The organism is Streptosporangium sp. NPDC049376, assembly GCF_044466505.1.
GTDB lineage: Bacteria > Actinomycetota > Actinomycetes > Streptosporangiales > Streptosporangiaceae > Streptosporangium.
In genome coordinates this window covers 281,918-339,588 of record NZ_JBITMT010000006.1, presented here as the reverse complement: position 1 = coordinate 339,588, position 57,671 = coordinate 281,918, and the positions used below count along the sequence as shown (strand labels likewise).

General features: G+C 71.6%; 42 protein-coding genes, 1 tRNA gene and 1 pseudogene (2 of these 44 running past the window's edge). 33 read left to right on the top strand and 11 right to left on the bottom strand.

The annotated features are described in order from the left end of the window. The 7 genes from ACIBVQ_RS19485 to ACIBVQ_RS19455 all read left to right on the top strand — a co-directional run. Positions 1–736, top strand: the 3' portion of a protein-coding gene (locus tag ACIBVQ_RS19485; RefSeq protein WP_362772016.1) for an MFS transporter. Its footprint begins 557 nt before the window's first position; 736 of the gene's 1,293 nt are visible here — the last part of the coding sequence; its start codon lies off the left edge, out of view; it ends in the stop codon at positions 734–736. 134 nt (positions 737–870) lie between these two features. Further along, positions 871–1,863, top strand: coding sequence for a 2,3-diaminopropionate biosynthesis protein SbnA (sbnA, locus tag ACIBVQ_RS19480; RefSeq protein ID WP_352012705.1), 993 nt, complete (start codon positions 871–873; stop codon positions 1,861–1,863). 2 nt (positions 1,864–1,865) lie between these two features. Continuing rightward, on the top strand, positions 1,866–2,882 hold the full coding sequence (gene sbnB, locus ACIBVQ_RS19475) for a 2,3-diaminopropionate biosynthesis protein SbnB (RefSeq protein WP_399178937.1): 1,017 nt from the start codon (positions 1,866–1,868) through the stop codon (positions 2,880–2,882). 44 nt (positions 2,883–2,926) lie between these two features. Beyond that, a complete protein-coding gene (locus ACIBVQ_RS19470; protein WP_352012703.1) occupies positions 2,927–3,100 on the top strand; it encodes an MbtH family protein in 174 nt (57 codons plus the stop codon). Then, positions 3,097–7,890, top strand: coding sequence for an amino acid adenylation domain-containing protein (locus ACIBVQ_RS19465; RefSeq protein ID WP_399178935.1), 4,794 nt, complete (start codon positions 3,097–3,099; stop codon positions 7,888–7,890). The genes ACIBVQ_RS19470 and ACIBVQ_RS19465 overlap by 4 nt, the downstream gene beginning before the upstream one ends. Beyond that, positions 7,887–8,804 (top strand): ornithine carbamoyltransferase, encoded by a 918-nt coding sequence (locus ACIBVQ_RS19460; protein ID WP_362772022.1) that lies wholly within the window; start codon positions 7,887–7,889, stop codon positions 8,802–8,804. Before ACIBVQ_RS19465 ends, ACIBVQ_RS19460 begins: the two co-directional genes overlap by 4 nt. Continuing rightward, positions 8,801–10,462 carry an acyl-CoA dehydrogenase gene (locus ACIBVQ_RS19455; RefSeq protein ID WP_399178933.1) on the top strand — a complete coding sequence of 554 codons (1,662 nt, stop codon included), beginning with the start codon at positions 8,801–8,803 and terminating at the stop codon, positions 10,460–10,462. The genes ACIBVQ_RS19460 and ACIBVQ_RS19455 overlap by 4 nt, the downstream gene beginning before the upstream one ends. 326 nt (positions 10,463–10,788) lie before the next feature. Here the strand turns inward: ACIBVQ_RS19455 and ACIBVQ_RS19450 are convergent, their stop codons facing one another. Next, positions 10,789–11,457, bottom strand: a complete 669-nt coding sequence (locus ACIBVQ_RS19450) for a response regulator transcription factor (RefSeq protein WP_352012699.1) — start codon at positions 11,455–11,457, stop codon at positions 10,789–10,791. Between the two features lie 235 nt (positions 11,458–11,692). Between ACIBVQ_RS19450 and ACIBVQ_RS19445 the strand changes: the two genes are divergently transcribed. From ACIBVQ_RS19445 to nrfD, 7 genes and pseudogenes are all read left to right on the top strand, one after another. Further along, positions 11,693–12,430 carry a DUF4097 family beta strand repeat-containing protein gene (locus ACIBVQ_RS19445; RefSeq protein ID WP_399178930.1) on the top strand — a complete coding sequence of 246 codons (738 nt, stop codon included), beginning with the start codon at positions 11,693–11,695 and terminating at the stop codon, positions 12,428–12,430. After that, positions 12,420–13,715 (top strand): histidine kinase, encoded by a 1,296-nt coding sequence (locus ACIBVQ_RS19440; protein ID WP_362917080.1) that lies wholly within the window; start codon positions 12,420–12,422, stop codon positions 13,713–13,715. Before ACIBVQ_RS19445 ends, ACIBVQ_RS19440 begins: the two co-directional genes overlap by 11 nt. Before the next feature lie 123 nt (positions 13,716–13,838). Beyond that, positions 13,839–14,078: pseudogene (locus ACIBVQ_RS19435) on the top strand (winged helix-turn-helix domain-containing protein); the annotation flags it as partial. A gap of 18 nt (positions 14,079–14,096) precedes the next feature. Further along, the gene (locus tag ACIBVQ_RS19430) at positions 14,097–15,740 is read left to right on the top strand and encodes a BTAD domain-containing putative transcriptional regulator (RefSeq protein ID WP_352012715.1); all 1,644 of its coding nucleotides are present in this window, start codon (positions 14,097–14,099) and stop codon (positions 15,738–15,740) included. A gap of 63 nt (positions 15,741–15,803) precedes the next feature. Continuing rightward, on the top strand, positions 15,804–17,975 hold the full coding sequence (locus tag ACIBVQ_RS19425) for an MMPL family transporter (protein WP_399178928.1): 2,172 nt from the start codon (positions 15,804–15,806) through the stop codon (positions 17,973–17,975). 100 nt (positions 17,976–18,075) lie between these two features. Beyond that, on the top strand, positions 18,076–18,981 hold the full coding sequence (locus tag ACIBVQ_RS19420; RefSeq protein WP_399178927.1) for a 4Fe-4S dicluster domain-containing protein: 906 nt from the start codon (positions 18,076–18,078) through the stop codon (positions 18,979–18,981). After that, the gene (gene nrfD, locus ACIBVQ_RS19415) at positions 18,978–19,970 is read left to right on the top strand and encodes an NrfD/PsrC family molybdoenzyme membrane anchor subunit (RefSeq protein ID WP_362917074.1); all 993 of its coding nucleotides are present in this window, start codon (positions 18,978–18,980) and stop codon (positions 19,968–19,970) included. Before ACIBVQ_RS19420 ends, nrfD begins: the two co-directional genes overlap by 4 nt. A gap of 117 nt (positions 19,971–20,087) precedes the next feature. Here the strand turns inward: nrfD and selD are convergent, their stop codons facing one another. After that, the gene (gene selD / locus ACIBVQ_RS19410; protein ID WP_362917072.1) at positions 20,088–21,125 is read right to left on the bottom strand and encodes a selenide, water dikinase SelD; all 1,038 of its coding nucleotides are present in this window, start codon (positions 21,123–21,125) and stop codon (positions 20,088–20,090) included. A gap of 116 nt (positions 21,126–21,241) precedes the next feature. On the opposite strand from selD, the gene ACIBVQ_RS19405 reads away from it, so the two are divergent. The 3 genes from ACIBVQ_RS19405 to ACIBVQ_RS19395 all read left to right on the top strand — a co-directional run bounded on the left by ACIBVQ_RS19405 (position 21,242) and on the right by ACIBVQ_RS19395 (position 22,510). Beyond that, positions 21,242–21,334: transfer RNA gene (locus ACIBVQ_RS19405), tRNA-Sec, on the top strand. A 79-nt stretch (positions 21,335–21,413) separates the two neighbouring features. Next, on the top strand, positions 21,414–22,010 hold the full coding sequence (locus tag ACIBVQ_RS19400; protein ID WP_362917070.1) for a TetR/AcrR family transcriptional regulator: 597 nt from the start codon (positions 21,414–21,416) through the stop codon (positions 22,008–22,010). Next, a complete protein-coding gene (locus tag ACIBVQ_RS19395) occupies positions 22,007–22,510 on the top strand; it encodes a DUF6653 family protein (RefSeq protein WP_399178924.1) in 504 nt (167 codons plus the stop codon). Before ACIBVQ_RS19400 ends, ACIBVQ_RS19395 begins: the two co-directional genes overlap by 4 nt. A 157-nt stretch (positions 22,511–22,667) precedes the next feature. On the opposite strand, the gene ACIBVQ_RS19390 is transcribed toward ACIBVQ_RS19395, so the two are convergent. From ACIBVQ_RS19390 to ACIBVQ_RS19365, 6 genes are all read right to left on the bottom strand, one after another. Beyond that, positions 22,668–23,252: a hypothetical protein gene (locus ACIBVQ_RS19390; protein WP_399178922.1), complete on the bottom strand. Its 585-nt coding sequence runs from the start codon at positions 23,250–23,252 to the stop codon at positions 22,668–22,670. Between the two features lie 437 nt (positions 23,253–23,689). Further along, entirely contained in the window at positions 23,690–24,076 is a 387-nt protein-coding gene (locus tag ACIBVQ_RS19385) for a hypothetical protein (RefSeq protein WP_399178921.1), read from the bottom strand. A 5-nt stretch (positions 24,077–24,081) separates the two neighbouring features. Then, on the bottom strand, positions 24,082–30,969 hold the full coding sequence (locus tag ACIBVQ_RS19380; protein ID WP_399178919.1) for a polymorphic toxin-type HINT domain-containing protein: 6,888 nt from the start codon (positions 30,967–30,969) through the stop codon (positions 24,082–24,084). A 22-nt stretch (positions 30,970–30,991) separates the two neighbouring features. Next, positions 30,992–34,453 carry a LamG-like jellyroll fold domain-containing protein gene (locus ACIBVQ_RS19375; RefSeq protein WP_399178917.1) on the bottom strand — a complete coding sequence of 1,154 codons (3,462 nt, stop codon included), beginning with the start codon at positions 34,451–34,453 and terminating at the stop codon, positions 30,992–30,994. 736 nt (positions 34,454–35,189) lie between these two features. Then, entirely contained in the window at positions 35,190–36,197 is a 1,008-nt protein-coding gene (locus ACIBVQ_RS19370) for an NAD(P)-dependent alcohol dehydrogenase (RefSeq protein WP_399178915.1), read from the bottom strand. Beyond that, the gene (locus ACIBVQ_RS19365; protein ID WP_362917058.1) at positions 36,194–36,592 is read right to left on the bottom strand and encodes a nuclear transport factor 2 family protein; all 399 of its coding nucleotides are present in this window, start codon (positions 36,590–36,592) and stop codon (positions 36,194–36,196) included. Before ACIBVQ_RS19365 ends, ACIBVQ_RS19370 begins: the two co-directional genes overlap by 4 nt. 84 nt (positions 36,593–36,676) lie before the next feature. Between ACIBVQ_RS19365 and ACIBVQ_RS19360 the strand changes: the two genes are divergently transcribed. The 3 genes from ACIBVQ_RS19360 to ACIBVQ_RS19350 all read left to right on the top strand — a co-directional run bounded on the left by ACIBVQ_RS19360 (position 36,677) and on the right by ACIBVQ_RS19350 (position 39,365). Further along, positions 36,677–37,246, top strand: a complete 570-nt coding sequence (locus ACIBVQ_RS19360) for a TetR/AcrR family transcriptional regulator (RefSeq protein ID WP_362772049.1) — start codon at positions 36,677–36,679, stop codon at positions 37,244–37,246. A gap of 147 nt (positions 37,247–37,393) precedes the next feature. Continuing rightward, on the top strand, positions 37,394–38,671 hold the full coding sequence (locus ACIBVQ_RS19355) for an arginine deiminase (RefSeq protein WP_362917054.1): 1,278 nt from the start codon (positions 37,394–37,396) through the stop codon (positions 38,669–38,671). A gap of 28 nt (positions 38,672–38,699) precedes the next feature. Beyond that, the gene (locus ACIBVQ_RS19350; protein ID WP_399178912.1) at positions 38,700–39,365 is read left to right on the top strand and encodes a MarC family protein; all 666 of its coding nucleotides are present in this window, start codon (positions 38,700–38,702) and stop codon (positions 39,363–39,365) included. 53 nt (positions 39,366–39,418) lie between these two features. Here ACIBVQ_RS19350 and ACIBVQ_RS19345 read toward each other — a convergent pair whose 3' ends face one another. Then, positions 39,419–39,802 carry a hypothetical protein gene (locus ACIBVQ_RS19345; protein WP_399178910.1) on the bottom strand — a complete coding sequence of 128 codons (384 nt, stop codon included), beginning with the start codon at positions 39,800–39,802 and terminating at the stop codon, positions 39,419–39,421. Positions 39,803–40,217: 415 nt separating this feature from the next. Between ACIBVQ_RS19345 and ACIBVQ_RS19340 the strand changes: the two genes are divergently transcribed. The 3 genes from ACIBVQ_RS19340 (at position 40,218) to ACIBVQ_RS19330 (ending at position 44,080) form a co-directional block, all read left to right on the top strand. Then, complete coding sequence (locus tag ACIBVQ_RS19340; protein WP_399178908.1) at positions 40,218–40,712, top strand: hypothetical protein; 495 nt, start codon at positions 40,218–40,220, stop codon at positions 40,710–40,712. A gap of 255 nt (positions 40,713–40,967) precedes the next feature. Then, entirely contained in the window at positions 40,968–42,257 is a 1,290-nt protein-coding gene (gene selA / locus ACIBVQ_RS19335; protein WP_399178906.1) for an L-seryl-tRNA(Sec) selenium transferase, read from the top strand. Further along, a complete protein-coding gene (locus ACIBVQ_RS19330; protein WP_399178904.1) occupies positions 42,257–44,080 on the top strand; it encodes a SelB C-terminal domain-containing protein in 1,824 nt (607 codons plus the stop codon). The genes selA and ACIBVQ_RS19330 overlap by 1 nt, the downstream gene beginning before the upstream one ends. Here the strand turns inward: ACIBVQ_RS19330 and ACIBVQ_RS19325 are convergent. After that, positions 44,070–45,275, bottom strand: a complete 1,206-nt coding sequence (locus ACIBVQ_RS19325; RefSeq protein ID WP_399178902.1) for a cytochrome P450 — start codon at positions 45,273–45,275, stop codon at positions 44,070–44,072. The two genes, ACIBVQ_RS19330 and ACIBVQ_RS19325, sit on opposite strands and share 11 nt — an antisense overlap. A gap of 453 nt (positions 45,276–45,728) precedes the next feature. On the opposite strand from ACIBVQ_RS19325, the gene ACIBVQ_RS19320 reads away from it, so the two are divergent. After that, positions 45,729–47,954 carry a SpoIIE family protein phosphatase gene (locus ACIBVQ_RS19320; RefSeq protein ID WP_362917040.1) on the top strand — a complete coding sequence of 742 codons (2,226 nt, stop codon included), beginning with the start codon at positions 45,729–45,731 and terminating at the stop codon, positions 47,952–47,954. A gap of 26 nt (positions 47,955–47,980) precedes the next feature. On the opposite strand, the gene ACIBVQ_RS19315 is transcribed toward ACIBVQ_RS19320, so the two are convergent. Continuing rightward, positions 47,981–48,712 (bottom strand): IclR family transcriptional regulator, encoded by a 732-nt coding sequence (locus ACIBVQ_RS19315; RefSeq protein WP_352012675.1) that lies wholly within the window; start codon positions 48,710–48,712, stop codon positions 47,981–47,983. Positions 48,713–48,867: 155 nt separating this feature from the next. Here ACIBVQ_RS19315 and ACIBVQ_RS19310 point away from each other — a divergent pair, with 155 nt between their 5' ends. The 9 genes from ACIBVQ_RS19310 to ACIBVQ_RS19270 form a co-directional block, all read left to right on the top strand. Then, complete coding sequence (locus tag ACIBVQ_RS19310; RefSeq protein ID WP_399178899.1) at positions 48,868–50,079, top strand: 4-hydroxybenzoate 3-monooxygenase; 1,212 nt, start codon at positions 48,868–48,870, stop codon at positions 50,077–50,079. Beyond that, positions 50,076–51,263 (top strand): thiolase family protein, encoded by a 1,188-nt coding sequence (locus ACIBVQ_RS19305; protein WP_386189040.1) that lies wholly within the window; start codon positions 50,076–50,078, stop codon positions 51,261–51,263. Before ACIBVQ_RS19310 ends, ACIBVQ_RS19305 begins: the two co-directional genes overlap by 4 nt. Beyond that, positions 51,260–51,931, top strand: a complete 672-nt coding sequence (gene pcaH / locus ACIBVQ_RS19300) for a protocatechuate 3,4-dioxygenase subunit beta (protein ID WP_362917032.1) — start codon at positions 51,260–51,262, stop codon at positions 51,929–51,931. The genes ACIBVQ_RS19305 and pcaH overlap by 4 nt, the downstream gene beginning before the upstream one ends. Beyond that, the gene (pcaG, locus tag ACIBVQ_RS19295) at positions 51,928–52,431 is read left to right on the top strand and encodes a protocatechuate 3,4-dioxygenase subunit alpha (protein WP_352012671.1); all 504 of its coding nucleotides are present in this window, start codon (positions 51,928–51,930) and stop codon (positions 52,429–52,431) included. Before pcaH ends, pcaG begins: the two co-directional genes overlap by 4 nt. Beyond that, entirely contained in the window at positions 52,421–53,743 is a 1,323-nt protein-coding gene (locus tag ACIBVQ_RS19290) for a lyase family protein (protein WP_399178896.1), read from the top strand. Before pcaG ends, ACIBVQ_RS19290 begins: the two co-directional genes overlap by 11 nt. Further along, the gene (gene pcaC, locus ACIBVQ_RS19285) at positions 53,740–54,873 is read left to right on the top strand and encodes a 4-carboxymuconolactone decarboxylase (protein ID WP_399178894.1); all 1,134 of its coding nucleotides are present in this window, start codon (positions 53,740–53,742) and stop codon (positions 54,871–54,873) included. Before ACIBVQ_RS19290 ends, pcaC begins: the two co-directional genes overlap by 4 nt. Positions 54,874–54,993: 120 nt before the next feature. Next, the gene (locus ACIBVQ_RS19280; RefSeq protein ID WP_352012714.1) at positions 54,994–55,503 is read left to right on the top strand and encodes a 2Fe-2S iron-sulfur cluster-binding protein; all 510 of its coding nucleotides are present in this window, start codon (positions 54,994–54,996) and stop codon (positions 55,501–55,503) included. Then, entirely contained in the window at positions 55,500–56,486 is a 987-nt protein-coding gene (locus ACIBVQ_RS19275) for an FAD binding domain-containing protein (protein ID WP_399178892.1), read from the top strand. The genes ACIBVQ_RS19280 and ACIBVQ_RS19275 overlap by 4 nt, the downstream gene beginning before the upstream one ends. Next, on the top strand, positions 56,483–57,671 hold the 5' portion of the coding sequence (locus ACIBVQ_RS19270; protein WP_399178890.1) for a xanthine dehydrogenase family protein molybdopterin-binding subunit. It continues 908 nt past the right edge of the window; 1,189 of the gene's 2,097 nt are visible here — the first part of the coding sequence; the start codon lies at positions 56,483–56,485; its stop codon lies off the right edge, out of view. Before ACIBVQ_RS19275 ends, ACIBVQ_RS19270 begins: the two co-directional genes overlap by 4 nt.

The window sequence follows — 57,671 nt, the reverse complement described above, 5'->3', positions numbered from 1 at the left end:
CACCGCGGTCGCGCACCTGGCCTCACTGCTGATGCTGCTGGCCATCCGGAGGAAGTTCCAGACCGACCGGGCGGAACAGCCCTCCGGCAGGCTGGCCGCAGACGTGGCCGAGGGCGTCACGTGGCTGTGGCGGCAGTCCTTCCTGCGCAACGTGATGCTCCTGGTCTCGGTCAGCAACCTGGTCTTCGAGGGCATGAGCCTCTCCCTCATGGTGATCGTCCGAGGCTCCGGCGGATCGCCGTCCAGCATCGGCGTCGTGGTCGCCATCAGCGGTGTCGGCGGCCTGCTCGGCGCGATGACCAGCATCTGGTGGCGGCGCAGGCTGAGCCTGCCCGCACTGATCGTGGCGGGTCTGCTGGTGTGGACCCTGTGCGTGCCGTCCCTGGCGTTCTTCAGTGATCCGGTCCTGCTGGGCGTCGTGTTCGCGTTCTGCGGATACATCGGCGGTGTCTTCAACGTCGCCGGGGGCGTGTATCTGGTCGGCCTGGCGCAGGACCACATCCTGAGCCGGGCCATCAGCGTCGCCATGCTGCTCGGCGCGGGCGCGAGCTTCCTCGGCGCGTTCGCCGGAGGGTTCGTCCTCGACGCGGCCGGTGTCGGCCGTACCGTGCTCGTCATGACCGTCCTGATGGGGAGCCTGGCTCTGGTGGCCCTGCTCAGCCCGTCGGTGCGGGCGGCCGCCCGCACCAGGGAGGGCGGCCGGCTGAGCGCCGAGGACGCCGCCGCGCTCGACTGAGCTCTTTCCCGTTTCGAGTACGGCGCCCCCGTGTTTTCCCACGGGATATAGAAGGCGTATAGCGGCCTCCCGGACGGTTGTGTCCGGCTCTCATGTGGCGGGGCCGGTAAAATTACCTGGATGGAGCAAGCGCTGTGCCGATATCCACCTCGAATGGCATTCTTGCGACTATTGGACAAACGCCGCTCGTTCAACTCGACCGCCTGTTTCCCGAATTCCCCTCCCGGGTGTTCGCCAAGCTGGAGCGTTTCAACCCCGGCGGCAGCATCAAGGACCGCAGTGCGCTGAGCATGTTGTCGGCCGCGATTCGCTCGGGCGAGCTGGAGCCCGGCAGGTCGACGGTGGTTGAGTCCAGTTCCGGCAATCTCGCCGTCGGGATGGCGCAGCTCTGCCGCTACTTCGGATTACGGTTCATCTGCGTCGTCGACGCCAAGACCACTGAGCAGAACATCGCGATACTGAAAGCCTTCCAGGCCAAGGTCGAGGTGGTCGACGCGCCCGACCCGGAAACCGGCGAGTACCTGCCGCGCAGGATCCAGCGGGTGCGCGAACTGGTGGAGAGCATCCCGCACGCCTTCAACCCGGACCAGTACGGCAACCCGCTCAACTCATACGCGCACTACGAGACGATGCGGGAGATCGTGGAGGCCCTCGACGGCGAGGTCGACCACCTGTTCTGCTCCGTCAGCTCGTGCGGCACCCTGATCGGCTGCGCCGACTACGTCGGAGGCCACGGCCTGCCGATCACCATCACCGCGGTGGACGCCGTCGGCAGCATGATCTTCGACGGTCAGCGGCGTGGCCCGCGGCTGCTGCCGGGGCACGGCGCGGCCGTCCGGCCCGGCCTCTACCGCGAGGACGCCGCCGACCGGGTCGTCCACGTGTCCGACCTGGACTGCGTGGTCGGATGCCGCAAGTTGTCGAGCCGCGAGGCGATCCTCGCCGGCGGCTCGTCGGGCGCCACGGTCGCGGCGCTGCACGCGCTCCAGGCGGAGATCCCGCCGGGCTCCACCTGCGTGCTGGTGTTCCCCGACGGGGGCGACCGCTACCTGAACACCATCTACTCCGACGCCTGGGTGCGCAGCACCTTCGGAGAGGTCTCCCATCTGTGGAAGGACGGGGTGTGAACGTGCTGATCATCCGACACGACGAGGTGTGCGACATCCTGCGGGGCGCCGAGACCGCACTGCTGGAGATCGTGCGGGACACCTACCGCAGACACGACGAGGGCGCCACGGTGGTGCCGCACTCGACCTTCCTGCGCTTTCCCGGTGACAGGACCAACCGCATCATCGGCCTGCCGGCCTACGTCGGCGGCGAAAACGGCGAAGATCACGTGGCGGGCATCAAATGGGTGTCGTCCTTCCCCGCCAACCTGGAGGCGGGGCTCCCGCGCGCGAACGCGACGATCATCCTGAACTCGATGGAGACCGGCAGGCCCGAGGCGTTCGTCGAGGCCACGGCGATCTCCGCGACGCGCACGGCGGCCTCCGCCGCGGCGGCGGCGGAGCTGCTCGCCCCCCCACGGCTCGACGGCGTGTCCCTGATCGGCTGCGGCGTGATCAACTTCGAGACGCTGCGCTTCCTCGCCGCCGTCTTCCCGGACATCTCCGAGGTGACGCTCTTCGACGCCTCCCCACAGCGCGCGAAGGAGTTCGGCGAGCGGGTCGGATCGCTGCTGCCGGACGCCGAGGTGACGCTCGCCGCACACGTCGGCGAGGCGGTGGCGGCCGCCGACCTGCTGTCCATCGCGACCACCGCGATCGAACCGCACCTGACCCTGGCGGGCATCCGGCCGGGCGCGGTGGTCCTGCACATATCGCTGCGCGACATCGTCCCCGAGACGATCCTGTCGGCGCGCAACGTGGTCGACGACGTCGACCACGCGGTCCGTGAGCGCACCTCGCTGCACCTGGCCGAGCTGAGCGTCGGCGGACGCCCCTTCGTGCACGCCACCCTCGGCGGCCTGCTGCGCGCCACCGCGAGGGTCCCGGAGGACGAGCGGTCCCCGGTGATCTTCTCGCCGTTCGGGCTCGGCGCCCTCGACATCGCGGTCGCCCGCTTCGTCGCGGCGGAGGCCCGCAGGCGCGGGTACGGCGTGACCGTCGAGGACTTCCTGCCGAGGCCGGAGAAAACGGGCCTGTAGTGATTCCGGAATTCGAGATAGGACTGGGACGGGAGAGAGACGACATGAACGACCGATACCTCGTGGTGCTCAACGACGAGGAACAGTATTCGATCTGGTGGGCCGACCGGGACCTGCCCGCCGGATGGCGCGCCGAGGGGACCGAGGGCACCAGGGAGGAATGCCTGGCGCGCATCGAAGAGGTCTGGACCGACATGCGCCCGCTGAGCCTGAGGTGAGCGCGGCGGTGCGGTTCCTCGGCGATCTGGTGTGGCGGCAGGCCGCGGCCACCCCGGACGCGGTCGCGGTCGTCGACGGAGACACCGCGTTCACCTACGCGCAGCTGACCCGCCTGGCCGTCCGTCTGTCCCACCGGCTCCAGGACAGGGGGATCGGCCGCGGCCACATCGTCGGGATCGCCCTGCCCCGCGGCGCCGACTTCATCGTGGCGGTGCTGGCGACGTGGCGCAGCGGGGCGGCCTACCTGCCGATCGACCCCGGCCACCCGCGTGAGCGGCGAGAATGGATCCACCGGGACGCGGCGCCGTCGATCGTGCTGACCCCCGGCCTGTTCGACGCGGAGGCGGAGCCCCCGGAGGCGGAGCCGGCGGCGGTGTCCGGGACGGACGCCGCGTACGTGATCTACACCTCGGGTTCGACAGGACGGCCCAAGGGCGTCGTGGTCACCCACGAGGGCATCGCCAACCGGGTGCTGTGGACGGTCGAGACCCACCGGCTCGGCCCCGGCGACCGGCTGCTGCACAAGACGTCGGTGACGTTCGACGCGGCGGGCTGGGAGATGGTGGGCCCGCTGGTCTCCGGCGGCACCGTCGTCGTCGCGCCGCCGGGCGCGGAAGGCGACCCCGAGACGATCGTCCGGCTGGCCCGAAGCCACCGGGTCACCGTGCTCCAGGTCGTCCCCTCGCTGCTCAGACGGCTGGTCCGCGAGCCCGGCTGGACGGATCTCGGCGCGCTGCGGCTGCTGTTCTCCGCCGGCGAGCCCCTGCACGCGGAGCTGTGCCGCCGGGTCCGGCTGCCCGGGGTCGAGGTGTGGAACACCTACGGGCCGACGGAGTGCGCGATCGACGTGACGGCGCAGCCCGTCGACCCGGAGCAGACGACGGGCCAGATCCCGATCGGGCGGCCGATCACCGCCATGCGGGTGGTGGTGCTCGACCCCTCAGGAGGCCTGGTCCCGATCGGAATGCCCGGCGAACTGCACGTCGGCGGCCCCGGCGTCGCCCGGGGATACCTCGGCCGGCCCGGGCTCACCGCCGAGCGGTTCGTGCCCGACCCGTATGGCCCGGCCGGCGGGCGGCTCTACCGCACCGGAGACCTGGTCCGCTGGGACCAGAGCGGCACCCTGCACTACCTGGGACGGCTCGACGACCAGATCAAGGTCAACGGCGTCAGGATCGAACCGGCCGAGATCGAGGCCGTACTGGAACGGCATCCGGCGGTCAGCGCGGCCGTGGTGACCGCCACCGACAACGCCCTGGTCGCCCATGTCACGACCGAGGAGGAGATCAGCCCGGCACGGCTGCGCCTCTTCGCCCGCGAGAGCCTGCCCGACACCCACGTCCCGACCAGGTTCGTCATGCTCGACGAACTGCCGACGCTGCCCAGCGGCAAGGTGAACCGCGCGGCCCTGACGGTGCCGGCCGCCGAGGAGCGGAAGGAACTCCGGCCGCCGCGCACCGCGGCCGAGCGGAGGGTCGCGGACGTGTGGGCGGAACTGCTCGACATGGACGGCGGGGTCGGCGTGGACGACGACTTCTTCCAGCTCGGCGGGTCGTCGCTGCTGCTCACCAGGCTCGCCAACCTCCTGGACATCCCGCTGCCGGAGCTGTACGAGACGTCCACCGTGGCCGGGCAGGCCAAGCTGCTCGACGAACGCGCCGGCGTCGAACCGGTCCGTCCCGCCGAGCGGACGCCGACCATGGAGGTCTCCTTCGGGCAGCGGCGCCTGTGGCTGCTCGACCGCATCCAGCCGGGCAGCCCGGAATGGATCGCCCCGCTGTTCATCCGGCTGCCCGCCGAGGTGGAGGCCGCCACCGTCGCGAGGGCCCTGGAGGAACTCGGCCGACGGCACGAGGTGCTGCGCACCCGCTACGTCGCGCACGACGGCGAACCGCGTCAGGTCGTCGACGAGCACGTCGACGTCGAGCTCAGGATCGCCGACGGCGATCTCGGCACCCTGTTCGGCGAGCAACTCGCGCGCGGCTTCGACCTGGAGACCGGACCGGTCTGGCGGGCGATGCTGGCCAGGACGGACGGCGAACAGGTGCTCATGATCACTGTTCACCACATCGCCTGCGACGGCTGGTCCTCGGTGCTGCTCGACGCAGAACTCCGCGCGCTGTGCGCCGGACGCGAACTCCCCGCGACGGGGCTGCGGTACGCCGACTACGCGGCCTGGCAGCGCCGTACGCTGACCGATGACGTGCTCGCCGGGCACCTGGACCACTGGCGCGGCCACCTGGCCGGCGTGCCCGCGCTCGATCTGCCGACCGACCACCCGCGCCCGCCGCACCGCGACCACCGCGGCGCGATGGTCGTGTTCGAGGTTCCGGCGGAACTGGCCGGGGACCTGACCGAACTGGGCCGGCGGCACGGCACGACCCTGTCGGTCGCCCTGCTCACGGCCTGGGCCGCGCTGCTGTCCAGGTACAGCGGGCAGCGCGACTTCGCCGTCGGCCTGCCCGTCAGCGGGCGGGAACGCCCCGAGTTCGGAGACGTGGTCGGGTTCTTCCTCAACACCCTGGCGCTGCGGATGGACCTGACGGGCAACCCCTCCTTCGAGGAGGCGTTGCGGCGCGTCGGCGAGGTCAGCCGGGCCGGATTCGCGCACCAGGTGGTGCCCTTCGACCGCCTGGTCGAGGAACTGCAGCCGGAGCGCCACCTCTCCCGCACCCCCATCTACCAGGCCGCCTTCGACCTGCACGAGGTCGGCCACACCGACACCGAGCTGCACCCGGACGACGCCGCCCCGCTCGGCGAGGCGTGGCTGATCGCCAAGACCGACCTCAGCCTCCTCGCCCAGCACCGTCCCGACGGCTCGGTGCTCGCTTCGATCGAGTACGCCACCGCCCTGTTCGACAGGCACACCGCGGAACGGATGGCCGAGCGCTTCCTGCGCCTGCTGTCGAGTGTCACGGCCGAACCGGGCGTCCGGCTGTCGGCCGTCGACCTGCGCGAGGAGGAGGAACGACGGCGTCCGGTCCCCACCGCCGAGCCGCTCCCCGTCACCCGGTGCGTCCACGAGGTGTTCGAGGAGATGGCCGGGCGGACGCCCGAGGCCACCGCGGTGGTGTTCGAGGACACCTCGCTGACCTACGCCGAGCTCAACGCCCGCGCCAACCGGCTGGCCCGCCACCTGGCCGGGCGCGGCGCGGGGCCGGAGAAGCTGGTCGGCGTGTGCCTCGAACGAGGCCCCGACCTGCTGCCCACCCTGCTCGCGGTGCTGAAGACCGGGGCCGGATACCTGCCGCTCGACCCGGGGCAGCCGGCGGACAGGATCGCCTTCATCGTGGCCGACGCGGGAGCCGAGACGGTGGTGACCACGTCGGACCTGGCGGCGAAGGTGACCGGCGACCTCGTGCTGCTCGACGAGATCGACCCGGACGGATCCCCGGCCGACCTCGGCGTCGTCGTACGCCCGGACAACGTGATCTACGTGATCTACACCTCCGGCTCGACCGGCAGGCCCAAGGGCGTGGTGGTGACGCACGCCAACGTGCTTCGCCTGTTCACCGCCGCGGGACGCTACCAGGACTTCGGCGCGGACGACGTGTGGACTCTCTTCCACTCCTACGCCTTCGACTTCTCGGTCTGGGAGATGTGGGGCGCGCTGCTGCACGGCGGCCGTCTGGAGGTCGTGCCCCGCGAGACCGTCCGCGATCCGGACCGCTTCCTCACCCTCCTCACCGAACGGGGGGTCACGGTCCTCAGCCAGACCCCGTCGGCGTTCCGGCGGCTCGTGGCGTTCGCGGCGGCGGAGGACCCGCGCGTCGACCGGCTCGCCCTGCGCTCGGTCGTCTTCGGCGGTGAGAAGCTGGAGGTCGGCGAGCTGGGGCCGTGGATCCGCAGGCTCGGCGTCGACCGCCCACGTCTGGTCAACATGTACGGCATCACCGAGACCAGCGTCCACACCACCCACCGGCCGATCGGCACGGCCGACACCGGAAGCCCGATCGGCCTGCCCCTGGACGACCTGCGCGTCCACCTGCTCGACGAGTACGGCGGCGTGGCCCCCGACGGCGTACCCGGGGAGATGTACGTCGGAGGACCCGGCGTGGCCCGCGGGTATCTCGACCGGCCCGCGCTGACCGCCGCCAGGTTCGTTCCCGACCCGTTCGGCCCTCCGGGATCACGCCTGTACCGCAGCGGCGACCTGGCCAGGCGCAACCGCGACGGCGGCCTGGAGTTCCTCGGCCGGGCCGACGAACAGGTGAAGATCCGCGGCTACCGGGTCGAACTCGGCGAGATCCAGGCCGCGCTCCTCGACCAGCCGGGCGTCCGCGACGCCGTGGTGGTGCTGGGCGAGAACACGCTGGTCGGCTACGTCGAACCGGAGGGCGAGGAGATCGATCCGGGCGAGCTGAAGGCCGCGCTGGCCCGCCGCCTGCCCGACTACATGGTGCCGAGCGCGATCGTGCCGCTGGACCGGATCCCGCTGACGGCCAACGGCAAGCTCGACCGCGCGGCGCTGCCCGCGCCGGGGCGCGACGAGGTGGGCGCCGCCGAGTTCGTCGCCCCGCGTACGGCGGTCGAGACGTGGATCGCCAAGGTGTGGCAGGACCTTCTGGAGATCGACAAGGTCGGTGTGGGCGACGACTTCTTCGCCCTCGGCGGCAACTCCATCCTGGTACTGCGGATGATCGCCCGGGTCCAGGAGGAGTTCGACGTCGAACTCGGCGCGCGGGAGGTCTTCGAAAACCCCGGCCTGGTGCGGCTCGCCGGGCTGGTGGAGGCCAGGGTGCTCGCGGAGATGTCCGGTTCAGAGAGCTTCGAGATGGAGACACGATGACAGTGCGGCACCTGATCTCGGTCGACGATCTGTCCGACGGCGACATCAGGAAGATCGTGGCCCGGGGCGTCGAGTTCCGCGAGAGGGGCGCCGGAGCGGACCGGCCGCTGGCCGGAAGGATCGCCGGGATCTACTTCGGCAAGACCTCGACGCGGACCAGGACCGCGTTCACCGCCGGCACGCTGCGGCTCGGCGGGCAGGTCATCCCCCTCGGCCCGGGCGACCTGCAGACCAACACGGGCGAGTCGATCGAGGACACCGCGCGGGTGCTGGGCAGGATGCTGGACGTCTTCGTCATGCGCACCGCGGGCGATCCCGCCGAGATGCGGACGTTCGCCGAGGAGGACCGCATGGCGGTGATCAACGCGATGAGCGCCACCGAACATCCGACCCAGGCCCTGACCGACATCACCACGCTCCTGTGGCGCTTCGGCGGTGTCGAGGGGCTGCGCATCCTGTACGTCGGCGAGGGCAACAACACCGCCTCCGCACTTGCACTGGCGCTGAGCAGGTACCCCTCGGTCCGGCTCGAACTGCGCACCCCGCCGGGCTACGGCCTGGCTGACGACATCCTCGCCCGCGTCGATCCCGAGGTGGTCACCGAACGGCACGACATGGACGACCTGCCCAAGGGGGTGAACGTCGTCTACACCACGCGCTGGCAGACCACGGGCACCACCAAGCCGGACGCGAACTGGCGGGAGATCTTCGCGCCGTTCCAGGTCACCACCGCCCTGTGGGAGGACAGCCCGCAGGCCGTGTTCATGCACGACCTGCCCGCGCACCGGGGCGAGGAGGTCACCCCCGAGGTGATCGACGGCAAGCACAGCATCGCCTTCGACCAGGCGGAGAACAAGCTGCACAGCGCCATGGCCGTACTGGAGTGGTGCCGCGTGGAGGACGGCGGCCGATGACCGCGCAGACGCTGGACGCCGTCCTCGGCGATCCGTGGGACGAGGCCAATCCGCTCGGTTTCGCCGCGGTGCTCGACGCCGACGAGCGGGGGGAGCTGCTCGCCCCCGGTGAGGCCGCGCTGGACGACGTCCGGCTCGCCGCGGAGTTCGTGCCGAGGTCGCTGGGCGGCCGGCTGGTCCAGGTGAACGGGCTGGTCCAGCCGATGCGGGCGATCTTCAGGCGTGACCCGACGCTGGGGCTCGGCTACGGCATCACCAGTTTCATCGCCGCCGTTCCCGTCTGGACGGACGGTGACGACGGGCAGCGGCGCTGGCTGGCCGATCTGCTGCTGCGCGGGGAACGCGCGGCGGCGGCGTTCACCGAGCTCGCCCACGGCGCGGACTTCACCAGGGTCGCGCTGCGGGCCGAGCCCCGGCCGGACGGGTTCCTGGTCAACGGCGCGAAACAGCTGATCAACAATATCGGGCGCGCACGCGCGGTCACCCTGTTCGCCCGCACCGACGACCAGCCCGGCAGTCGCAGTCACTCCACGCTGCTGCTGGACATGGCCGCCCTGCCACCCGAGACCGTTCGTGTCCTGCCGCGCTTCCCCATCTCGGGACTCAGGGCGAGCCTGCTCGCCGGCGTGGAGTTCACGGACTGCCCGGTTCCCGCGCCGAACCTGCTGGGCAGGCTCGGCGCGGGCCTGGAGACCTCGCTGCGCGCCTTCCAGGTGACACGTACGGCACTGCCCGCGATCGTCGTCGGCGTCCTCGACACGCAACTGCGCCTGGTGACCGGCTTCGCCGGTGAACGGGTGCTCTACGGACGGCCGGTGGCCGACATCCCCCAGGTGCGGGACGGCCTGACCGGCGCCTTCGCCGACCTGCTGGTCTGCGACGCCTTCAGCGCCGTCGTCGGCCGGGCCCTGCACCTGCTGCCGGAGCAGACCAGCGTGGCCGCCGCGGCGAGCAAGTACGTGGTGTCCACCCTGATCGAGGCGGCGGCCTACGACCTGTCGGTTCTGCTGGGAGCGCGCTCCTACCTCCGGGAGGGTCCCTACGGGCTGTTCCAGAAGTACCAGCGTGACCTTTCGGTGACCTCCCTCGCGCACGCCAGCGAGGCGGCCTGCCTGTCCACGATCATTCCGCAGCTGCCGCGGCTCGCCCGGCGGAGCTGGCTGCGGGCCGAGCCCGCCCCACCGGAGCTGTTCGAGCTCGACGACGAGCTGCCCGAGCTCGACTTCGGCCGGCTCGTCGTCGACGCCAGGGGCACGGACTCCCTCAGCACCGCGCTGGTCCTGGCCGACGCGCCGGAACTGGCGGAGCTGCGGGCGCTCTTCCTCGCCGAGCTCACCGCGCTGCGCGCGAGCTGCGTCGACCTGCCGCCGGGGGAGCGTACGGTGTCGGCGTCGGCGGGCACCTTCGCGCTGGCCGAACGTTACAGCCTGGTGCTCGCCGCCGCCGCGTGCGCCGGAGTGTGGGCCGCCCGACGCGATCCGGTCACCACGGCCTGGCTGGTCGTGGCGCTCGGCCGGCTGGCCGACCGGCTCGGCCTGCCGCACTCGCCGCCGCCCGCGGACGCCGGGCGGGTGCTGTTCGCCGAACTGGTACGCCGGCACGAGCGGTCACTGACGTTCGACCTCTCCGGACATCCGCTTTCCCGGCACGGCGGCTGACGCCGACGTGAGCTGCCCCCTCCGCGGGCAGCTGTGGCCGCAGCCACCGGCTGGCTTCGCACGGAGCAACACGGGGCACCAACCCCGCGCGTCCGCTACTTCGTCGGTACTCGGCGCCCTCGTCATGTTGTCCATCATCTCGATCCCTCCACGCGCTGTCTCTGCGGCCTGTACCACTCTCCTGCCGGTAGCTGGCTGCACTTCTCCCATGGGTCCAAGGGCCCGGTCGACCACCTCCCGGCCGGGCTCGGTGCTTGTGCGGCGGCTGTCACCAGGGACTTCGTCCTCTGCCGTCATTCGGCTGCCGGGCGTCCCGGCGGGGACCGTTACGGGGTTCCGCCGGGTGCCTCCGTCGCCTGCAGGAAGCGCACAACGGCGATCACCCGCCGGTGGTCGGTGTCGGCAGGGGCCAGCCCGAGCTTGGTGAAGACGTTGTTGACGTGCTTCGCTATCGCGCTCTCGCTGACCGTGAGCGCGGCGGCGATCCCGGAGTTGGACCTGCCCTGCGCCATCTGCCCGAGCACCTCCAGCTCGCGTGGCGTCAGTGTCTTCAGCGGGTCGCGGTTGCGGCGGCGCGCGAGCACCTGGGAGACCACCTCGGGGTCGAGGACCGCTCCGCCCTCCGCCACCTGCCGTACGGCCTGCACGAACCCGTTGATGTCGACGATCCGGTCCTTGAGCAGGTAACCGATGCCCGCCATGTCCCCGGACAGCAGGTCGGTGGCGTAGCGCTCCTCCACGACCTGGGACAGCACCAGCAGCGCGAGCCCGGGCCGCTCCCTGCGAAGGGTGAGCGCGGCCCGCAGTCCCTCGGTGGTGTGGGTAGGCGGCATCCGCACATCGATGATCACCAGGTCGGGTGACGACCGCTCGACCGCCTCCATCAGCTGGTGCGCGTCACCGACCGCCGCGACGACCTCGATCCCGCCGGCCTCAAGTATCCGGGTGATGCCCTCCCGCAGCAGCACGGAGTCCTCGGCGATTGCCACGCGCACGGTTTCTCCCCACATCACGCTGCGCCAGCAGTACACGAGCCGACCCACTCTAACGCGCCACGGCCTCCTCCATCAGATCATGATCCGCAAGTTGTCCCTCCCGCACGGGGAAAGTGATCTGTCGCTCCTGTACCGGTCGCAGTACGCTGAGACCCGCATCCGGCATCCAGGCACTGTCCGGCACACAAGGCGTTCGACGCTCGCGTCCTTCGACGGTCGCGGGCAGGAGGAATCCGTGCACGTGACTCGTGAACGACGGGGATCGCGCCCGCTCTGGCTGGCCGTCGGCGGGACCGTGTTCGCCTTCACCGTCCTGGCGTGCGTGGTGACCCTGCTGTCCTGGCTCGGCAGGCAGTCGGAGACGCAACGGCAGGAGTATCGCCGGCCGGCCCGGCTGCAGATCGACGTGGCCGACACGCAGGTCGTCCTGCACGCGTCCTACTCCGGCACCGTGGAGGTCGAGCGGTGGCTGGCGTGGTCCTCCGGCAAGCCCGTCGCCGACGAGGTGTGGCAGGGCGACACGCTGCGGCTGAGCCTGGACTGCCCGTCCACGCCGCACCTGCCCGGGTGCTCGACGGCCTACCACATCTGGGTGCCCGCAGACCTCTCCCTGGCGGTGACCACGTCGTCGGGGGAGGTGAGGCTGGAGAACCTGAGCGGCACGATCCGGGTCGACACGGACTCGGGCAACGTGGAGGGCACCGGTCTCGGGGCCGCCGACGTCACCGTGACCGGCGGATCCGGCGATCTGCGACTGGGCTTCACCGGGGTGCCCCGTCACGTCGTGGCGCGGATGTCCTACGGCGACGTCACGATCGGGCTGCCCAGGGGGCGCGCCTACAACGTGCGTGCCACGGCCGTCGAGGGACACAGGAACATCGGGGTCCGCCAGGATCCCGGTGCGCCGACCACGATCGAGGCGAGTACCGCCTATGCCGACGTCACCGTCAGGAACGCCTCCGATGTCCCCTGAGCAGGACCGTGGCGAGAACGCCACCTTCGAACGCCACGGTCTCGCGAGCCTGTCACGCGCGGTTCTGCGGGCACCTCTGACGGCCAGGACCTGGATGGCGGTACTGCACCTGGCGGCGGGGCTGCCCGTCGGGCTGCTCGGCTTCTTCGTCCTCGGTGTGCTCTGCGTGCTCACCATGAGCCTGTCGCTGTCCATCGTGCTGGCGGTGCTGGCGGTTGTGGCGCAGGCCGCGCTGCTGGCATGCGTCCGCGCCTGCAGCACGATCCAGCGTTCCCGGTTCACCGCGCTGCTCGGGGTGGACATCCCGTTCACGCGGCGGCCCGTCGCCGGAGGCTGGTTCGGCCGGGTGATGAGCGAGGCGCGCAGGGAGTCGACCTGGCGGCAGCTCTGCTACCACCTGATCGCCCCGCTGATCGGCGGTGTCGGTTTCGCCGCGACGGCCGTGACCGCGGCGGCCGCGCTGACCTTCACCACGGCGCCGCTGTGGGCCTGGTTCGCCGAGAGCGGGTTCGGCTGGCACCTCGGCGAACCGCTCACCCTGCTCGGGCTGACGGCGGGAGGGGCGGCCGCGCTCTTCGCCGCGCCCTGGGTCGCCCGCGCGGCCGTCGCCATCGACGTGAGCGCCGCGATGGCGCTGCTGGGCAGCGCGCGGGAGAAGGAGCTGGTGGAGAGCAGGGCGGGGCTGCTGGCGGCGATCGAGGCCGAACGCCGCAGGATCGAGCGGGACCTGCACGACGGCACCCAGCAGAGGCTGACCGCGATGGCCGTGAAGCTGGCCATCGCCGGGCAGACACTGACCGACCTTCCCGAACCGGCGCTGCGCGCGATCAACGAGGCGCAGGAGGAGGCCACGCAGGCGCTGGCCGAACTGCGTGACCTCATCCGCGGCCTGCATCCGGCGGTGTTGGACGACCTCGGCCTCAACGCGGCGCTGTCCGGTGTGGTCGGCCGCTCACCCATCCCGGTCGAGCTCACCGTCGACCTGCCCGGCCGGTTACCGCCGCCCATCGAGTCGATCGCGTACTTCGTGGTGTCGGAGGCCCTGACGAACGTGTCCAAGCATTCGGGAGCCGACAGGGTCGAGGTGGCCGTCAACAAGCACGGTGACTGGCTACACGTGCGCATCGCCGACAACGGGCGCGGGGGTGCCGTCGTGGGCACCGGTAGTGGGCTGCGTGGGCTCGGCCAGCGGGTCGCGTCCGCGGACGGGGCGTTCGCCATCGACAGCCCGGCCGGGGCGGGAACGACGATCAAGGTCGATCTGCCGTGCGAGGTTTCTTACTGAACAATAACTATTACTGACTTGCGCGACATGGGCTTGTAATTCATGGCAAACTACCCAAAGTGGGTCGAGATATGGAGGCATGGCACACAAACGGGGTAAACGCTTCGACTGTGGGGGCACAGAATGGCGTTGATCAGTCCTGCTCAAAATCTGCGGTTTCATCTGCTCGGACCGATAGAGGTATGCGATGAATCGGGTTCCGTCAAGCTCAGCGCGTCGAAGATGCGGACGCTCCTGGCCACGCTTTTACTGGCAAGGTCGCGAATAGTCTCAGACTCGCGAATCGCGGCGATGCTGTGGGGAGAGCATCCACCCGCGACCTCGGAGGCGCAGATTCAGATCTATGTGTCAAGGCTCCGTCAGAAGCTTGGCATTCAGATTATGCGTCAGCGGCCTGGATACATTCTTGAGGCCGACCCCGCCAGGGTCGACCTGATGGAGTTCGAGCGACTGGCCAAAGAAGGCAGAAGGCTTCTCGACGTCGGCGTGCCGCACGAGGCGGCCGCCGCCCTGACCCGGGCACTCGCCCTCTGGCGGGGCCCCGCGCTGGCCGGCGCGACCGACCTCCTGACCAACGCGGAACGCCCACAGCTCGAAGAGGCCAGGCTCGCCACACTGGAGGACCGGATCGACGCCGATCTGGCCGCCGGCAGGCACGCCGAGCTGAGCTCCGAGCTGACCGGTCTCGTCGCGCTCAACCCGTGGCGGGAGCGCCTGCGCGGCCAGCTCATGCTCGCCCTGTACCGGAGCGGCCGACAGGCCGAGGCGATGACCTCCTACCAGGAGCTCCGGCGGCTGCTCGCCGACGACCTGTCCATCGACCCCAGCAACGACCTGCAGGAACTGTTCATGCGGGTGCTGGCCGCCGACCCCGCCCTCAACCCGCCGCCCGCCGCAGACGAGGCCTCCGCACGCCCGGCCGTCGTCACCGCGGTGCGTCCCGCCCAGCTGCCGCCGGACGTCGCGGACTTCACGGGCCGTTCCCACGAGATCACCTACCTGTCCACGATCCTGCAGCGGTGCGGGTCGAACTCGTCGATCACCGGATGCGTCATCAGCGGGATGGCCGGGGTCGGCAAGACCGCGCTCGCCGTACACGTCGCGCACCTGTGCCAGGACAGCTATCCGGACGGCCAGCTCTACGTCGACCTGCGCGGACTCTCCTCGCCCGCGGTCACTCCGTTCGACGCGCTCGGCGGCATGCTCCAGTCCCTCGGCGTGGACGGCGCCGCGATCCCGCCGAACCTCGACGAACGGGTGAAGCTCTACCGCAGCAGGCTGATCCGCCAGCGGGTGCTCGTGGTGCTGGACAACGCCTTCAGTGAGGAACAGGTCCGTCCGCTGCTGCCCACCGGCCGTGGGTGCGGGGTCCTGGTGACGGGACGGGCGCGGCTGGCGGCCCTTGAGGGTGTGCCGCTGCTCGACCTGGTCGTGCTGGACCCCTGCGAGGCGATGACCATGCTCGGCCGCATCGTCGGCGAGGACCGCATGAGGTCCGAGCTGGAGAAGGCCGGCCGGATCGTCGAGCTGTGCGGTTACCTGCCGCTGAGCATCAGGATCGCCGGCGCCCGGCTGGCGACCAAACCCCATTGGAAGCTGGCCCAGCTGGCCAGGCTGCTCGACGTCCAGCATCGCCGCCTGGACGAGCTGCGGATAGCCGACACGAACGTCAGGGCCAGCCTGCTCCAGAGTTACCAGGGCCTCTCCTCTCCGGTCAGACGCGCCTTCCACCTCCTGGCGCTGCCCGACGTGTCGCACTTCGCGCTGTGGACGGCCGCGGTCGTCCTCGACGCGAAGGTGGCCGAGGCACGGAGCCTGGTCGAACAGCTGGTCGACGCCAGGCTGCTCGACAGCGTCCCGACCTCCGGGGAGATGTCGGCCCAGTACCACTTCCACGACCTGGTCCGCGCGTTCGCCCTGGAGCGCGCCGCGATGGAGGAACCCCCGCGTGAGCGGCGCGCCGCGCTCACCCGGGTCACGGGTGTGTCCCCCTGGCCGAACTGGGTCGGAGTTCCCTGTACCTAATGCCACCAAAAGTCGGGCACTGCCTTCCGTGACCGGGCACTCGTCTGTTGCGAGCCTGGTCACATGATTGCTCGGCTAGGAAGTTTCTGTTTCCGGTTCCGCTGGTGGACGCTGGTCCTCTGGCTGCTCGTCGTGGGTGTGGGTTTCGGCTCGGTGGGGCCGCTGTTCGCTTCCCTGGCGGCGAACCGGGCACCGCAGGGCACCGAGTCCGATGTGGCGCTTCAGACACTGGCCGACGGACGGGACCGGGGCGGTCAGCTCGTGGCACTGCTGGACGGCGTCGACCCCGGCACCTCGCGGGCCGGGGAGGCCGTTCGGCGGGCCTCCGACGACATCCGCGGCCTCGCCGGTGTCAGGGAGGTGGGAAAGCCGCTCATCGCCCCCGACGGCCGTGGCATGGCCATCACCGTCACCCTGGAGAAGATGGACTACCAGCGGGGCGACCCCCTGATGGACAAGGCGGCCGAACGCCTGCGGGCCATGACGAAGGAGCTGCCGGGGGCGAAGGTCGGCATCGGTGGCCAGGACATGATCGACAGGGGCACCGACGAGACCTCCCAGGCCGATCTGAACTGGGCCGAGATGCTGGCGTTGCCGCTCACGCTGGTGGTGCTGGTCCTCGTGTTCGGCGGCGTCGCCGCGGCGATGCTGCCCGTGCTCGGCGCGGTGGTCACCATCTTCGGGGCGTTCGCCGGTGTGCTGGCCTTCACCTCCTTCATCGCGATGGACACCACCGTCATCAGCGTGGTCACGCTGATGGGCCTCGGCCTGTCCATCGACTACGGCCTGCTGCTGGTGGCCAGGTACCGGCAGGAACTGGCCGACGGTCACGTGCCGGCCGAGGCGGTCAGACGGACCTGGGCCACGGCAGGCCGGACCATCGTCTTCAGCGGCCTGACGGTCGTCGCCACCCTGAGCGGTCTGCTGGTCTTCGACGTTCCCCGGCTCCAGACCCTCAGCGTCGCGGGCTTGACCTCCACCCTGATCGCGCTGCTGGCCGCGCTGACGCTGACGGGCGCGCTGATCGGCCTCCTCGGCAGGCGGATCAAGCCGGCGAAGGCCAAGCCCGCTGACGGCGCCGAGCGAGGACTCTTCGCCAGGCTCGGCCACTTCACACAGCGCAGGCCCGCCCTGGTCATCCTGGGTGCCCTGACGGTCCTGCTGGCCGCCGCCGCCCCCCTGCTCACCGTCAGGGTGGCCCAGCCCAACCTGGCCGGTCTGCCCCGCAGCATGGAGGCGGTGCGGGTCGCCGACGAGCTGGCCGACCGCTACAGGCAGAGCGTGAACCCGTCGGTCATGGTGGTCTCCCGCGCCGACAAGGCGACCCTCACCGAGTGGGCGGCCAAGTGGCGCGGGGATCCCGCCGTGTCCGCCGTCCGGCCGGTCGTGACGGAGGGACCGGGACTGACCTCCGTGGTCATGGACACGCGCGCGGACTCGCAGAGCGAGGCGGCGCAGGACCTGGTACGGCGGATCCGCGCGGACCGGCCGCCGGGGGCCGAGTCGTGGGTCGCGGGTGAGGCCGCCGTACTGATCGACCTGGTCCGCGAGACCCTCGACGACCTGCCGCAGGCCGTCCTCATCCTGGTCGGGTCGGTGCTCCTGCTGCTGTTCCTGATGACCGGATCGCTGCTGATCCCCCTGAGCGCGCTGGTGATGACCCTGTTGTCGCTGGCGGCCACCTTTGGGGTGATGACCCTGCTGTTCCAGCACGGCGTGCTGGCCGATCCGCTGAACACGCTGACCCTGCCGGGACTGAGCCCGTACGTGTTCCTCGTGGTCTTCGTCTTCGCGTTCGCCTTCTCCACGGACTACGAGGTGTTCCTGCTGGGCCGGATCAAGGAGAACGTCGACGACGGCCTGGACAACGACACCGCGGTACGGCGCGGCCTGCAGGGCAACGGCCGCGTCATCACCTGCGCCGCGCTGCTGATGCTGATCGTGTTCGCCAGCTTCGGCACCGCCGAGCTCAGCGACATCGAGCAGCTGGGAATCGGCCTGTTCGTCGCGGTGCTCATCGACGCCACCGTGGTCCGATGCCTGCTCGTGCCGGCGGTGATGACCCTGTTCGGCTCGGCCAACTGGTGGGCTCCCCGCCCGCTGCGCCGGTTCCACGCCCGTTTCGGCCTGCGTGAGACCGAGACCCTTGCCCCGAGGCCCGAGGATCTTCACCGGTCGCCGGCGCACGGTGGCGTGACAAGGATCCGGGTCCGAGTCCGTCACGACGTTCGTTGAGAGGTTTGTCCTGCTCCGACCCGGGCAAGCCGCTCAGAGAGCCTCGGCGTTCTCCCAGGTCAGGGCAGAAACTTGGATACTCATCATTCGAGGACTTCCCGTGACGGACGTGACACCACATAGGACCGGCTTCTTCACCGACACGAGCATCTGTATCGGCTGCAAGGCCTGTGAGGTGGCCTGCAAGGAGTGGAACGACGTGCCCGACGACGGGTTCGTCTTCAGGGCGACCTCCTACGACAACACCGGCAGCCTGGGCGCCGACACCTGGCGTCATGTGGCGTTCATCGAACGTCCTCGCCCGGCCTCTGAGGACGGTGACGGCGACGGCCTTGAGGGCTGGCTGATGTCGTCCGACGTGTGCAAGCACTGCACGCACGCCGCCTGCCTGGACGTCTGCCCGACCGGGGCGCTGTTCCGCACCGAGTTCGAGACGGTCGTCGTGCAGGCGGACGTGTGCAACGGCTGCGGCTACTGCGTGCCCGCCTGCCCGTACGGTGTGATCGCCCGGCGCGAACCCGACGGCAGGGCCTTCAAGTGCACGATGTGCTACGACCGCCAGCTCGGCGGCCTGGAACCCGCCTGCGCCAAGGCCTGCCCGACCGACTCCATCCAGTTCGGGCCGCTCGACGAGCTACGGGCCAGGGCCGAGGAACGCGTGAGGAGCCTGCACGAGCAGGGCAGGACGGAGGCCCGCCTGTACGGTGCCAGCCCCGACGACGGTGTCGGCGGTGACGGCGCCTTCTTCCTGCTGCTCGACGAGCCCGAGGTGTACGGCCTGCCACCGGACCCGGTGGTCACGACGAGGGACCTTCCGCAGATGTGGCGGTGGGCGGCGGGCGCCGCGCTTTCCCTCACCGGCGTCGTCGCCCTGTCCTTCCTGGGCGCCTGCGCAGGCCGGGGCCTCCAGGGCCGGGGCCCCTCGGACCGAGGGCTCCTGAACCGGGGCCTCCCGGGCCGGAGTCTCCTGGCGTGGGGCCCCCTGGAGCGGGGGAGGGGCAGGTGAGGCGCGGGGAGGAGCCGATGGTGCCCGAGGCCGGGTTCCGGTCCTACTACGGGCAGCCCATCATCAAAGCCCCTGTCTGGCACGAACCGCACATGCCGGTCTACCTGTACCTCGGTGGCCTGTCCGGCGCCGCCGCCACGATGGCCGCCGTCGCCGGGCTCGCGGGAACCCCCAGGCTCGCCCTCACCGCCAGGGTGACCGCCGCGCTCGGCGCCGCCGCGGGCGCCGGGTTCCTGGTCGCCGAGCTGGGCAGGCCGGAGCGCTTCCTCAACATGCTGCGCGTGTTCAAGCCGACCTCCCCGATGAGCATGGGCTCGTGGATCCTGGCCGCGCACAGCGGGGCGACCGGGCTGGCCGCCGCCTCGGCGCTGGCCCCCCTGCTGCCCGCCCGGCGGACCCCCGCCTTTCTGCGCGCCCCCGCCGTCGCGGCCGTACTGCCCGTCGCGGGCGACGCCTCCGCCGCCGCCGCGGTGATCACCGGCCCGCTGATGGCGACCTACACCGCCGTCCTGCTCGCCGACACCGCCGTACCCGCCTGGCACGAGGCGCGTAAGGAACTGCCGTTCCTGTTCGCCGGGAGCGCGCTGGCCAGCGCGGGAGCCGCGGGCATGCTGACCACCCCGAGGGCGGCCGCGGCCCCGGCCAGGGCCATGGGCGCACTCGGGGCCGCCGTCGAGACGGCCGCGGGCGCGCTGATGGAGCGGCGGCTCGGGCTGGTCGGCGAGCCGTACCGGACGGGGGAGGCGGGGCGCAGGATGCGCGTGGCCCGCGCCCTGACGGTCGGCGGCGGGCTGCTGGCCGTCGTGGCGGGACGCAGCCGTGTCCTGACCGCGCTGTCCGGCGCCGCCCTCACCGCGGGCGCGCTGTACACCCGTTTCGGCCTGCTCGCGGCGGGCCGGGCCTCGGCCGCCGACCCCAGGTACACCGTCGTCCCCCAGCGCCTGCGCCTGGAGGCGGGCCAGGCGGCCTCGGTCCCCGCCGGTTCCTGAGCCCGTTCGGATCCGTGGGGTCGAAGCCCGCCTGGCCCTTCGAAGCCGTGCGGGTCCTCTGATCCCCTGAGACCTGCACGCCTTCGGGTGCCGGGAGGCCCGGAACCGTCCGCGTGCTCAGCGCAGCCGTACGGCCGTGCCGTCGAAGACCGTCAGCTCACCGACGACCGGCGCGCCCGGCACCTCCCCGGCGACGAGCAGGCCGCCGGAGGTCTGGGCGTCGGCCAGCAGCAGCACGTCCTCCTCGTCCAGGCCTCCGGGGTCCAGGTGCGGTTCCACCCACGCCAGGTTGCGGCGGGTGCCACCGCTGACGTAACCGTCCCGCACCGCCTGACGCGCCCCCTCCAGGTACGGCACCGCCGCCGCGTCGATCACGGCCGTCACACCGCTCGCCCTGGCCAGCTTGTACAGGTGCCCCAGCAGACCGAAGCCGGTCACGTCGGTCGCGCACTCGACGCCCGCGGCGAGCGCCGCCCGTGAGGCGTCCCGGTTGAGCGTCGTCATCGCCGCGACGGCCTGCGGGAAGACCTCACCGGTCGCCTTGTGCCTGCTGTTGAGCACGCCGACCCCGAGCGGCTTGGTCAGCGACAGCGGCAGGCCCGGCCGTCCGGCGTCGATGCGCAGCAGCCGCGCGGGGTCGGCCAGGCCGGTGACGGCCATGCCGTACTTGGGCTCCGGGTCGTCCACGCTGTGGCCGCCCGCCACGTGGCAGCCCGCCGCCCGTGCCACGTCCAGGCCGCCGCGCAGGACCTCCTTGGCCAGGTCCATCGGCAGCACGTCCCTGGGCCAGCACAGCAGGTTGACGGCCACCAGCGGGTCTCCGCCGACCGCGTAGACGTCCGACAGGGCGTTGGTCGCGGCGATCCGCCCCCAGTCGTAGGGGTCGTCGACCACGGGGGTGAAGAAGTCGGCGGTCGCCACGACCGCCCGGCCGCCCTCGACGCGGACCACGGCGGCGTCGTCGCCGTCGTCGAGCCCGATGAGCAGGTCGTCCGGCCGGTCGCCGGACAGCAGCCCGGCGACCACGGCCTCAAGCTCGCCTGGCGGGATCTTGCAGGCGCAGCCGCCTCCGTGGGCGTACCCCGTAAGCCGGGGCCTGCCCGTGTCCGATGTCTCCGCTCCCGTTTCCGGGAGGATGCCGGGTCCCGCTGCCATCTACGTCTCCTCCGGTCGGCCGCCGACGGTCGCGAGGGGACACCGTGAACCTTCATGACCCTTCGTGTCCGCTCGCCTCCCGGCGGTCCTACCCGTCCGCGGGTATGTTCTCCCTTGGAGGCGTCTGGGTGCCTGGTGGACCCCCCGGTCTTCAAAACCGGTGAGGCCGAGGTCCTCGGCCTGGCGGGTTCGATTCCCGTCCGCCTCCGCTCCTCCGTCCCGCCCCCGTCTGGCCGCTCGTACCTTTTGCGCGTACGCTATGACCAAATGACCGAAGGAGTCATAGCTTTGGCAATCGCGTTCACCACCGAGGAGAAGGCACGTATCACCCGCGTGCTGCTCGACGCCGGTGAGGAGCTGTTCACCACGCAAGGCCTGAGGAAGACCTCGCTGGAGGAGCTCGTCGCCCCGGCGGGTATCGCCAAGGGCAGCTTCTACTCCTTCTTCGACTCCAAGGAGTCGCTGTACCTGGAGATCATGCTCCGTCGCGCCCCGACGGTGGCCGCCCGCATCTCGGCGGCCCTCGACGACCCGCCGGGAGAGGAGGGCCTGGTCGCCGTCATGCGCGCCATCACCGGCGTGCTCACCGGAGACCCCCTCTACCGGCGGCTCCTCACCCGGCCGGACGAACTGGAGACGGTGACCCGGCGTGTCGGCCCCGAGCAGATCGCCCGCGTCGCCCCACAGGTCGTCACGCCGCTGCTCGACTACCTGGCCGCGGGACAGCGCTCGGGTGTCGTGGTCGCGGACATTCCGCCGGAGACGCTCGTCGGAGTGATCCGCGGCGTCGGTCTCATCGTTCTCAACCGCGACCGGTTCGGCCCCGCCTACGAGGCGGTGCTCGAAGCCACCATCAGGACTCTGGCAAGGGGAATGCTGACATGAGCGTTCTGGACAAATACGCGAACATGGCCGGAATGACCGACGAGGCGTGGAGGCGTCACGCCAATCCGTGGAGCGTCTGGACCCGGTTCGCCGCCATGCCGCTGGCGATCACGGCGATCTGGAGCCGTACCTGGATCGGCTGGTGGTCGCTGGCGCCGCTGGCGCTGGTCGTCCTGTGGCTGTGGGCCAACCCGCACGCCTTCCCGCCGATCACCAGGCCGACCGCCTGGTCCTCCATGGGCATCTACGGCGAACGCCTGTGGATGCGGGACCGCTCCCGCACGCCCTCTGGGTTCGCGGTCGCCCAGCGGGTCTGGACCGTCGGCGGCCTCGCCGGACTCGCCCTGCTGGTGTGGGGGCTGATCGCCCTGGAGATCTGGCCGACCGTGTTCGGCCTGGCCCTCATCGTGTACGGCCAGCTCTGGCGCATCGACCGGCTGGGCGTCCTCTACAACCAGACGCGCCCCTCCGAGGTGGGCGAGGCCACGGGAACCGCGTAACCGACGTTCGCCGGGAGATCGGAGGGTCAACGGGCCGATCTCCCGGCGGCGGACCGGTTTGGCACCGGTCGTGAGTTCTGGCGTGGCCGGGTCTACCGAGCCGGGGGCGACGCGGGCGGGGTTTCGCCGGTCACGCCGTGGTCGCGCCGGTCCCTCGTCACGACGCCTTGCGGCTCAGGGTTCCGACGAGGGTGCGGATGTAGGCGCCGGAGGCGGTCCTGGACTGGTAGTGGTAGGTGGCGCTGGTGACGGTGGTGCTGCCCGCGGCGCATCGGGGGTTGAGCAGGGTGGCGGTCCCGCCGGGGCGGGGGGCGTCGCCGGAGCTGGGGGCTACGGTCCAGGTGTAGCCGCGCTTGGAGGCGGTGCCGGTGCCGGCGAAGGCCTTCGGCTGTCCGGCGTAGATGTCGTCGACGTTGCCGCCGATGACCGCCAGGCCCCCCTTGGGCAGCAGGGGAACCACGCCGCCGGGCACGACGGAGACCCGGCGCTTGACGGAGGTGCCGCTGTTGCCGTTCCAGAACGTGGCCCGCGCCGAGCCGGAGAAGCCCGAGGTGAGGGCGGCCGAACGCCAGTCGGCCTGGTGGCCACCACAGCCGGGGCCCTCACCGGCCGCCTGGGCGGTACTGAAGGGCGCCTTCGTGACGGCGGGAAGGGCGGCGGCCTGGGCGGGCGATATGAGAGCGGGCGTACCGGCCAGTGCGACGAGGGCGGTGGCCAGCGACAGAACAGACAGATGGCGCATAGGAAGCTCCTTTGAACGGACGTGCCCCCAGCCGCCGGGATGCGGTGTCGTGGGGGCGACGGCAACCTATCGCCACGGAAGGTAGTCGTGTGATTACGATAGGGAAATGGCCGGTTCAGGTCACCCGCTTGAGTCGGAGCCTCGGCTGTCGTCCGTGTGCATCCCCCGCCGCGGCGGATCGAGCCGGAGAACCACTCGCGCTGACCGGTTTCGTCGGCGGTGTCCGGAGGCGGCTTTCCGGTGCGGTGGCGTGGAGGGGTCGTCATCTCCCGGCACGGTTGAGACGTTGATCACAGGTTCCGATTCGTTGTCCTCTGCGGTGGAAATTTTCCAGTCGCTCGCCACGTCGTGGTCGTCGGCCGTTTGTGTGAGAGTTCGTACGGGGCCATCCGGGGTGAATCTGCCGGAATCCGTCCTTGTGCCATTCGACGGGCCGGTTAAAGATCATACGGATAGAGCTGGATTTCGGGGGCGCAGAAGGAAATTTGACCTTCCACGGGAAGCTCCGACCTGCGATTCGTGATTTCGATCAGAAGTATGTCCTTCCCTACTCTGATCTCTACTATTGAATCATCGCCGTCGTCGAATCGGATAACCGAACCCGCAATTATGGTGGCAGTCCCTGCTCCGGTGGCCTCCGAAAGGGAAGTAGTGTCTGAGGAGGCGAAAGTCCATTCTGTGACCTCTTCTGGCACTTCGATCTCTATATCGAAGTGCCCTGGTTTTGCAGGGCGCTTTCCCATCCATCGGCCGGACGCGGTGCCGGACTCGCATCTGAATTGTACGATTCCTTGCGCCGGGTCCAGGACCTGCAGGATTTCCACTCGCATCATTTCACCCCCAAGGGAACTCGCTGCATGGTGTTGCCGATCGTCCATGTGTTTGTCACGGAGTTCCAATCCCACGTCTCCATGTGGAAGTGGAATTTCGTAGGCTTGCTGTTCATCTCGTGATCCCCCATGCGGATGCTACGGCGCCCATCGGAGGATACGAGACGGTTGGGATCCACCTTCCCGGTTCGCGGGTGGATGTTTGTGTACGGTCCAGGTCCCAGGAAATCAGTCCATGCCTCATATGCCTGTGATGGCTTGAGGGGCTTGGGGGCTGTGACCTCCGGAAGGTTGATGACCTCCGCCTCAGGTCCACAGTTGTGCACCAGGACGGGGTTCTGTCCCGCCAGCACGTAATACGTGTGGACGTCGGCGACGGTCAGGTCGTAGACGGTGGGGTGGGTCCGCCCGGGGGTTGTGGTGAGGACGTTTGCGGTTTTGCCATTGGGTGTTCTGAGGTGGTCGTTCCGCTGAAGCCGGTCGGCCCTGATCCAGGTGTGGGTGGTCTCGTCCCAGAACAGGTGGTGTTCGGTGGCGGTGACGGTTCCTGTGGCGTTTCCCCGGGTGCCGTCGGTGTCCACGGTGATCTGGACGAGGCCGAGGTAGGAGAGGCCGGAGAAGGCGGCCAGGACGGTTTTGGCCTCCGTCTTGCCCGTTCTCGGGTCGGTGGCGAGGACCTTGTCGCCCGCCTTGATCTTCTCGATGGCCTTTGAGGTGCCGTCGGCCAGTTTGACCAGGGTGCCCGCGACGAAGCTGTTGCAGGGCGAACCGCCTCCGGGCTCCGCCTTGGGGTTTCCCGTCTCGCCACGAGGACGGGCCGCACCGGCCGGTGAGTCGGCGTTTCTGGCCGCCGCGCCACCGCCGCGGCCGAGGGCGTTCCTGACCTTGCCCGACGCCTTGCTCGCCGCCTCCGCGACGACCCTGCCCGCCGCGGTGGTGGCGAGCTTGCCGAGGACCAGGCCGGCTCCCTTGCCCAGGCCGTACCCCGCGACCTCCGTGATGGCGCCGACCGCCGCGGCCTTGAACGCGCCGCCGACGCTCCACTCGTCGCGTGGCGTCGAGACGAGGTGGCCCGCCAGACCTCCTGCCGCGCCGCCCGCGGCGACGCAGCCGATACTGCCCGCGCCCCCTGTGGCGACCTCGCATCCGACCGTGACGACGACGGTGACGGTGACGTTGACGATGGTCGCCTTGTGCTTGGTCCAGAAGTGCTTCGTCTTGCAGCCGAAGCTCCAGCGGCCGCAGTGCGGCGGGTTGCTCGGCGGGGGCGGCGGGGTGTACCAGACGTAGATGCCGCCACCGCTGCCACCCGGGTTCTTGATGGGGGTGACACGGCAGGACGGGCAGGGCTGCGCGCCGCCGTCGTACATCAGGCCCGTGGGGTCGGAGCCGGTGACCGGGTTGTTGTCGGCGTAGGCGTAGCCGTTCCAGCTCTGCGGGTCCGAGACGTCGAAGACCGGGTCGACCGAGATGAACCGGCCTGTCTCCGCGTCGTACTCGCGGGCGCCGAGGTGGGTCAGGGCCGTGGCCTCGTCGACGACGCCGCCGACGTAGCCCCGCTGGCCCGGCCAGAACGGCGGCGGGGTGCCGCGTTGCTGCCCGAAGGGGGTGAAGCGGCGGCGGCTCGTCGCCTGTGTCTCCGTGTCGTCGACCGAGACGTCGGCGCTGTCGTGGTGGTCCGCGCCGAGCCAGGTCACACCCCTGCTGGTACGGGTGGCGATGGTCTTGCCCGCGTAGGTGTAGTAGCGGGTGGCGCTCTTGGCTCCGGTGGCGGTGTCGAGCCGGATCTCCATGCCGGCGACGTACAGCGTGGCCGACGTCGGGTCACGGCGGATGAGCCGTTCGCCGCTGGCGTCGTAGACGTAGGTGCTGACGCCGGAGGGGTCGGTCGACCTGGCCAGGTGGCCCTCGACGTCCCACTCCAGCAGGCGGCCCGAGCCGCGTTCGGTGGTGTTGCCCGCCTTGTCGTAGGCGTAGGTGTCGATCTGGCCGTCACGGGTGCCGCCCCGGTACTCGACGGAGGTCAGCGTGTGCGGCTGGGGCCTGCCCGGCCCGGCGTAGGTGTAGGTCTTGGTGACGTCGCCCGCCGTCCGGTGGTCGACCTCCTTGGTCCGGTTGCCCACCGGGTCGTAGGCGAAGGACTGCCAGTACGGCGACGGCCCGCCCAGGACACTCGGGGAGGGGCCGGCGGCGCAGTCGCCGGTCGGCGTCCACGCCTCGGTCAGGCGTTGCAGGTGGTCCTGCCGGAAGCACTGGATGTCGGCCTGCCGGCCGGACGGCGTGTCCGCGATCCTGGTGACGTTGCCCGAGGGGTCGTAGGTGTAGTCGGTGTCCGTGACGGAGATCGGGGCGGTCTCACGCTCGTAGAGGGAGCGGGTGAGCCGGTTGGTGCCCTCCTCGTAGAAGTTGGTCCGCTTGAGCCGCTTCAGACCCGTGCTCAGCGTCATGTCGAGGACCTGGCCGAGCTTGGAGTAGGTCGTCGAGGTGACGTAGGGGGTCAGGCCCCGCATCGTGGCCGGGTTGCCGAGGTCGTCGTAGCCGAACAGCATCGTCTCGCCGAGCAGGCCTCCGGCTGCGGGCAGTACGACGCGGTGGACGGTGCCGTCGGAGTTGTAGTCGGTGGTGGTCCTGTACGTGCCGGCCAGCCCGCCCTCGGCGGCGGGGACGACGGTCTGGGCCCCGGTGACCCGGTAGGCGGTGTCGTAGCCGGTCACGGCGCTGGTGTAGGCGTCCGTCGCCCCGGTGGCGGCGTTGCTGACATAGCGGGTCGAGGAGACCGGCTGGCCCTTCACCTCGGTGCCGTCGGCGAGTCTGTCGAACGTCCACTCGGCGAGCTTGACGCCGCTCGCGGACGTCCCCTCGTACTCGGCGGTCTTACGGCCCAGCGCGTCGTAGGTGAAGAACAGGCTCCTGCCGCGCGCGTCGGTGACCGTCTTGAGCCAGTCGGACCTGTCGTCGTAGGCGAGCTTCGCGGTGCCCTTGTCGGGGTCGTCGACCTGGACCAGCCTGCCCCGCAGGTCGTAGTGGTAGCCCCAGGCGTTGCCCGCCGTGTCGGTGATGGTGGCGGTCTGCCCGGCACGTGTGTAGGTGTACTTCGTGGCGTCGTAGTCGCCGGTCGGGGAGTCACCCCTGTACTGCCGGACCTCGACCGTCTCACCCTGCGCGTTGACGATCGTGGTGACCGGGGTCGAGCCCGGCGGCGGGTCGACGCTGGTCCGGTCGCCGCCGTAGGTCGTGGTGGTGCGCCACTGCTCGGCGCCGCGTTTGCGGAAGATCCGCGCGGTCGGCCACTCCATGCCGTTGTAGACCGTGACGTTCTGGCCGGGGACGTCGTCGTCGCTGGCCGGGACCCACAGCGTGCCGCCGGGATCGCCCTCGGTGTAGTAGTCGTCGTTGGTCTTGTAGACCAGGCCGCGTGTGTCGTACAGCGTGTCGTTGATCAGCCGTCCGCCGCCGGGGGCGGGCTGCTGGGTCTGCCGCGCGCGTAACAGGCCGTCGTAGAGCGCGTAACCGGTGGTGTAGGTGGTTCCGTCGTCGCGCAGCGTCGAGGTCGAGACGGTGGTCGGCCCGTCGGTGCGGATCTGGTAGCCGAACCTCATGTTCGGCGTCGAGGCGTACGTCGCCCTGGCGTGGCCGGGCAGCCACACCCCGGTCAGCCTGCCCAGCGGATCGTAGGCCAGTTCGGCGCGTCTGCCGTTGGCGTCGGTGGTCGCGACGGGAAGTCCCCAGGCGGGTTCGACCTCGGTCCTGGTGACGTGGCCGAGCGCGTTGGTCTCCTGCTTGGCCGTGACCGGCCCGGTGGCCGGGGTGTAGGCCGTCCTGGTCGTGGTGCCGTTGGCGTCGGTGACCACCAGCGGACGGCCGTAGACGTCGTAGGTGGTCGAGCCCACGGTGGCGTACCGCGGGCCGCCGTCCCACGAGCCGAGCTTCTCGGTCTTGGTGACGTCACCCCTGGACGGCGCCTCGCCGAAGGCCTTGCCGTCGTAGTACTTGCGGACGTCGGAGACCACGTCGCCGGGACGTTCGGGGGTGACGGCGCACGCCTTGGTCACCGTCTCCACCCTGACGGCGTAGGAGACCAGCCACCGGGCGGCGTCGCGGGCGTAGGTCGTGCGGACGCACTGGTCGTCGTCACCGGCGGCGTCGTCGCCGAGGTCGTCGACCTGGACGGGCAGGCCGTCGGCGTTGTACTCGGTGTCGGTCGTCGTGCGCCGCCACCCGCCGGAGGCCAGCGCGGTACGGGAACGTTCGCTGTCGCCGCGCACCATGTTCGCCGTGGTGGTTCCCCAGGACCGGACCCGTTTGGCGGTCTGTCTGACCCAGTAGCCGTTGATCGCGCCCGTCATGGCGGCGCCGGAGGGGCCGTCGTGGTGAATCTCCTCGCGGACCTGGCCCTGCAGGGGTTCGGCGTCGGTGACGGCCGTGCCCTCGGAGTCGGTGACCTTGACGTGGCGGGTGCCGCCACCGGACAGTTCGTCGCCGTCCATCCCGCGGAAGTAGGTGAACTCGGCCTTGGAACGCTGTTCACCGGGGGCTCCGCGCAGCACGCGCACCTTGCCGTAGCCGCGCCACTGGGACCAGGTCTTGTACTTCTCCTTGGTCAGTCCGTCGTCGTCATCGTGGTGCCAGGCGCCGCCGCCCAGGTACTCGTAGGTCTCCAGCACGTCCGGAGAGCCGCCGGTGCGGTCGATCTGCTGGACCTGGGTGACCACGTACTTGTGGAACCAGTCGAGCTTGGGTGAGGTGGCGCCCTCGGGAGACCAGTACTGCGGATAGCAGCGGCGGGTGTTGGAGTCCGGTTCGGGGGTGTCGCCCGCTCGGCAGTCCTCGTCCGAATAGGTGATGGACAGGGCGCCACCGGTCTCGTTGTCGATCGCGGAGATCCGCCACTTGGTGAGCGGAGGCCGGCCCTCCAGGGCGTCGACCCGGTTGGGTCGCTGCACCCCCGCGAACCTCACCTGCGGCAGGGACGCCGTCCCGCCGACCTTCCCGGTGTGCCGGATCCCGGCCAGCCACAGCGCGGCGGCCGTTCCGTCGCCCGGGGCGCGCATCTCCTGGTCGAGGGCCCAGCCGTCGACGTCCCTGTACGAGCCGCCGGACAGCACCTGCGCGGTGACGGCGGCGAGCCGCTTACGTGTCCAGAAGGTCGGCGAGTACTGGTCGAGGCACTTGTCGCCGGAGTCGCAGTTCTGGTCGTAGGGGACGTCCGGCCAGTGCTTGGCGTTGTCCTTGGTGAGCTTGCCCTCCGCGCAGTCGAAGCTCGACGTCGCGACGCACCGCTCCGCGACGTCGAAGACGACCCTGGCCGGGGCCGAGGAGGTGAAGATCGCGTCGGAGCGCTGCCCGTAGTCGATCCGCTTGAGGTAGCCGCCCCGGTCGTAGACGGTCGGGGTGCCGTTAGGGACGCCGTTGGTCAGGGTGGTGACGTCACGGCGGTAGTGGTTGGTCTCCCGGCCGTACCAGAAGGTGCTGACCGTGCCGTGCGGGTCCACGACGTAGTCGAGGTTCCACCGCCACGCCTGCCGGCACCAGGAGTCGGAGAAGGAGGCCTTGTGGCACGGCTCCCCGTCGTCGTCGCCGAACACCGGGACCGTCCATGTCGACTCGGTCTCCGCCCTGCCGCTCGCCCAGCCGGGCAGGTGGTCACGGCCGAAGTAGTACTGCGTGCCGTCGGGGGTGGTGACCCGCCAGTACTCGCCGTCGTCGTCGGTGCCGCCCTCGTCACCGTTGTCCGCGCCGGTGAGCCTCTCGACCTTGGAGCCGTCGTCCTCCTTGGGCTGCCAGGTGCCGGTCGCGTCGTCCAGGACCAGTTCGGTGGCCTGGCCGTTCAGGGAGAGGGTGGCGTTGTGGTCGCCCCAGCACTGGTCGTTGCGTTTGGGCTTCACGTCGTCGTCGGCGCACTGCTTGTACCTGCGCTCGACGAAGCCGGGCCAGTAGTCGAAGCCCTCGCCGATCCAGGAGGTCTGGTTGTTGGAGGCGACCGTCCGGCCGTCGATGCTTCCCGAGGAGTAGACGAACCCGATGTTGGGCGTCGGCCCGCCGGGGGTCGGTGGCAGGCGCAGCGGATAGGACCAGGAGAACGCGCCGCTCTGGTTGCTGACGCTCCAGGTCGCCGACGGCGACAGCGAGGTGGCCTCGTAGGTGCCCGCGGGCCCCGAGGGCGCCGCCTCGGCCGCCAGCGTCACGGTGGCGCCGGTGGCGAGGCCGACGTCGGCGGACAGCCGGCCGGTCCTGACGTCGTTGCGGGTGGGCAGCGGTTTCCGGGTCTGGCACGACGGCAGGTCGGGGGTGGTGGCCGCGCAGGGAGGCAGCTGGACCAGCCGTAGCCGGGAGGCCCAGTCACCGCCGAAGGCGTACCGGAAGCCCGAGTAGTCCACCTCGACCGGTACCCGCACCGGGGCGGACGGCGCGGTCCCGGGCGTCAGCTGGACGCCGAGCCCGTCGATCCGCGACCTGTCCGCGGCGCGCGCGTCCAGCACCCGTACCCGGACGGTGGGCGGGCCGCCCCCGGCCAGGGCCCTGCCGTCCCCGCCGGGTACGGGGACGGCAGGACCCAGCCGGATCGGCGACCGTCCGGCCCGCGCCAGGGCGGGCGCGGCCTTGGCCGTACCGTCCGCCGGGGCCGGGAGCTCGACAACCGCCGTGCCAGGGCTGGGCCAGGACACCGCGGGCGGCTCCTTGAGGTCGTAGCGGGCCCCCGGGTCCGTCACGGGCCCGCGTGCCCTGACCTCATGGCCCCGTACGGCGTGCTGCTCCTGGGCCCTGTGCCACCCCGGGTCGCCGCCGCTCGCCTGAGCCGGGGCCGGGGCCGGGCCGATCAACGCGGCCTGCAGTACGACCGCCAGGATTCCGGCGACCGGAATCAGGCCTCGCCTTGAACCGAACACGCTTTCCTCCAGGGGGTGCCGGCTAGTCGCCGATGGGGAGGTTCGACGCGATGTCGATGACCTGGCGGTCGGTCAGGGTGCCGGTGTAGGCGCGGACGTCGTCCACCTCACCGCCGAGGAAGTCGACGGACACGCCCAGATACCTGGACCGGCCGATCTGCAGGGCGCCCGCGGCCCAGGCGCCGGTGGAGGGACGCTGGTCGGCGAGCTGGCCGTTGACGTAGAGGCGGATCTGCTTGGCGGGCTCGTCGTACACCCCGGCCAGGTGCGTCCAGGTGTTGAGCGCCGAGCAGTCGACGGGCTCGGCCGACACGGCGTGCGTCCAGATGGCGGTGTCGGTGTTGTTGCCGGTCGTCGAGAACGCCCAGCGGGGCACCTTGACGCCGTTCTCGGTGTAGAGCCGGTAGCCGAGGTAGAAGGCGCTGTTCCTGGGACCGTCCTGGGCGAGGGCGGTCATGACGCGGCTGGGAAGCACGCAGGAGTCGTCGCCCGCCAGGCGCACCCACGCCGCCACCGCGTAACTGTGGTCGGTCCTGAGCGGCGCCGACGAAGTGGCCGCGTAGGCGCCGGTGCCGTTGAGACTGAGCGCGCCGCCGCCGTCGAAGCCGTCCCCTGACCAGGTGGCGCCACCGCCGAGCGTCGCGGGCCAGCGGCTGTCGGTGGTGTTGACCGCCGTGGTGCCCGTGTTCTCCTCGAACTTCCACCAGCCGCGCTGGACGGGCGGCTGCTTGGCCATGGCGGCGATCTCGTCGCCGAGACCGGGGTCGTTGACCGTGCGCGGATCGTCGGACAACTCCCGCTTCCAGATCTTCACGTCGTCGATGTCACCGGCGAAGTTCTCGATGTACGTGCTGTGCCACCTCACCCGTCCCAGTTGCAGCGGGCCGGTCGCGTCCCAGGGCGCGTGGGGGAAGGCGGCGGGCGCCGACTGGAGAACGCCGTTGACGTACAGCCGCAGCTGGCGGCGTGGCGCGTCGTACACGCCCACCAGGTGTGTCCAGATGCCGGTTGTCGCCTCGGTGTCGCTGAGCGCCTTCGAGATGGTCTCGGTCTCGCTGTCGGTGCTGTACTTGCTGAAGACCCAGCGTTTGGAATAGGAGGCGTAGTAGAGCTGGAAGCCCGAGGCGACGTCGGCGGCCTGGCTGACGACGGTGGAGTTCTTACTCCCGTTGGCCAGCAGCACCCAGGCGGACACGCTCATGCTCCTGTCGGTGTGCACCACCGGGCCGGTCGTGCTGCCGTATCCGGTGCTGCCGTCCAGCCGGATTCCGCCGCCCACCCGGGCCGCGGCCCAGGTGGCGCCCCCGGTCAGCGTCATGGGGTGTGTCGTCGCCCCGGAGTCGGCCGCCGTCGTCCCCGAGGTCTCGTCCAGCCGCCAGTGCCCCTCGGGGCCGAACCCGGCGTTGACGTAGAAGCCGTAGACGGCCGGGGTCTTGCCGACGTTGCCCGCCCGGTCGACGGGATAGACGTACAGGGCGTTCAGCCAGTCGTGCCGGGGAGCCAGCCGTACGTTCACCGAGGTCTGTCCGGCGGGGATCGCCACCTGGGTGGCGGCCGTGGCCAGGGCGGGGTCGTCGAGCGCCCACCGGAAGGCCGTCACGTCGGTCTCGCCGTCGCCGGGGGACAGGGTGAAGGCGCCCGCCCAGCCCACGCTGCCCTGCCAGGCGTCGGGGGTGTCGGCCGGGTAGTCGAGGGAGGTCACCTTGGGGAGGGTGGCGGGGTCGACGGTGTCCACCGTGAACTCACACCACTTGCTCCACGCGCTGGAGTCGGTGCCGTCGTAGGCCTTCACCTTGTAGGAGTAACTCTGCCCGGTGACGAGCCCCGACAGTTTCACCGAGTGGTCGGTCGCCGAGGTGGTGTACTTGTAGGCCGTCTTGCCTCCGTCGGGCAGGGTCGAGGTGATGTCGTCCCACTGGCCGGTGGCCGTGTTGTAGTGGTGCATGACGAACTCGGCCCGCACGCCGTCGCCGGCCTTGTCGGGGTCGTAGATCTTGGCCTTCAGCTGGAGCGGGTTCGCCGCGTCACCGGCGTTGACCGACGGCCGGGAGGCCCCGACGACGCAGGGTGTCGCCGGATAGGTGCCGATGCCCGAGGGCGCCGCGGGCGGGGTGTTGTAGTCGATGACGAGCTTCGGCGCGCCGCTGAAGCCCTTCCACCCCCATACGCCGCTGCTGGTGTCGTTGGAGTCCTTCAGCCCGAACGTCGTGTTCACCCAGCCGGACTTGGCGGCCATGACGATCGCGCGGGTCACGTCGAACTCGATGCCCTTGTCCGGGCAGGAGGAGCTGTAACCGGCGTCGGAGGCGACGCTGCCCAGGTGGTCGCTCCAGCCCGGCTGGCGGCTCCAGGTCGTCGAGGTGGAGATGCCGTCGGTGCGCCAGAGCTGTACGGCCTGCGGGCTGGAGGTGCAGCCCCAGGACTTGACCTGCGTGATGCGGAAGGTGGCCTTGAGGATGTGCTTGCCGTTGACGTTGTCGGAGTCCATCCGGAAGAACGACCGTTTGAGCCCGCTGCCGTAGTTACCGGCCTCCGGCATGTGGCTGGAGTTCCAGTACTCCTGGGAGGGATAGGCCTTGTCGACATACGTCCAGGCCAGCTTGGAGCCCGACCACTGCGGGTCGAGGTAGACCGGATAGGTCGTGTCGGGGGAGGTCAGCAGGGCCCTGTCCGGGGTGATCGCGACACGGTCCCCGGCCACCTCGACACCCATGAGAGCCTGCCTGCTCGCACGCCGTGGCCCGGCCTGAAGCCCCGTCCCGGTTCCCGAGGAGTCCCACATGCGCGGGGCCGGGGCGTGGAACACCTCGGCTCCCGTCCCGGTGACGGCGCTCAGGCCACCGGTCTCGGTCTTACGCACCGTCAGCCCGGTCGCGCGCGTGCCGAAGGCCAGCCGGTTCAGCGCGGGGTTGGCGGCGGCCTGCCTGGTCTTGACCACGAGCACCTCGGAGAAGCCGAGCACCGACGCGGTCACCTTCAGGTCCACGCCGGGCATCACCTCGGCGTAGGTCGCGGTGTCCCCTTCCAGTACCGGTTTCGGCAGGCTCGCGGGCCAGGTCATCGCCACCGAGCGCCCGCCCTCGCCGATGACGGCCAGTGGGGCCGTCCCGCCGCCGGAGAAGGTCAGGTCCAGCGGCGTCGCCACGGTTCGCACGCTCCCGTCCTGGGCGAGGACGAGAGTCGTGTCGACGTCGGCCCAGCCGCCGCCCCGCCGTACCCGTTCGGGCAGCGCCGCGGTCTCCGAGGTGAACGATCCGTCGGGGTTGGCGAACACCTGGCGGTTCTCCGTGCGCAGGGCCGAGACCTCGACCCGCTCCTTGTCGTGCCGCGCCTGCCGCGAGGCCGCCTGTTCCGTAGGCGCTGTCGGCGACTTCAGGGCCGACGCCGCGGTGCTTCCGGTCGCCGGGGCGCCGAAGGTCACGAATGCACCGGCCGGCAGCGCCATGACCATGGCGATGACCGCTCCGCGGGGGAAAAACCGCACCCAGGCCTCCACAAAATCTGCGTAACCACGTTTTCACGGAGTGTTCGTCTGTTCCGTCGCACGCACATCACGGAACAAGAACACCGATAGTCCAAACCGGTGCCGTTTCACGGCGCCGGCGACCGGCTGGAGACCCGGCCCGCGGGCCGAAGAAGGCGTCGCCGTACCGCCTCGTCGTCCGCCTCCGCGACTGCCGAGGGGTTGAATCCTCTCGAATTTCAGCGGGGCCGCTCGGGCGCCACCGGGAAGGCGAAACGCGACGGAGGCTTCGCCCGCCGGGAAAATATCTGGAATGGGATGTTCTCCCAGGTCACATCGGTCGCCAGGGTGTCTCGCCGGGTTTCCCTCTCTCCTCTTTCCCGGATGCGCGGGTACCGGGGTCCGTCCAGTGTTCACCGGACCTCGGCCGGTCGATTCCGAGGTTTTGGAGCGGGATTCCGTGACGTCATGGGAACCGATATCCGGGCGTCGCCGTTCCGGATTGGACGTAATCAATTTTTCGGCCTTGTCACCGCCTTCTGAAGCTCGATTCACGGGCATCTTACGAGAGGTGAGGCCCGCGCTCATTGTCGATAAGCGCACAATCATTGTCATGGAGCGCAATCGAGTGAGGAGATCGCGGTGTGGTCGATTTCCGCGTGCCGGCCGCCTGGCGTTTTGACCGGTGGCGGGGCGGGCGGTGTCCGAGACGACGTCGGCGAGACGGAGGAAGCTCGTCATCCCGGACGGACCGAGGTCAGACGGTGATGACGACCTTGCCGAAGGCCCTGCCCGAGGCGTAGTGGCGGTAGGCGTCGTGGGCCTTGCCGAAGGGGAAGACGCTGTCGATGAGCGGGCGGAGGCCGTTGGCCTCGATGACCTCGTTCATGGCGAGGAACTGGGCCCGGCTGCCGACCGCGACGGGACGCACGGTGGCGCCGGAGGCGAACAGCAGGCGTGGGTCGATCGGGGCGGCGGTGCCGGAGACGAAGCCCACACAGGCCACCTGCCCCGCCATGGCCGCCGCCCTGAGCGACCGCTCCAGCTGACCGGTGACGTCGATGACGTGCTCGGCGCCCCGGCCGCCGGTCAGCTCGCGGACCCCGGCGGGCCAGTCGGGGACGGCCCGGTAGTCGACGACCTCGTCCGCACCGAGATCGAGCAGGCGGGCCGCCTTCTCCGGGCCGCTGGTCGTGGCGATCACCCGGGCACCGAGCGCCTTGGCGAACCGCAGGGCGAACAGCGAGATTCCGCCGGAGCCCTGCGTCACCACCGTCTGACCGGGGTGCGGTCCGCCCATGCCGGTCAGGGCGTTCCACGCGGTGACCGCGGCGCAGGGGAGCGTCGCGGCCTCCTCGTAGGACAGGTGACGGGGGATCGGTACCAGGGACTCCTCCTCGACCAGGGCGACCTCGGTGAGCATGCCGTCCAGGGAGCCGCCGCGCTGCGGCAGGTGCTCCAGGCCGAACGGGCCGTCCTGCCAGCTGGGGAACAACGTGGCCATGACGCGTTCGCCGACCCGCCGGGGATCGACCCCCGCGCCGACGGCCACGACGTCTCCCGCCCCGTCGGACAGCGGGATCACGTCCGGCTTCACCGGCAGCACGTAGTCGCCGCGCAGGATCATCAGCTCGCGGAAGCTCAGCGACGTCGCGCGTACGGCGACCGCGACCTGCCCGGGTCCGGGGACCGGGTCCGGGTGCTCCCTGACCTTCAGGCTCGCGAGCCCGGCGCCGCTGTCGAGGTGGTAGCTGCGGATCGTCACGCCGGGACCTCGCCGTCGGTCGCCAGGGGCACCGGGGCACCGGTCTTGCCGTAGCCAAGGGCCTCGACGATCCGCCCGTCGCGGATCCGCATGAGGTTGACGCCGCGAACCGAGTCGGCGGGGCCGTCGCCGTATCGGTAACGCCAGCGGATCGTCGCGCGGTCCCCCGCGACCGTGACGTCCTCGGGGCTGAACTGCGTGGCGCGGTCCTCGGCGAGCGCCCGCCAGAACGCCAGGCACGCCTCGCCTCCCTCGACGCGTTCGCCGTCGGGGGCCGGTCGGATCGCCTCCATCACACAGTCGTCGGCGATCAGGTCGTCGAGGATCGCGGGGGCGTGCTCGACGAACGCCTGGTTGAAGCGGTCGACGACCTCGGCCGTGGTCCGGACTGACAATGTGACTCCTTGAGATAGAACGTTCGGTCTACAAGTTTATATCGACCGGTTGTTCTACTCGTCAACCGGTGGAATGCTGTCCCCATGACGACACGAACCGGACCCGGCCCCCGCGAACGTCTCCTGGAGGCGGCCGGGGAGCTGACCTACACCCAGGGGGTCGGGGTGGGCGTCGACGCCCTGCTGAAGGCCGCGAACGTGGCGCGCCGCTCGCTGTATGAGCACTTTGGCGGCAAGGACGGGCTGATCGCCGAGGTGCTGCGGCGCACCACCGCCGAGGACGAGGAGGACTACCGGCGGACGATGCGGGCGGCGGGGGAGGATCCCCGCGCCCGGCTGCTGGCCGTCTTCGACCGGCTCGCCGAGATCGTCGGCAGGCCGGACTTCCGGGGGTGCCGTTACCTGGCCGCCGACCTCGCGCTGGCCGACCCCGGTCATCCCGCCCACGCCGTGACCCGCGACTACCGCGAACGGGTGCGCGGGTTGTTCGAGGACGAACTGGTCAGGCTGGGACACCGTCGGCCCGAGCACGCCGCCGGCCAGCTTCTCCTGCTCGTGGACGGTGTTCTCGCGGCGGGGGCGACCAGGCCGGGAACGGGCCCCGCGGCCTCCGCGCGTGAGCTGGCCGGGTACGTCCTCGACGCCGGGAACTGACCCGGTCCCCTGTGGTTGCCCTGGGGGAAGCAGGGGAACGATGGGAGATGTTGTGGTTTGTCCCCCGTTAGTTCGCCGTGGCGCGAACGGCCACTTCGACGGCGACCGGCAGTTGCCGACGGCGACCGGCAGCGACAGGGGGACACGGTGAGCACGAGGTACGGGGTCCACTCCGAGGTCGGCACGCTGCGGCAGGTGATCGTGCACCGGCCCGACCTGAGCCTGAAACGGCTGACCCCGGTCAACAAGGACGAGCTGCTCTACGACGACGTGCTCTGGGTCGGCCGCGCCCAGATCGAACACGACGCGTTCGTCGAGATGATGCGCGGGCGGGGCATCGAGGTGTTCTACCACCAGGAACTGCTCGCCGAGGCGCTCGAAGCCGCCCCCGAGGCGAAACGGCACGCGGTCGAGCGCACGGTCACCCACCTGACCGTCGGGCCGTCCCTCGTCGACGAGGTCCGCTCGGAACTCGCCTCGTGGAGCGGGGCCAGACTCGCCGAACACCTGATCGGCGGGCTGACCAAGGAGGAGTTCGCCGCCGCCGTGCAGGCCGGGCGTGAGGGCTTCGACGCGCGCTCCCTGGTCGCCGCGATGGCCGAGCGGGGGGCGTTCATCCTGCCGCCGCTGCCCAACTCCCTCTACCAGCGCGACCCCTCGGCCTGGCTGTACGGCGGCGTCTCGCTCAACCCGCTCTACTACCACGCCCGGCGGCTTGAGACGATCAACCAGAGCATCGTCTACCACTTCCACCCGATGTTCGCCGACGACGGCTTCGCCTACTGGTACCCCCCGATGGGCGACGACGGCCGCTTCGACGAGGAGGACTTCGGGCACGCCTGCATGGAGGGCGGCGACATGATGCCCATCGGCAACGGCGTCGTCGCCGTCGGCGTCAGCGAACGCACCAGCCCCGTCATGGTCGAGCACCTGGCGAAGGAGCTGTTCACCGCCGGGGCCGCGACCCGGGTGCTGGCGGTCAAGATCCCGCCGAGCCGCTCCTACATGCACCTGGACACGGTCTTCACGCTGCTCGACGTCGACAAGGCGACCGGATACCCGCCGGTCGTCGAGAACGCCGAGGTCCACTCGCTGCGGCCCGCCGACAGACGGGGCACCGCCGTACGGGTCCACCGCGAGCCGGGCCTGGCCGCCGCGTTCGAGGACGCCCTCGGGATCGGCAAACTGGACATCATTCCCACCGGGGGCGACGACTACCAGCGGGCCAGGGAGCAGTGGGACAGCGGCAGCAACTTCGTCGCCCTGGAGCCCGGGGTCGTGGTCGGGTACCACAAGAACGAGTTCACCAACCGCAAACTGCGTGAGCACGGCGTCGAGGTGATCGAGATCGAGGGGTTCGAACTGGGCAAGGGCAGGGGAGGCGGGCACTGCATGACCTGCCCGATCCTGCGCGACCCGGTCTGACCACGAGAGCCTCTCGGGAAGGACCGCGATGACGCATCCGGCACTGGTGTTGTTCCTGGCGCTGTTCGGCCTCTACAGCCCGGTCGCGGCCCTGGCGTCCTACCTGCCGATCGTCCGGCCGTACGGCGGCGGCCAGGTCAACCGGCTGGCGGCCGGGCTGGCCCTCAACGTCGCCGTGTTCGTCCTGGCGGCCCTGTGGGTCGGGGAACCGCTGCTCAAGCTGCTGGGCATCAGCACCGCCGCGCTGACCGCCACCGGAGGCATCGCCCTGGCGTACGCCGCCATCCCGCTGATGCGCGGAAAGGCCGGAGCCGTCGAGGAGCTGGAAAGGCTCCAGGAACAGGAGACGATGGAGATCGCGCCCTCGCCCGAGCCCCCGCCGGACCCCAAGTCGATCCTCTTCACCCCGCTCAGCTTCCCGCTGACCGTGGGCGGCACCACCTTCGCCTTCGGCGTCGCGGCCTCGGCGGAGGCCTCGACCGTGCGGGACAAGCTCGCCCTGTCGGTCGCCGCACTGTGCTTCGCCGCGGTCACCGGGCTGACGCTCTACCTGTCGGGGCACGTCCAGCGGCGCATCTCGCTCAAGGGGGCGATGCTCCTGGACCGGGTGGCGGGCATCCTGCTGACCGCGATCGCCGTCATCCTGCTCGCCAACGGCTTCACCGACCTCGTCACCGCCCGCCTCGGCCGCTGACCGCCCGGAGCCGCCTGTGGTCTCGGGCGGTCTCGGGCGGTGGCCGTCCGGGGTCACCGGCCGCCGACGAAGGAGCGGGCGGGGACGAACAACTCGTGCCCGGTGTCGAAGAACACCCGCACCCCGGCGTCCGTCCACTCGGTCGTCCGTACCGAGGCGGCGAACGCCCCGAGGCCCACCCGGTGGCCGTAGGAGAGACCGGGGTCCCGGCCGACGAAGATCTCGTGGGACTCTCCCAGCAGGGTGCTCCTGCGGACCAGCGCCAGAAGGTGCGCCGAGCCGTCGTCGTACGCCACGGTGGCCGGTTGGGCGTCACGGTGGAGCACCTCGGAGCGGGGCAGGCTCGCCGCGAGGGACAGCGCCACCCCCACCGCGACGCCGAGAAGGAGCACGCCGAGGAGTCTCAGGCGTGTTCCCGGGGCTGAAGGTGCTGACATCGGCGGCCTCCGTCTCGGGGATCGGTCACCTGGTTCGTCGCTCCCGCGCCGTGGAAGGTTCATGCCCTTCCCGACGTACGGCGGGGCGGGACGGTGGCGCGGGCTGTACCGCGGGTCTCCGGCAGGCTGGATCGATCGTCGCGTACCCACGCGGACATGCTTGGCGGAACGGCGGCCGGGCCCGTCACGCGGGATGCGGGCCGTCGTCGTCAGGAGAAAACGACGCCCGAAAAAACATGATTCATCGGTGTTCAGAACTTTTCCGGGGCGGGGTCTGTCAGACGATGCGTGGGTTCACCGGCCTCCCGGGGTGCCCGGCCCGGTGCCTTTCACGCGTGAGCACCCGTAGGTCCCAAGGACAGCCCTCCGGCGTCCGGCTCGACGGCCGGGTGCCGGGATCATGACGAGGAGAGAGATGAGATCGGTCTTGCTCGGCGCGGCCACCGGCCTCGCCGTCCTGTTCACCGTGGTCCCGCCCGCCACCGCCCAGCTCACGACCCGGGCGGCCCAGGCCGCCGCGCCGGACGCGGGGAACGCCGGGCACGCCGGGAACAGGGTCGTGTACGGCTGGGCCGTACGGGCGGGGAACTCGGCCTTCTCGATCACCCCGCGCAGGGCCGTCCGCGGCCAGGTGGGGGAGAGCGGCCTGCTCGCGTGGGAACTGGGCAGGAAGGCCGGAGCCCCTCTCACGATCCGTTACACCGGGAGGCTGGACTTCCGCCAGGTGAACAGGACGTGCGGCAGGCCCTCGGCCGGTTATCCGTACGACACCTCCGACAGGAGCGCCTACGGCACCAGGAAGTGTTCCTCGGCCCACCTGCGGAAACTGCTGAAGGACAGGATCCCGGTCCGGGTCGAGTACACCGGCGCGCTGGTCGCGGTCAAGGTGCGGGAGCTGGTTCTGCCCTGACGAGGGGCCGCCCCGGAGGACGCCCGCTGGCCGGGGAGGGATGTTCCCGGCAGGACTCCGGATTCGCCCCATCGGGACGGGCCGTTCGCCGCCGATATCCCGCAGGAAAGCGAACAACGTCAAAAGGGACGGCATTTTCTGATGGTTTCGTAGAAGGCGAAACCTGTATGTCGTGGTGAAACGTTCACCGTCCCAAAGCGGACTCAACGGCCCGTCGGCTTCGGCTTCGGTATGTTCGCGACCTATGGTCGGGAGATGGACCAACGTCGGCGTGTGCCGCGTACCGACGCCGTGCTCGCCGACCCCCGGCTCGTCGCGGCCGAGGGCCGGCTGGGAAGAACGGTCGTCAAGGAGGCGGTCGTCCGGGCGCAGTCACGGGCCCGGCAGGGCGGGATCGAGCCGGAGCGGGTCGCGGACGCGGCCGTGGAGGGGCTTCCGCCGTACGCGGCGAGCCTGCGGCCCGTGCTCAACATGACCGGCGTGATCGTTCACACCAACCTCGGCAGGGCGCCGCTGTCCCGGGCCGCGGCCGAGGCGGCGACGGCCGCCGCCGGATACACCGACGTGGAGTTCGACCTGGCGAGCGGGGCCAGGGCCCGCAGGGGACGGGGCGCCCTGGACGCGCTCGTCGCCGCGGTGCCCGGCGCGCGGGACGCGCACGTGGTCAACAACAACGCCGCGGCCCTGGTGCTGGCGGCGACCGCGCTGGCGGCGGGCCGGGAGATCGTGATCAGCAGGGGTGAGCTGGTGGAGATCGGGGACGGCTTCCGCATCCCCGACCTGCTCGTCTCGACCGGTGCGAGGCTGCGTGAGGTGGGCACGACCAACCGCACCGTCTACGCCGACTACGAGCGGGCCGTGGGGCGGGAGACGGGCTTCGTGCTCAAGGTGCACCCGTCGAACTTCCGCGTCGAGGGCTTCACCGGCTCCGTCGGGGTGGGGGAGCTGACCCGCCTGGGGGTGCCCGTCGTGGCCGACATCGGCTCCGGGCTGCTCACCGGGGAACGGCTGCTGCCGCAGGAGCCGGACGCGGCGAGCGCGCTCGCCGCCGGGGCGGGCCTGGTCACCGCGAGCGCCGACAAGCTGCTCGGCGGGCCGCAGGCCGGTCTGCTGCTCGGCTGCCCCGACCTGGTCGAACGCTGCCGGCGGCACCCGCTGGCCCGCGCGTTGCGGGTCGGTAAGACGACGCTCGCCGCCCTTGAGGCGACGCTGCGCGGCCCCGAGCCCCCGGTGCTCGGGGCGCTGCGCGCGGACCCGGCCACGCTGAGCGCCCGTGCCCGGGTGCTCGCCGAGAAGCTGTCGGGGGCCGGGATCGACGCCGTCGCCGTGCCGAGCCTGGCCACCGTCGGCGGGGGAGGCGCCCCCGGCGTGAGGCTGCCGAGCGCCGCGGTGAGCCTGCCCGAGTGGCTGGCCGTACCGTTGCGGACCGGTGAGCCGCCCGTCGTCGGGCGGATCGAGGCGGGGCGGCTGCTGCTCGACCTCAGGGCCGTCCCCGGGGAGCGGGACGGCGACGTGGCCCGCGCGGTCCTCGGGGCGGTCGGCTGATGCAGGTCGTCGCCACGGCGGGCCACGTGGACCACGGCAAGTCCACTCTGGTGCGCGCCCTCACCGGGATGGAGCCCGACCGGCTGGCCGAGGAACGGCGCAGGGGGCTGACGATCGAGCTGGGATACGCCTGGACGACGCTGCCCTCCGGGGAACGCCTGGCCTTCGTGGACGTCCCGGGGCACGAGCGTTTCCTCGGCACGATGCTGGCGGGGGTCGGGCCGGTTCCGGCGGTGATGTTCGTGGTCGCCGCCGACGAGGGCTGGATGCCGCAGTCGCAGGAGCACCTCGTCGCGCTTGAGGCCCTCGGCGTACGGCACGGCGTGCTCGCGGTGACCCGCGCCGACCTGGCCGACGCCGCACCGGTGGTGGAGGAGGCCGGGGCCAGACTCGCGGCGGCGGGCCTGACCGGGGTCGAGGCGCTGACGGTGAGCGGGCACACGGGGCAGGGGCTCGGCGCGTTGAGGCAGGCACTCGACCGGCTGGTCTCCCGGCTGCCCGCGCCCGACCCCGAGGCGCCGGTGCGGCTGTGGATCGACCGGGTCTTCAGCGTGCGCGGCAGCGGCACGGTCGTGACCGGGACGCTGCCCGCGGGCCGGGTGACCGTCGGGGACGAACTGGCGCTGGGCGGCGGCCTCGCCCGGGTGCGGGCACTGGAGTGCCTGAAGGAGCCGGTGACCTCGGTGACCGGTGTGGCCAGGGTCGCGGTCAACCTGCGCGGCGGCGCCCCGGAGCGGGGCCGGGCGCTGTTCACCCCCGGCGCGTGGACCATGACCGACCTGGCCGACGTACGGCTCTCGCCGGTGGGGGGCACGGGCGAGGAGAGCGTCCTGCCGGGCAGGCTGACCGCGCACATCGGCTCGGCGGCCGTGGTGTGCGCGGTCAGGCCGCTCGGCGACGGTCTCGTACGGCTGCGCCTGGCCGGGCCGCTGCCGTTGCACGTGGGGGACGTGCTGCTGTTGCGCGACCCGGGCAGGGCCACGGGGCAGGGCGTCGGGGGGGATGGAGCCGCGGTGCGGGTGCTCGCCGGGGCGAGCGTGCTCGACGTGCGCCCGCCCGCGCTGCGCCGCAGGGGCGCCGCGCGCCTGCGGGCGGCCGAACTGGCGGGCACGGGGCAGGCGGGCACGGGGCGGGCGGTGACGGTGCCCGGTGCGGGGGAACTGCTGCGCACACACCGGCTGCTGCGCGGGGCGGACCTGCTGGCCATGGGGTGCGTCCCGGAGGGCGAGCCCGTGTGCGGCGACTGGTACGCCGACCCCGCCCACTGGTCGTGGCTGGGCGAACGGCTGGCGGAGACGGTGGCACGGCACGCGGCCGGGCGTCCGCTTGAGCCGGGGATGCCGGTCGAGGCGGCCAGGAACGCGCTCGGCCTGCCCGACCGGAGGCTGGTCGCCGCCCTGGTACGGCCGCCGCTGGCCGTCACGGGCGGGCGGATCGTGAGCGGGCCGCCCCCGGGCCTGCCGGAGCCGGTCGCCCGCGCGGTCTCCCGGCTGCGCGCCGAACTGTCCGCCAGGCCGTTCCTCGCGCCCGAGGCGGGCCGCCTGGCGGAGCTGGGGCTGGGCCCCAGGGAGCTGGCGGCGGCCGTACGGGCGGGGATGCTGCTGCGGATCGCCGAGGGGATCGTGCTGCTGCCCGGCGCCGACACGGCGGCGGCGCGGCTGCTGGCCCGCCTGCCCCAGCCCTTCACGGTCAGCCAGGCCAGGCAGGCCCTGGACACCAGCCGCCGGGTCGCGGTGCCCCTGCTCGAACACCTCGACCGCGGCGGCCTCACCGAACGGCTCGACGAGGTCAACCGCCGTTGCCCGGTGACCGCTACCAGGTGACGGGGATGCCTTCGAAGCCGCCGGTGAGCGAGTTCTCCCGCGTGACGAGCTCCTCGGCGGGCACGGCGAGCGCCAGTGTGGGGAAGCGCTGGAACAGCGTGCCGAAGACCGCGCGCAGCTCGATCCTGGCCAGGCTCGCCCCGATGCAGTAGCGGGCGGCGTAGCCGAAGGCCAGGTGCGGATCGTCGGTGTCCCGGGAGACGTCGAAGCGGTCGGGGTCGGCGAAGACCCGCGCGTCACGGTTGGCCGCCGTCGTGCTGATGACCACCGCCTCGCCGCGCCTGATCGTGACCCCTCCGACGGTCACGTCCTCGTGCGCGTAGCGGGGCATGCCGTGGTTGCCCGGCGCGGCCACCCGCAGGATCTCCTCGACGGCCGTGTTCACCAGTGAGGGGTCGGCGATCAGGGCGTCCCGCTGCCCGGGGTTGGTCAGCAGCAGCAGTACGCCGTAGTCGATCCGGTTGACGGTCGTCTCGTGTCCGGCGAACAGCAGCCCGGCGGCGAGCGTGGCGATCTCCTCGTCGGGCGCGTCCATGGTCGCGAGGTCGGAGAACACGTCACCGGCCGGGTTCTCCCGCTTGGCGCCGATGATCTTCCTGGTGTACTCGCCGAGCTCGGTCAGGGCGGCGGCCGAGCGCTCCCGGTCCGTCAGGTCCGTCATCGTCTCGGCCAGCGCCCTGAAGTGCTCGCGGTCGCCGTACGGCACGCCGAGCAGCTCGCAGATCACGAGTACGGGCAGCGGCAGGGAGAGCACCTGCCGCAGGTCGGCCGGGCGCGGCCCCTCGGCCATCCGGTCGAGCAGGCCGTCCACCAGCTCCTGGACGTGGGGGGCCAGGGCGGCCATCCTCCGGGCGGAGAAGGCGGGGGTGAGCAGCCTGCGCATCCGCTCGTGCTGGGTCTTCTCGGTCTCGATGTCGCCGATCGGGCCGCCGAGGATCACCGAGTTGGAGATCCTGGCCGCCCGGTCGGGGTCGGGCGCGGAACGGCCGAGTCTCCGGTCGGCGAAGGCCTGCCTGGCCTCCTCGTAGCCGGAGACCAGCCAGGCGACGTCGCCGGTCGCGGTGCGCACCCGGGCCACCGGCTCATCGGCCTGCAACGCGCGGTACGCCGCCGGGACGTCGAGCGGGTCCCGCCGGTCGAAGGGCAGCCTCGGCAGGTCGTCGGGGCCGGTGTGGTCGTTGACGGGTTCGTCCATGGACGGAGGGCACCCCCTGGGTTCGGCGGCGGAACCGCTGTCGGACGCCTCGCCGTACGGCGGGGCGATGGATAGTGCGATCTCATGATTTTTCGTACCATGATTCTTTTTTGACCATATCTGTAGGTATGGCCACGTGGACCATGTGAACCGCGCCATATCTGGTAAACGCGTTCCATTCTTTGGAATGGCGCGTCGCCGGAGGTTCGTTGCGGCGTCAGGACATCGTCGGCGGGCCGCAAAAACAGCGGGCAGGGGCAAGCTTGGGAATGCGCCTCTCCAAACCCCCTGGTCAAGGGGAGTATCGTCCATATATGCGGATTAAGGCGTGTTATTGGATGGCGCGGCTTTCCCTCCCGTCCGTCCGCCAAGGGCGGGCGGACCGGCACGTGACGGCGGGCACGGCCCAGGAGCGCGGCCGTCCGCGGGCCGGGCGCCGGAGATGAGGCGCTGATGGTGCCCGAGTACCCCACCTTCCTCGAAGGCCGTTCCCCGCGGAGCGGCCTCGACGCGCTCGCCGACGACCTGGTCAAGGCCCTGGAGAGCGTGGGAGCCCACCTGGGCGCGGTCTACCTGCTGGCGCCGGACGCCGACGTGCTGGAACTCGCGGTGATGAAGGGGGCGCCCCGCGACTTCATCCGCCCCTGGGAGCGGATGAGCATGGCCATGCCCATGCCGGTCACCGACGCGATCCGCCACCGGCGGCTGGTGTGGGTCGGCGACGAGAAGGAGATGGCCCGCGTCTACCCGGGGGCGGCGCTGGTCATGCCGTACGAGTTCTCCCTCGCCGCGGTGCCGCTGCTCGGCGCCGCGACCGTCTCCGGCGCCGTCCATGGCACCGTCTACGGGGGGATGTTCGCCCTGTGGGCGGGCACGCACTCGTGCGAGCTGTCCGAGGACGAGCGCGAACGCCTTCTGCGCGCCGCCGCGGAGATGGCGCGGGGGCTTGAGGAGGCCGACAGGCAGGGCCGCAGGCTGCGCCCCGGCCTGGAACCGCGCGTGCTGCCCGCCCCCAGCATGCAGCCCGCCGAGGTGATCGCGGCGGTCGCCGACCGTCTGCCCGAGGGCATCTGCGGGCTCGACGCGGGAGGCCGCGTCACCTTCGTCACCCCTCGGGCCGCCGCGCTGCTCGGCATGCTCCCGGCCCGGCTGCTCGGCTCCCACCCGTGGACCCGGGTGCCCTGGCTGAACGACCCCGTCTACGAGGACCGCTACCGCGCGGCCATGATCAGCCAGCAGGCCGCCTCGTTCGTCGCGCTGCGCCCGCCCGACCGCTGGCTGTCCTTCGAGCTCTACCCGGCGCTCAACGGGGTGACCATGCGCATCTCCCCGGCCATGGTCGAGGCGGCGGACATGCCCGTCCAGCCCCTGGAGACCGGCTCGCCGGGCCCCGTCGCCGAGGCCGGCCTGACCCTCCCGACCAGGGTCGGCGCCCTCTACCACATCCTCCATCTGGCCAGCACGCTCACCAAGGCCGCCAGCGTGCAGGACGTGGTCGACCTGGTCGCCAACCGGCTCATGCCCGCCTTCGGCGGTGACGGGATGGCGCTGATGGTCGCCGAGGACGGCAGGATGAGCGTCGTCGGCGACCGCGGCTACCCGCCCCACCTCAGGGAGCACTACGACGGCCTCCCGCTGACCTCGCCGACCCCGAGCGTGCGGACCATGGTCACCGGGGTGCCCAGCTTCTTCGGCTCCCAGGAGGAGTTGGACGAGGTCTACGGCCCGGAGGTCGCCGTGGACGACGGCATGGCCTCCTGGGCGTTCCTGCCGCTGATCGCCTCGGGACGGTCCGTCGGCACCTGCGTGCTCGCCTTCGCCAGGAACCACCGTTTCACCGTCGAGGAACGCGCCCTGCTGACCGCGCTCGGCGGCCTGATCGCCCAGGCCCTCGAACGGGCCCGCCTCTACGACGCCAAGCTGGAACTCGCCCACGCCCTGCAGCAGAGCCTGCTCCCGCACGCCCTTCCCCGGCTGCCCCGGCTGAGCGCCGCGGCCCGCTACCTGCCCGGCACCGAGGACATGGACATCGGAGGCGACTTCTACGACGTCATCGGCCTCGCCGACGACACCGTCGCCGCCGTCGTCGGCGACGTCCAGGGGCACAACGTCACCGCGGCGGCCCTCATGGGGCAGGTGCGCACGGCGGTTCGCGCCTACGCCACCGCAGGCGCCGACCCCGGCGAGGTCCTGGCCCGCACCAACCACCTCCTGGTCGACCTGGACCCAGGCCTGTTCGCCAGCTGCGTCTACCTGCGGCTCGATCTGCGCCGGAACCTGGCCTGCCTGGCCCGCGCCGGGCACCCCCAGCCGCTGATGCGCCTGCCGGACGGCCGGGTACAGGTGGTCGAGGTCCCCGGCGGGCTGCTGCTGGGCATCGACCACTCCGTTGACTACCCGCACACCGAGATCCCGCTGGAGCCCGGCTCGACGCTGGCCCTCTACACCGACGGCCTGGTCGAGACCCCCGGCGTCGACATCGACGAGGCGCTCGCCGACCTGGCCGCCGAACTCGAACGCGTCGGGGAACGCCCCCTGGAGGAGGTGGCGAGCACCCTGATCAGGCACGCCCAGCAGACCAGCCACCGCAGCGACGACATCGCGCTCCTGCTGCTGCGCCTGGCCGCCGGGCCGTACCCGGGCGGGACCCCCGGCGGGACCAGGGTGGTCCTGGGGTGACCGTCTCGCCGTGGCGCGCGCGGGGTTCAGTCCTGCGGGGGGATCCCGGAGTAGGAGCGGGCGATCCCCGCGGTCACCCTGAGCAGCGGCTCGACCAGGCGTTGCAGTCCTCTGGCCCGCCGGGAGGACAGAACGATCCCGACGGCGGCGACCGCGTGGCCGTCGACGAGCACCGGCGCCGCCGCGGAGCAGGAGCCCAGGCTCATCTCCTCGAACGTCAACGCGTACCCCTGGGCGCGCACCGTGGCCAGTTCCCGGGCCAGCCGCCCCGGCTCGACGATCGTGCGCGGAGTCGGCCGTTCGAGCTCACGCCCCAGATAGGCGGCCTGGAACCACTCGGGCTCGTGGGCCAGCAGGGCCTTGCCGACCCCCGTCGGATGCATCGGCAGCCGGCCTCCCGTCCTGGAGACCAGCCGCACGGCCCGCCTGCCGTGCAGTTTGTCGACGTAGAGCACCTCAAGGCCGTCCCGCACGGCCAGGTGCACGTTCTCACCGGTGTCGGCGTAGAGCTCCTGCAGCCACGGATGGGCGACCTCCTGCAGCCTGCCCGGCGCGAGCTGGCCGAGCTCCCACAGCCGCAGCCCGATCCGCAGGCGGCCGTCTGCCGTACGGCTCAGCGCCTGCCAGGCGACCAGCTCGCCCACGAGGCGGTGCGCGGTCGCCAGCGGTACCCCGCTGCGCCGGGAGACCTCCGAGAGGCTGAGATGGGGGTGGCCGGTGTCGAAGGCGCCCAGGATCGCCAGGACCTTCGACGTCACCGAACGTCCCGGCTCCCGCGACCCCCCGGCCATCACGTCCCCCTGTCCCGGGGCGCCCGCACGGAAGGCGCCCCCAAGGACAATCCTCCCCCCTGTCTTCCGTCCAGTGGAAGGCGGGGCTCGGTTTTCCGCGCCGGGTCCACGATGCTCTCCCCATGACTCATCCCCAGCGGACACAGGTCGGGATCATCGGAGCGGGGCCCGCCGGGCTGCTCCTGTCCCACCTGCTGCACCTGCGCGGCATCGACTCGGTGGTGCTGGAACGCCGCAGCCGCGACCACGTCGAACGGCGGGTCAGGGCCGGGGTGCTCGAACAGGGGACGGTCGACACCCTCGTCGCCGCCGGGGTCGGTGACCGCCTCGTCAGGGAGGGCCTCGTCCACCACGGCATCGAGCTGCGCTACGGCGGCGCGGGCCACCGGGTGGCCTTCGAACGGCTGGTCCCCGGCCGCGCCATCACCGTGTACGGCCAGCAGGAGGTCGTCAAGGACCTCATCGCCGCCCGTCTCGCCGCGGGCGGCGACATCCGCTTCGAGGTCGGCGACGTGGCCGTGCGCGACGCCGGGACCGACGCCCCCTACCTGACCTTCGACGGGGGGCGGCTCGACTGCGACGTGATCGCGGGCTGCGACGGCTTCCACGGCGTGTCCCGGGCGAGTGTCCCCGAAGGGGAGCTCACCGTCCACGAACGGGACTACCCCTTCGCCTGGCTCGGCGTCCTGGCCAGGGCCGTGCCGTCCGCCGAGGAGCTGATCTACGCCTGGAACGAGCGCGGTTTCGCCCTGCACAGCATGCGCACCCCCGAGATCAGCCGCTTCTACCTGCAGGTCCCCGCGGGGGAGGACATCGCGGACTGGCCGGACGAGCGGATCTGGGCCGAACTGCGCGCCCGTCTTGAGACGGTGCCCGGCTTCACCCTGACCACCGGGGAGATCCTGGAGAAGGGCGTGACGCCCATGCGGAGCTTCGTGGCCGAGCCCATGCGCCACGGCAACCTGTTCCTGGCGGGCGACGCCGCGCACATCGTCCCCCCGACCGGCGCCAAGGGCCTCAACCTCGCGGTCGCCGACGTGCGGGTGCTGACCGAGGCGCTGGCGCACCGGTACGCCACCGGCTCGGACGACCTGCTCGACGCCTACTCGGAGACCTGCCTGAGGCGGGTCTGGCGGGCGCAGCACTTCTCCTGGTGGATGACGACGCTGCTGCACACCTTCGACACCGACGACGCCTACGGGCGGCGGCTGCAGATCTCCCACCTGGACTACGTGACCTCCTCCGAGGCCGCGGCGACCACGCTGGCGGAGAACTACGTCGGCCTGCCGTACGAGCGTGACCTCCCGGAAACGACAGGAGCACGAACACTGTGAAGGACGTCTACATCGCGGACGCCGTCCGCACCCCGATCGGCCGGTACGGCGGGGCCCTCGCCTCGGTCCGTCCCGACGACCTGGCCGCCGGGGTCGTCAGGGCGCTGCTCGACCGTTCCCCGGGCCTTGACCCCGCCAGGATCGACGACGTCGTCCTCGGCGCGGCCAACGGGGCGGGCGAGGACAACCGCAACGTGGGCCGGATGGCGGCGCTGCTGGCCGGGCTGCCCGTCACGGTGCCCGGCGCCACGGTCAACCGGCTGTGCGCCTCGGGCCTGGAGGCGGTGATCCAGGCCGCCAGGGCGGTCGCCGTCGGCGACGCCTCCCTCGTCGTGGCGGGCGGCGTCGAGTCCATGAGCCGTGCCCCCTGGGTGCTGCCCAAACCGGAACGGGCCTACCCGCGCGGCCACGAACAGCTCCACTCGACCACGCTCGGCTGGCGGCTGGTCAACCCCAGGATGCCGGACCGCTGGACGGTCTCCCTCGGCGAGGCCACCGAGACGCTCGCCGCCCGCTACGGCGTCACCCGTGAGGCCCAGGACGAGTACGCCGCGCGCAGCCACCGGCTGGCGGACCGGGCGTGGCGGACGGGGGCGCTGGAGGCGGAGACCGCGCTCGTCGAGGGCAGCGACCTGACCGCAGACGAGTCCATCCGCCCCGACACCTCCCCGCAGGGGCTGGCCAGGCTCAGGCCCGCCTTCACCGCGGAGGGCACCATCACCGCGGGCAACTCCTCCCCGCTCAACGACGGGGCGGCGGCCCTGCTGGTCACCGACGCCGAGGGACTGGCCGAGCACGGCCTGCGCCCCCTGGCCAGGGTGGTCTCGACCGGCGCGGCGGGCGTCGACCCGGTCAGCTTCGGCATCGGCCCGGTGCACGCGGTCGCCAAGGCGCTGGACAGGGCGAAACTCTCCCTGGGCGACCTGGCGACCGTGGAGCTCAACGAGGCCTTCGCCGCCCAGGTCCTGGCCTGCATGGCCGAATGGCCCGGCCTCGACCCGGAACTCGTCAACCCCGCGGGCGGCGCCATCGCGATCGGCCACCCGCTCGGCTGCTCGGGAGCCAGGCTCGCGGGCACCCTGGCCCACCGTCTCTCCAGGACCGGCGGGTACGGCGTGGCCACGCTCTGCATCGGCGTCGGACAGGGACTCGCGCTCGTCCTGGAAGGAACAGAAGGGTCATGACCCACCACCCTCCCTATCTGAGCCCGGACTACCGCAGCAGCGTGCTGCGGGCGCCGTCCAGGCCACCGGTCGCCTTCCGCGCCGACCCGGACGCCGTCGAGCTGACCGGCCCGGTCTTCGGGCACGACGAGATCGGAGAACTGGACGCCGACCTGACCCGCCACCACGCGGGCGAGCCGATCGGTGAGCGGATCATCGTCACCGGCCGGATCCTCGACTCGGCCGGCAGGCCCGTCCCCGGCACCCTGCTGGAGGTCTGGCAGGCCAACGCCGCCGGGCGCTACGCGCACCAGCGCGACCAGCACCCCGCGCCGCTCGACCCCAACTTCACCGGCGCGGGGCGGTGCATGACCGACGAGCAGGGCCGCTACCGGTTCGTCTCGATCAAGCCGGGCGCCTACCCGTGGCGCAACCACCACAACGCCTGGCGGCCCGCGCACATCCACTTCTCCGTCTTCGGCACCGCGTTCACCCAGCGCCTGGTCACCCAGATGTACTTCCCCGGCGACCCGCTGTTCCCCTACGACCCGATCATGCGGTCCATCCCCGACCCGGCCGCCCGCGAGCGGCTCGTCGCCCACTTCGACCTGGACGTCACCGAACCCGAGTGGGCGCTCGGCTACCGGTTCGACATCGTCCTCGGCCGCACCCCGACGGAGGAGCAGTGAGCGCCGTGCCACCGACCCCGTCGCAGACCGTGGGGCCGTTCTTCGGCTACGCGCTGCCCTACCCCCAGGGGCCCGACCTGGTCGCGGAGGGGCACCCCGGGGCGATCACCGTCACCGGGCGGGTGCTCGACGGGGCGGGCGAGCCCGTGCCCGACGCCATGCTCGAACTGTGGCTCGGCGAGACGGGTACCAGAAGGGCGCTGGACCGCGCGGGTGAGGGCGTCTCCGGCTTCGGGCGCTGCCCGACGGACGCCGACGGGTCCTACCGGTTCCGCACCGCCAGGCCCGCCGGGCCGTACCTGGCGATGCTGGTCTTCGCCAGGGGGCTGCTGCGCTCCGTCGCCACCCGCGTCTACCTCCAGGACGGCCCCGACCCGCTGCTCGACGCGCTCGACCCCGCGCGCAGGGCCACCCTGATCGCCGAGCCCGACGGGGAGGGGGGCTACCGTTTCGACGTGAGGCTCCAAGGGGAAGGGGAGACGGTCTTCCTTGAGTTCTGACCCTTCCTTGAGTTCCGGCCCCGCTTCGGGCTCCGAGCAGGACACCGGCCTGCTGAGCCCGGTCAGGGCGGGCACGGCGGCCGAGGCGGCCACCTCGGATCGCGCGTGGCTGCGCGCCATGCTGACGGCGGAGGCGGCGCTGGCCCGCGCCCAGGCCCGCGCGGGCACGGTGCCGCCGGAGGCGGCGGCGGTGATCGGCCGGGTCGCGGGCGCGCTCACCCCGGACCCCGCGGACCTCGCCCTGCGGGGCAGACAGTCGGCCAACCCCGTCGTGCCGCTGGTCGCCGAACTGCGCCGGGCCGTCGCGGAGACGGCCACCGGGGCAGCCATCGGGGCTGCGCGGTACGTCCACCACGGCGCCACCAGCCAGGACATCCTCGACAGCGCCGCCATGCTCGTCTGCCGGGACACGATCGGGATCATCGGCGCCGACCTCGACCGGGCCATGGCCACCCTCGCCGGGCTCGCCGAGACCCACCGCCACACGCTGACGGCGGCCAGGACACTCGGCCAGCACGCCGTGCCGACGACCTTCGGCCTGAAGGCGGCGGGATGGCTGTCCGGCCTGCTCGCCGCACGGGCACGGCTGCGGGACCTGCGCACGCCCGCCCAGCTCGGCGGGGCCGCGGGCACCCTGGCCGCGCTCGGCGGCGACCCGGCGCTGCCCGCGCTGTTCGCCGAGGAACTCGGGCTGGCCGCGCCGCCGGTGCCCTGGCACGCGGAACGGTCACCGGTCGCAGAGCTGGGCGCGGCCCTCACCCAGACCTCCGGCGCCCTCGGCAAGACGGCCCTCGACGTGATCATGCTCGCCCAGACGGAGGTCGGCGAGGTCGCCGAGTCCTCCACGGGAGGCTCCTCGGCGATGCCGCACAAACGCAACCCCGCGCTGGCGGTGCTCGTGCGCTCCGCGGCCCTGCAGATCCCGGTGTACGGCCAGCTCCTGGCCTCGGCGCAGCTGGCCGAGCACGAGCGGGCCGCGGGCGCCTGGCAGGCCGAGTGGCACGCGACGCGCGAGTGCCTGCGGCTGACCGGCGGCGCCGCCGCGACCACCGCGGAACTGCTCGCCGGGCTGCGGGTCTTCCCTGAGCGGATGCGCGCCAACCTGGACCTCACCGGCGACCGCGTCGTCTCCGAACGCCTGGCCGCCCTGCTCGGCAGGGACCGGCTCGACCGGGCGGCGGCGCAGGAGGGCCCACTCCGGCGGACGCTCGCGGGGGAGGTCCCCGAGGAGGCGTTCGACCCCGCGGGCTACCTCGGGGCGGCGCAACCCCTCATCGACCGAGTTCTGACCGCCTACCGGGAGCAGTCTTGACGATCCTCAGCCACCGCGTCGACGGGCCCGCCTGGGCGCCGCTGCTGGTGCTCGGCCCCTCGCTGGGCACCACCCTGCACGTGTGGGACCCGCAGATGGAGGCGCTGACCGCCTCCTGGCGGGTGCTCCGCTACGACCTGCCGGGTCACGGCGGCTCGGCGCCCGTGAGCGAGGTCACCGTCGGCCTGCTCGCCGACGCCGTGCTCGCCCTGGCCACCCAGGAGAAGGCCGACAGGTTCGCGGTCGGCGGCATCTCCCTCGGCGGCGCCGTCGCCGCGACCGTCGCCGTCACGGCCCCCGAGCGGGTCAGCCACCTGGTGCTGTGCTGCAGCTCCGCCCGCTTCGGCGAGCCGGGACCGTGGCACGAGCGGGCGCACGCCGTACGGCGGGACGGCATGAAACCGCTGGCCGACGTGCTGCCCGCCCGCTGGTTCAGCGCCCCCGAGACCGGCACCGAGGCTGTCATTGAGGCCGTCACCGAGGTGCGGCGGATGCCGTACGGGGTGGACGCGGGCTCCTACGCCGCCTGCTGCGAGGCGCTGGCGGACTACGACCTCACCGGTGAGCTGGGCGCGGTCGCCGCGCCGACCCTGGTCGTCGCGGGCGCGGACGACCCGGCGACGCCCCTGGCGCACGCCCTCACCCTCGCCTCCGGCATTCCCGGCGCGCTGCTCACGGTCGTGCCAGGCGCCTCCCACCTGGCGGGCGTCGAACGGCCGGAGGAGGTCACCGCGGCGATCGTCCGCCACCTCGGCGGCGAACGCGCCGCCGAGGGGGCCAGGACCAGGCGGCGGGTGCTCGGGGACGCGCACGTCGACCGCGCCGAGGCCGCGACCACCGGCTTCACCCGTGACTTCCAGGAGTTCATCACCCGCTACGCCTGGGACGGGATCTGGAACCGTCCCGGGCTGGACCGCCGTACCCGCAGCTGCGTCACCCTGACCGCCCTCGTCGCCGGAGGCCACCTGGAGGAGCTGGCCATGCACGTCCGCGCGGCCCTGCGCAACGGACTGACCCCCGACGAGATCAAGGAGGTGCTGCTGCAGAGCGCCGTCTACTGCGGGGTGCCCGCGGCCAACGCCGCCTTCGCCGTGGCGCAGCGGACCCTGGACGAGGTCGGGGTGCTCTGACCTGGCCCTGCGCGTGACGCGTCCGGGAGGTAAGGAACCGGATGAGTGGGTAGGAGAGCGCCCGTGAACGGCGAAACGCACATCACGGGATCAGAAGGACCGGCACCGGCGCCCTCCCCGATCACGGCGGACCTCGTGCTCTCGGTCAACCGGGAGCGGCACCCGATCACCGTGGACACCAGGGAGACACTCCTGGACACGCTCCGCGAGCGGCTCGGGCTGACCGGCGCGAAGAAGGGCTGCGACCACGGGCAGTGCGGGGCGTGCACCGTACTGCTCGACGGCAGGAGGGTGAAGTCCTGCCTGACACTGACCGTGACCCTGGACGGCAGGCGGGTCGTGACCGTGGAGGGGCTGGCGGACGGCGACGGGCTCCACCCGCTGCAGACGGCGTTCGTCGAACACGACGCCTTCCAGTGCGGCTACTGCACCCCGGGCCAGCTCTGCTCCGCGGTCGGCGTGCTGGCCGAGGCGGCGGCCGGATGGCCGAGCGCGGTCACCCGCGACGACGGCACCGGCTCCGGCGTGAACCTCGACGAGGAGGAGATCCGCGAGCGCATGAGCGGCAACCTGTGCCGCTGTGGCGCCTACGTCAACATCGTCGCGGCCATCGGGGAGGTGGCGGGATGAGGCCCTTCTCCTACCTGAGGGCCCCGGACGCCCCGAGCGCGGTCGCCACAGCCGCCGGCAGGCCGGACACCATGTACCTCGCGGGCGGCACGAACCTGGTCGACCTGATGCGGCTCGGTGTCGCCGTCCCCGACGTCCTGGTCGACGTCAGCGGGATCGCCTCCGGCACGATCGAGGAGACCGGGGACGGCGCCCTGCTGATCGGCGCGGGCGTGCGCAACAGCGACCTGGCCGCCGACCCCCTGGTACGGCGCCGCCACCCCCTGCTGTCCCAGGCGGTGCTCGCCGGGGCCTCCGGCCAGATCCGCAACATGGCGACCGTCGGCGGCAACCTGATGCAGCGCACCCGCTGCCCCTACTTCCAGGACGTCACCAAACCCTGCAACAAACGCCTGCCCGGCACCGGCTGCCCGGCCAGGACGGGAGAGCACCGCAACCTGGCGATCCTCGGTCACTCGGACGACTGCGTGGCCACCCACCCCTCGGACATGGCCGTCGCGCTGGCCGCGCTCGGCGCGATCGTGCACGTCGAGGGCGCCGAGGGGCCGCGGACCGTGCCGATGCCCGGACTGCACCGGCTGCCGGGGGAGGAGCCGGAACGCGACACCGTGCTCGGCCAGGGCGAGCTGATAACCGCCGTCGAGGTGCCGCCGCTGCCGTTCCCCGGCCGCTCGCGCTACCGCAAGGTCAGGGACAGGGCGTCGTTCGCCTTCGCGGTCGTCTCCGTCGCCGCCGTCCTCGACGTGGCCGACGGGACGGTGCGCGACTGCCGGATCGCGTTCGGCGGGGTCGCCCACGCGCCCTGGCGGGCCGAGACGGCCGAGGCCGCGCTGCGCGGCGCGGCTGCGACGGAGGCCGAGTTCACCAGGGCCGCGGAGGCCGAATTGGCCGCCGCACGGCCGCTGCCCGGCAACGCGTTCAAGGTCCCCCTGGCCCGCAACGTGCTCGTCCGCACCCTCGTCGACCTCGCGGAGGCGTCATGACCACCCTCGCGAGGCCCACCTCCTCCGTCGGTTCGGCCCTCGACCGGGTCGAGGGCCTGGAGAAGGTGACGGGCCGGGCGAAGTACGCCTACGAGTACGCCCCGGACGACCTGGTCTACGCCGCGCCCGTGCAGGCGGGCATCGCCAGGGGCGAGGTCCGCGCGGTCGACGCCGACGCCGCCCTCAAGCTTCCCGGCGTGATCGCCGCCATCTGGTACGGCAACGCCCCCAGGCTGGCCCCCGCGGAGAACGCCGAGCTCTCGGTGCTCCAGTCGCGCCGGGTCGCCTACCGGGGCCAGTACGTTGCGGTCGTGGTCGCCGAGACGCTGGAGAACGCCGTCGAGGCGGCCAGGCTGCTGCGGGTGGACTACGACGTCGAGGAGCACGACGTCGAACTGCGCGCCGACCACCCCGGTATGTACCGTCCGGAACGGGTCAACCCGGTCTACCCCGCCGACACCGAGCAGGGAGACCCGGACGCCGCCCTCGCCGCGGCCGAGGTGGTGGTGGACGAGGTCTACTCGACCCCCGCCGAGCACAACAACCCGATGGAGCCGCACGCCACCGTCGCCGTGTGGGACGGCGACGGGCTGACCCTCTACGACTCGACCCAGGGGGCGACCTCGGTCCGCGACATCGTCGCGCCGCTGTTCGGGCTGCCGCCGGGCAACGTCCGGGTCGTCTCCCCGCACGTGGGAGGCGGTTTCGGGTCGAAGGGCACGCCGCTGTCGCCGGTCGTGCTCGCCGCGCTGGCCGCCAAACACGCCGGGCGGCCCGTCAAACTCGCGGTGACCCGCAGCCAGATGTTCTCGGTGATCGGCTACCGCACCCCGACCATCCAGCGGATACGGCTCGGCGCCGACGCCCGGGGACACCTCGGGGTGATCGTCCACGACGTGTTCGAGCAGAGCTCACGGATCAGGGAGTTCGCCGAGCAGACGGCCACACCCACCCGGATGATGTACGCCGCCCCCAACCGGCGCACCACCCACCGGCTGGTCAGGCTGGATGTGCCCACGCCCTCCTGGATGCGCGCCCCGGGCGAGGCGCCCGGCATGTTCGCCCTGGAGTCGGCGCTGGACGAACTGGCCTTCGCCTGCGGGATCGACCCGATCGAACTGCGCGTCCGCAACGAGCCGGAGACCGACCCGGAGAGCGGTCTGCCCTTCAGCTCCCGCAACCTGG

Coding starts and splice junctions, on each gene's coding strand:
- pcaH (WP_362917032.1), top strand. CDS start 51,260: ATGACCCACCACCCTCCCTATCTGAGCCCGGACTACCGCAGCAGCGTG.
- ACIBVQ_RS19425 (WP_399178928.1), top strand. CDS start 15,804: ATGATTGCTCGGCTAGGAAGTTTCTGTTTCCGGTTCCGCTGGTGGACG.
- ACIBVQ_RS19360 (WP_362772049.1), top strand. CDS start 36,677: ATGACGACACGAACCGGACCCGGCCCCCGCGAACGTCTCCTGGAGGCG.
- selA (WP_399178906.1), top strand. CDS start 40,968: ATGGACCAACGTCGGCGTGTGCCGCGTACCGACGCCGTGCTCGCCGAC.
- ACIBVQ_RS19310 (WP_399178899.1), top strand. CDS start 48,868: ATGACTCATCCCCAGCGGACACAGGTCGGGATCATCGGAGCGGGGCCC.
- ACIBVQ_RS19455 (WP_399178933.1), top strand. CDS start 8,801: ATGACCGCGCAGACGCTGGACGCCGTCCTCGGCGATCCGTGGGACGAG.
- ACIBVQ_RS19460 (WP_362772022.1), top strand. CDS start 7,887: ATGACAGTGCGGCACCTGATCTCGGTCGACGATCTGTCCGACGGCGAC.
- ACIBVQ_RS19345 (WP_399178910.1), bottom strand. CDS start 39,802: ATGTCAGCACCTTCAGCCCCGGGAACACGCCTGAGACTCCTCGGCGTG.
- ACIBVQ_RS19390 (WP_399178922.1), bottom strand. CDS start 23,252: ATGCGCCATCTGTCTGTTCTGTCGCTGGCCACCGCCCTCGTCGCACTG.
- ACIBVQ_RS19470 (WP_352012703.1), top strand. CDS start 2,927: ATGAACGACCGATACCTCGTGGTGCTCAACGACGAGGAACAGTATTCG.
- ACIBVQ_RS19340 (WP_399178908.1), top strand. CDS start 40,218: ATGAGATCGGTCTTGCTCGGCGCGGCCACCGGCCTCGCCGTCCTGTTC.
- ACIBVQ_RS19350 (WP_399178912.1), top strand. CDS start 38,700: ATGACGCATCCGGCACTGGTGTTGTTCCTGGCGCTGTTCGGCCTCTAC.
- ACIBVQ_RS19325 (WP_399178902.1), bottom strand. CDS start 45,275: ATGGACGAACCCGTCAACGACCACACCGGCCCCGACGACCTGCCGAGG.
- ACIBVQ_RS19430 (WP_352012715.1), top strand. CDS start 14,097: ATGCGTCAGCGGCCTGGATACATTCTTGAGGCCGACCCCGCCAGGGTC.
- ACIBVQ_RS19395 (WP_399178924.1), top strand. CDS start 22,007: ATGAGCGTTCTGGACAAATACGCGAACATGGCCGGAATGACCGACGAG.
- ACIBVQ_RS19330 (WP_399178904.1), top strand. CDS start 42,257: ATGCAGGTCGTCGCCACGGCGGGCCACGTGGACCACGGCAAGTCCACT.
- ACIBVQ_RS19440 (WP_362917080.1), top strand. CDS start 12,420: ATGTCCCCTGAGCAGGACCGTGGCGAGAACGCCACCTTCGAACGCCAC.
- ACIBVQ_RS19275 (WP_399178892.1), top strand. CDS start 55,500: ATGAGGCCCTTCTCCTACCTGAGGGCCCCGGACGCCCCGAGCGCGGTC.
- selD (WP_362917072.1), bottom strand. CDS start 21,125: ATGGCAGCGGGACCCGGCATCCTCCCGGAAACGGGAGCGGAGACATCG.
- ACIBVQ_RS19320 (WP_362917040.1), top strand. CDS start 45,729: ATGGTGCCCGAGTACCCCACCTTCCTCGAAGGCCGTTCCCCGCGGAGC.